Consider the following 44,808-nt stretch of genomic DNA (forward strand, 5'->3'; position numbering starts at 1 on the left):
AGCGTTTTTCACAATTTGGGAAAATACCAATGTGTAATGGCATTGCCAATCGTGCTCCCCATATTATGGGATTTTGTTTTCCATTATGTTATCGTTGCACTTTTATTGTTATTGTCTTTGTGATAGCATTATTGATTTTATATCGTTTCAAGATAAAGTTATCAATGAAAGGATTAGGAATATGTATGCTTCCAATGATTGTTGATGGAGGATTGCAGACATTTTTTGGAATAATGAGTAATAATTGGCGTAGAGCCATAACTGGTGGTATTTTTGGTTTTGGATTAGCGGGTATGATTGCTTTGTTGTATATGTATTTAGATGAAAGAACATGTTAATGTTCTTTTCTTCATATTGGAGCGCGAGATGTTTATTAAATAGTAAAAAATTATTATTTATTATCATGATAAAAATACTATGACTTTTTATTAATATAGTGTATAATGTCTATCGGAGGCGAAAAATCATGTATAAATTATTAGAACCATACGGGAAATTAGTGGAATTTTTAGGTGAGGCATTAGGAGAGAATGTTGAAATTGCTTTGCATGACTTAACTTCTAAAGAACAGGAAATTGTAGCTATCGCAAATAGCCATATTTCTGGTAGAGAAGTGGGAGCCAAACTTTCTAATTTGTCTATTCATTATTTAGAAACAAAACAATATAAGGATCATGACTTTGTTATGAACTATAAAACAACAGGACCTGATGGAAAATTATTGCGTTCTGCCACTTATTTTATTAAGGAAGATCAAAAAGAAATGCCAATTGGTATGTTGTGTATAAATGTGAATATTTCTGATTATGAATATTTAGAATCAACATTAAAAAGAATACTTGGAATTAAAGAAAGTAAAGATGTTGAGTTTAAATTAGATAATCCAATTGAAATTCTTTCATCACCATTAGATGAAATGATAGATCTTTATATTAAGGAATGTTTAGAACAAATGGGATTCCCTAGTTATTTCTTAGTAGAAAGATTAAATGTAGAAGAAAAAATTAAAGTTGTTAAATATTTACAAGAAAAAGGGACATTTAAAGTGAAGGGTGCGATTGTATTGGTGGCTGAAAAATTAGCAGTGAGTGAGCCAACAATATATCGTTATTTAAAGAAGATGTAAGGAGGATAAAGATGAAGGATATTGTTTTTGTAAGTGGTCATAAGAATCCTGATAGTGATTCAATATGTAGTGCCATAGCTTATGCTGATTTCTTGTTTAGAATTGGGCGTTATAATGCAGTACCAGTGAGATTAGGTGAAGTTAATAAGGAAACTGAGTATATTCTTAAAAAATTTGGAGTAGAGATTCCAGTTCTGTTAAAGACTGTTAAACAAAAAGTCGAAGATTTAGATTATGATAAAGTGACTGTTTTTTCTAAAGAATTAACATTAAAAACAGCATGGTCTTTAATGAAACAACAAAATTTAAAGAGTGCACCAGTATTAGATGATCATAGTCAGTTATTAGGTTTGTTATCAACATCTAATATTATTGAAGGTTACATGGATGATTGGGATAGTCAGATTTTACGTGAAGCCAATACACCTATTGAAAATGTTATTGATACATTGGATGCAAGTATTCTTTATTTAGATAAAGGATTAAAAACAATTAAAGGTGAAGTACATATTGCGGCAATGACAGGTGAAGAAGCAATGAAACGTGTTCATGAAAATGATGTTGTTATTGTGGGTGGTGATCGTGATGAAGCGATTGAACATTTGATAAAAGCAAAAGTTTCATTAATCATTTTAACAGGATCTTTAACAATTTCAGAAGATTTATTAACAGATTGTATTCATGAACATATTAGTATTATTTCAACACCATTTAATACATTCATGGCATCTCAACAAATTATTCAATCTATTCCTGTTGAATATGTTATGCAAAAAGGTGGATTAACAACTTTTTCAACTGATGATACAGTAGATTATGTAAAAGAAGTTATGAGTGAAACACGTTATAGAAGTTATCCGGTTTTAGATTTTATGGGAAGAGTTGTTGGATCTGTTTCACGTTTCCAAGTGTTAAATGGCATGAAGAAAAAAGTTATACAAGTTGATCATAATGAAAGAGCACAGTCTATTGATGGTATTGAAGAAGCTGAAATTCTGGAAATTGTTGATCATCATAGAGTTGCAGATATTCAAACAATAGGACCAGTATTATTTAGAGCAGAACCAGTTGGTTGTACAGCTACAATTGTTGCAAAATGTTATAAAGAACATCAAATTGATATTCCTGCTGATATGGCTGGATTAATGTTGGGAGCTATTATTAGTGATACTTTATTATTTAAATCTCCAACATGTACACCTACTGATACAAAGATAGCAAGAGAACTTGCTAAAATTGCTGGTGTTGATATTCAGGAATTTGGAATGGATATGTTTAAAGCTGGAACTTCTTTGGCTGGTAAAACAGTAGAAGAAATCTTTAATCAGGATTATAAGAAGTTTAGTTTTGGTGATTTATCTGTTGGAGTTGCACAAGTCAATACAATGGATATTGATGGATTTGCTGCTTATAAGGCTGAAATGCTTGATTATATGGAAGAAGTTGCCAAGAATAATCATATGGAATTTGTGATGTTATTATTGACAGATGTGATTAATGCAACAAGTGAAGTGTTTGTTGCGGGACCACGTCCAGGATATGTGGAAACAGCATTTAAAGTTGAACTTGTTGAACAGCAGGCAAGTTTACCAGGCGTGATTTCAAGAAAAAAACAAGTTGTTCCTGTGATTACAGAAGCATTAACACAATAAACGTAAAGAAAAAGACAATTTGAATTGTCTTTTTCTATTTAAATAATTTTATATTGAATAAGAGCATTCATGATACCATCTTCATCAATATCATCAGTCACATCATTAGCATATTGTTTAACTTCATCACTTGCATTCCCCATCGCTATAGCTAATTCAACAAATTGAAACATATCAATATCATTTTGCCCATCACCAAAAGCCATTGTTTCATCTTGATGAATATGATAATGTTGAAGCACTTTTGATATTCCATTTTGTTTTCCACCATTGTTAGGAATAATATCAATAGCTAAATCATGCCAACGTGTTTTTTTACAATGGGGCATACATTGCATAATATCATCTTCTTGATGAATTGTGATATCATAAGGAATGACTTGATAAATAGGATGAGTTAAGCCTCTTTCAAGATTATTAATATCAGGGAGTGGTGTTGAAATTGCATCTTGAACAATTTGAACAGCGGGATTATGATAATTAATATACATGAGTTTATCTTCTACAAAAATACAAGGAAAAGGTTTCTGATGAATTTTCTTTAAGATATTTTGAATATCATCTGAATGAATAGGAAGATCATAAATGACTTCCTGGTGATTGTAACAGTATTGACCATTAAGGGTAATAAAACCTTCAAAGTCTAAATCTTGAATAGGAAGATCTTTCATTTCAGAAATATGTCTACCAGTTGCTATAAAGGTATAGATACCTTTTTCTTTTAAAAGATGTAAGGCTTTTTGAGTAGACTTAGGAACTGTTTTTGTTTTATGTGAGAGTATTGTACCATCAATATCAAAAAAGATTGCTTTAATCATTTGTTAAACCTCCAATTTGTAGTATAATCATTATATCATAAAGCGAGGGTTGAATGATGAAAAAATTAGCACATAGGGGTTATAGTGCAAAATATCCAGAAAATACCATGGAAGCATTTATTAAAGCATATGAACAAGGTTTTGATGGGGTAGAGACTGATGTTCATTTAACAAAAGATGGAGAGATGGTTTTAATTCATGATGAAAAGATTAATCGCACAAGTACAGGAAAAGGTTATGTGAATGATTATATACTTCAGGAATTAAGACAATTTAATTTTAATTATAAAGCATATGGTCATTATGATATACCAACATTAAAAGAATTGTTGAGTTTTATTAAAGGAAAAGATTTTCTAGTCAATATTGAATTAAAAACAGATGTTATCCATTATGAGGGTATTGAAGAAAAAGTTTATCAATTGGTTCAGGGATTAGGAGTTCAAGATCAAATTTATTATTCTTCATTTTATTTACCTTCAGTGCAAAAAATAAAAGCATTAAATGTTCATAATTATGCTGGTTATTTAATGGAACATAGTTATAAAAAGAAATATCAGGAACTGTTAGATGCCCAGTTGACGGCTTTTCATCCAAGATATAATTTTTTAAATGAAAAGCGAATTCAAAATCTTAAAGCAAATGGTATACAGATTGCAACATGGACAGTTCCAAATTTTAAGGAATATCAACGTTTAATTGATTTAGGAGTGGACATAATAATATCAAACGAATATTTCAAGTGAGGTACTATTATGAAAACAACAGGTATGGTAAGAAGAATTGATGAATTGGGAAGAATCGTTATTCCTAAAGAAATGAGAAAACAATTAATGATGAAGGAAGGAGAAAGTATTTCTTTTTCATTAGAAGATGATAAAATCATTTTAACTAAATTTTCAATGTTAAATAAAATGGGACCAACAGTTCAAGTCCTTTTAGAAGGATTATATACAAAATATCATAATACATTTATGATATGTGATCGTCAAAATGTGATTGCGAGTTCATCTGATGGTTTAGCAAGATATCAAAGAAAAATGCTCCCAAAAGATTTAACTTTATTAATTGAACAACAAGAAAAACAAATAGAAATAACAATGGATTTCTTTGATGAATCTCAAAAAATAACAATTTATCCATTAATCAATGGTCAAGAATGTCAAGGTGCATTATTAATGATTACAAAACAAACACCTTATTATATGATGGATGAAACATTATTAGAGTTCGTTAATGAAGTCATTGAACAGGAGATAGAAGCATGCGTTTAGATAAATTTTTAAAAGTATCAAGAATTATTAAAAGAAGAACATTATCAAAAGAAATTAGTGAATCATCACGAGTTAAGGTCAATGGTAAGATTGCTAAACCTTCAACCCAATTAAAGATTGGTGATGAAATAGAAATAGAATTTGGTCGTAGTATTTTGAGTGTAAGAGTAAAAGAACTTAAAGACCATGTTTTAAAAGATGATAGTTCAATGTTATATGAAATTATAGATGAAAAGAAGAAAGAAGAGGTTTATACTGATTAAATCTCTTTTTTTGTCCGTTGAATATCCTATTTGTTAAAGCACTCCCAAAATTTAATTAAAATGTTTTATAATTGAGTTAGTACAATAATGTACACATTAGAAAATATAAAGAATTATGCACAAAAAAAGGAAATACCTAAATATTTTAGATAGATCCTTCTATTAATGCTAAATGAAAGTCCGTTAATTAATGTGTACCTTTACGCACAAAAGGAGGGAAACAAATGAAATATCATTTAAAAGGGAAGTATAGATTAAAAGTGAATGCATTTTTAGTTAAGCAGTTTAAGATATGGTGTAGTGTATTACTAGTCATTGCTGGTTCATCATATATGCTTAAGAATGCTTATGCAGAAGAAACTACAACTACACATTGGGACATATCAGATACATCGACTCCTAACACAGTTTCAGCTGATTATGCTGATGGAACACTTACTATTAGTGGTGAAGGAACAATGGGAAAACTGTATAAAGTTATTGACAATAATAGGGAAAAAGAATCTTTATGGAATGATTATCGCTTTGACATAACAAATGTCGTTATTAAAGAGAATGTAATTGCAACTGATTTAAGTTATATGTTTTATAAATTGGCAAAAGTAACAACAATCAGTGGTTTAGATAAAATAGATACAACTAATGTAACTGATATGTCAAATATGTTTTATTACTGTCTAAAGTTAAATAGTATTGATTTATCAAAATTTAAAACTGTAAATGTTACTAATATGGAGAATATGTTTTATGCATGCGAAGGTTTAATTGAACTGGATGTATCCAAGTTTAATACAAGTCGCGTCACTAATATGAGTGATATGTTTTATGATTGTCAGTCTTTAACTGAATTAGATGTCTCTCAGTTTGATACAAGCCAAGTGACTAATATGAATGATATGTTTTCTTGTTGCTATGGTTTAACTGAATTGGATGTATCCAAATTGAACACAAGCCAAGTGACTAATATGGAAGGAATGTTTTCTTATTGTAATAAATTAAAGCAATTAGATATATCTATGTTAAAAACAAGTCAAGTCACTAATATGCAAAGTATGTTTAGAAATTGCAATGATTTAGTTAATTTGAATTTTAGTGGTATTGATACAAGCAAAGTCTCTACAATGTTTGCGATGTTTAGTGGGTGTAAGAGTTTGACTGGATTGGATGTATCTAGTCTCAACACAGGGCAAGTCACTAATATGAGTAGAATGTTTGAAGATTGTCAGTCTTTAACCAGTTTAGATTTATCATGTTTCGATACAAGCAACGTAAAGACTATGGATTCTATGTTTGCTGATTGTCAGTCTTTAACCAGTTTAGATTTATCACGTTTCAATACAAGCAATGTCACTGTAATGTCATATATGTTTATGGATTGTCAAGCGTTAACTACATTGGACGTATCTTATTTCGATACAAGCAAAGTATACGGTTTCAATGATATGTTTAATGGTTGTCTATCTTTAGTTAAAATAAAAGGATTAGCTATTTCTATAGATGATTGTATGATTGATAACGTTTTTACTGCAACACCAAATTTATCTGAAATTCAAGTCAAAACAAAAGTGTCATTAGATATTCCTTATATTGATGATAATCATAGATGGTATGATGATCAAGGTAATCAATTAATCAGTGATGGAGATAATGCAGTTATTCCTGTATCTGAGACTTATGTGACTTATACATTAAAACCTGGTATTTCTTATGACATTATTTATAACTTATATGGTGGAGTTTTACCAGATGATGCTCAAGATCAATTTGAAATCTTAGGTGAGTATGAATTACCTATGCCTACAAAGAATGGTTATATCTTTGATGGCTGGTATGATAGTGAAGATTTTAATCATGCTATAACAAAGATTGAAAAGAACACTACAAAAGATATGACTGTTTATGCTAAGTGGATAGGAAAGACAGCTATAAAAGCAGATGACTTTAAAGTAGAATTATCAAGTGAGACTTATACGGGAAATGAAATCACTTATACAATAACATCTTCACTTGATGGTGTTGGTACATTTCAAGTAAAAAAACTTGAAAAAGATGGTATTGAAGTGAGCAAAGTTAAAGAAGCAGGTACATATAAAATGACATTTGATGTGGCTGAGGCTGATCAGTATAAGTCAGCGACAGTAACAAAGGAATTTAAAATATCACAGGCAACAAATAGCTGGAAAGATGAACTTCATATAGAAAACTGGACTTATGGTGAAAAGGCAAATGTACCAACTTCACAAGTTAGTTTTGGAGAAGTCAAATATACTTACAGTTCAAGCAAGAATGGTAAATTCACTGAAAATAAGCCAACAGATGCAGGAACATGGTATGTCAAGGCACAAGTCAATGAAACAAGTAACTATACAGGATTGGAAGAAGTGAAGGAATTCAATATCAATAAAGCAATTCCAACAGTTGAATTGCCAACCAATCTAAGAGGTATAGAAGATCAGTTGCTTTCAACAGTTACTCTATCAAAAGGTTGGACATGGGCTGATGGAGATATTGTGCTTAGTGTTCAAAATGGTGGCTATAAAGCAAGACTTATCATTGATGATACAAATTATGACTATACTGGTGTAGAAGGATACAATAAAGAGAATCATTATGTGGAAAGAACGTTGAATGTTTCTATTGCAAGTAAAGAAGCAGGAAGTATACAAAAGGAAGTTAAGAAAGGGAATAATGCACCAGATATAAAGATACCTATCACTGAAAGTCAACTTGCCAATATTGTTTTAACGGATGAAGAAAAGAAGGCAGTAGAAAAAGGCAATGATATAAAGATTGTTCTGACAGTTGATGATGCCTCAGGACAAATTAGTATCAAAGATAAGACAGTTGTAGAATCAGTGTTAGGAAAAATGAAGATAGGACAGTATCTGGATGTCAGTCTGTTAAAGATCATTGATCATGAAGAAAGCAGGATAAGTCAAACAAGAGGAACTATTAAAATCACAATAGAGATACCAGAAAGCTTAAGGAAGGCAAACAGAGAATTTGTGATGATACGCGTCCATGATGGAGTGGCAACAATTCTAAAGGATTTAGATACTGATGCGAATACAATAACGATTGAGACAGATCGATTCTCTACATATGCTATTGCATATCAGGATAAACAAAGCAATATAGCAGAAACTGAAGACAGAACAGTCATAGGAGGATATATAATTCTTGTAGGACTTACAGGAATGTTATTGTTCATCAACAGAAAGCAAAAAAGGATATAAATATCAATGAAGACAATGGTCAAATGACTGTTGTCTTTTCTTATGAGGTTCTAATCAATTATTGAGGTGCATATGTTGATGTAGGAGGTAAGATTATGGATAATAATTTACATTTTGAACAGACACCTTATCATCATATTTGTTTAAAAGATCGTAAGAGTCTTGAGTTGACTGGTGTTAAAAAGATAGAGAGTTTTGATTCATATGAATTTTTAATTGAAACATCATTAGGGTATTTAAATATTACAGGTAGTGATTTGACTTTGGTGAGGCTTGATCAAGATCAAAATGAAGTGAGTATTAAGGGGAATATTGATAGTATGAGTTATGTTTCTGAAAAGAAAAAAACACATCAGAAAGATAAAATGTTTAATAAATTATTGAAATAATGAATTTATTAGTACAGTTTCAATGTTTATTTTATTCTTTTGGGTATGGTTTTGTAATGAGTGGGGTCTATCATATTATCAATCGATTTTTATGGAAAGTGCCTTTATTCATTCGTTATCTATTTCAGATAGTTATTGGATGTTTATTTGGTGTTCTTTATTTTTATGGTTTGGTTATTTTAAATGATGGGATATTAAGGCTTTATTTCTTTATTATGGTTTTTTTAGGATATTTATTTTATCAGAAATATTATGCCTACTATCTTTTGTATCATTTAGAGATAATTGTTCGTATTTTGAAAAGAATAATCGCACCTTTTATCTTCTTTTTTCGTTATATTAATGGTATAATACAAAAAAGAGTAAAGAAGGTGAAGTTAAAATGGCAAAAACGAAAGAACCAAGATATAAAAAATTCTTAGGTCTTATATATATTGGCATTTCCGCTGTTTTAATTTATACATTAACAATGAATGCTTTTCGTGTTATGAATCAAAGAGAACAATTAACACGTTTACAAACACAAAAGGCAGAATTAGAAAAAGAGAAAAAGGCTCTATCTGAAAAGGTTGATTTACTCACAGATGATGATTATGCAGCAAGATATGCTAGAGATGAGTATATTTTTCCTAAAGATGGAGAAGAAGTTGTGAGATTGCCAGATACAAAGAAATAAGCTTGCGCTTATTTTTTTGTGCTATATAAGGAGGAAGGTTATGATTGTATCATTTCGTTTTGATATGGATGAATTGAAAAGAGATCGTAAAATAACTGTTTATTTGCCTGATGATTATTATCAGCAGAAGAAACGTTATCCTGTTTTGTATATTCAAGATGGACAAAATGCGTTTTTTGATCGTTTATCTTTTTGTGGAGTCAGTTGGGGATTTTTGGATTATGTAAAGATGATGGAATTAGATATTATTATGGTAGCTATTCCATGTAATTTTACTGGTTTTAAAAGAATGGATGAGTATGGACCATGGCGTATTAATCAGGAATTATCTTATCAGGAAACTCAGATTAAAGGAAAGATTATTGGTGGTGAAGGAATTAAATATGTTGAATGGATGGTTCATCAGTTGAAACCATATATTGATTGTCGTTTTCGTACTTTAAGTGATGATACAGCAATTGTAGGAAGTTCAATGGGTGGTGTTATTAGCGCTTATGCTGCGCTAGCTTATCCTGAAGTGTTTAAAAAATGTGCGGCTTTATCAACAGCTTTTTGGTTTTATATGGATGAATTTGCAGAAGTGATTGAAAGTCATGACTATTCTTTGGATAATCGATTTTATTTTGATTTAGGTGAATTTGAAGGTTGTGGTGATGATGTTATTGATGAGTGGTATATTGAAAGTAATAATATGATTTATAGCATGTTAAAAGACAAAATGGAAAATTTAGAGTATCATTATTTCGAGGGTGCTCAACATAATGAAAGTGAATGGCGTAAGAGAGTTCCGATGTTTATGGACTTTTTATACCAGTAAGAGGGTGGAAAAAATGTATAAAATGATATTATCTGATTTAGATGAAACGTTATTGGTGAATCATCACGTACCTGAATTAAATCAGCAGGCAGTGAAATCTTTACAAAATAAAGATGTGAAATTTGTTCCAGCAACTGGAAGAGCATTTAATATGATTGGAGAAATTTTACAGGAATTAGGGACTTATCAGCAAAAAGATGAATATTCTATTTGTTTTAATGGTGGATTGATTGTGGAAAATAAAGATGATCATATTCTTTATTTTAATGGATTAACATTTGAGGAAACAAAAGAATTATTTGAGGCTGGGGCAAAGTATGATGTTTGTGTTTTGATTTTTACTTTGGATTGTTGTTATATTTTTAATGCTGATCCTGATGAAGTTGAAAGAAAAACGGTTCAAAAAGCACCATTTAAGGTAATTGATGAATATAATATGGATTTTTTAAAGGGTGATAAAATAGCAAAAATTTTATTTGAAAGACGTGATATGCCTTATTTAAAGAGTATTGAACAAGAATTATTACCAATTATTGAAGGACGTTTTGCAGCAAGTTATTCTTCTTATCGTTATTTAGAATTTAATCCATTGGGAGTGAGTAAAGGAGCTGCATTAAAATGGTTAGCCAATTATTTACATATTGAAATTCCTGAGACGATTGCAATTGGTGATAATTATAATGATACATCTATGATTGAAGTGGCTGGTTTAGGAGTTTGTGTTGCAGGGGCAACTGATGATATTAAGGCAATGTCTGATTATGTGACGTCAGTGGATTATGATCAGGGAGCAGTTAAAGAAGTGATTGAGAAGTTTATTGGAGAGGGTGAAAGTCATGGTGTATAAGGTCATAGCAAGTGATATGGATGAGACTTTGTTGAATGATCAACATGCGATTTGTCAAAGAAATATTGATTTGATTCAAAAAGCAAAAGAAAAAGGTGTGAAATTTGTGCCAGCTACTGGACGTGGTTTTATGTCTATTCAACATGATTTGAAAACGTTAGGGCTTTATGATGAAGAAAATGAATATGTTCTTTCTTTTAATGGTGGAGCTTTAACTGAAAATAAAAATAATCGCTTGCTCTTTTTTGAAGGATTATCTTTTGAAAAAACAAAAGAGATTTTTGAGTTTGGATTACATTGTAATGTCTGTCAGCATGTTTATACTAAAGATAAGGTTTATGTTTTTAATCTTTCTGAATCTGAAGCTGAAAGAATTAAAAATCAAAAAGTTGAATGTGTCATTATGGATGAAAATTCAATTGATTTCTTAAAAGATGAACCAATTTCTAAGATCCTTTATCAAAATACAGATGTTCCTTATTTAATGAGTCTTGAACCTCAAATGAAAGAAATTTGGGAAGGTCATTGTGCTGTAAGTTATTCTTCTAATCGATATATGGAATTTAATAAGATTGGAATTGATAAAGGAGCAGGATTAAAGCATTTGGCTGATGTTTTGGGTGTTGATATAAGTGAATGTATTGCAGTTGGGGATAATTATAATGATTTGCCAATGCTGCGTGTTGCTGGTTTATCAGTGGCTGCTGCGAATGCTGTTGAGGATGTTAAAAAGGTTTGTGATGTGACAACGCAAGCAGATAATAATCAAGGTGTGATTGCTGAAATTATTGAAAGGTATATTTTGTAGTTATGGATTTTAAGACAATTATTAATCAGGAAAGGCAACAGCCTTACTATAAAGAACTAGAGAGTTTTGTGAATCAGGAATATCACAGCAAAACCATTTATCCCCCTAAAAATAGAATTTTCCATTGTTTTAATTTTAAAGATTATAATGATATTAAAGTTGTTATTATAGGTCAGGATCCGTATCATGAAGAACATCAGGCAAATGGACTGGCATTTAGTGTTGAACGTGGTGTACAAATTCCACCTAGTCTTGTGAATATTTATAAAGAAGCACATGATGATGTTGGAATTGATATTCCTTCTCATGGTGATTTATCATCATGGGCTCATCAAGGTGTCTTGTTATTAAATACTGTTTTGACAGTTCAGGCGCATCGTGCGAATTCGCATAAAGATAAAGGATGGGAAACTTTTACAAATCATATTATTGAAGTTATGAATCAAAGAGAAAAACCGCTGGTTTTTATTCTTTGGGGAAGACAGGCCATTGATAAAGCAAGAATGATTGATCAAAGGAAACATTGTGTGATTACAAGTCCACATCCATCACCTTTATCAGCATATCGTGGTTTTTTTGGTTCAAAACCATTTTCAAAAACGAATCAGTTTTTGATGAGTCAAGGTATTGAACCAATAGATTGGAGGATTCAGTGATGTTTGAACATATTGAGGAAGCAATTGCATACATAGAATCAAAAAGAAGTAAAAGAACAATAGATGAATTTAGAGATACTTTAAATAAATGTCATATTTCAATGAAACAAAAGAATATGATTCATATTGCTGGAACAAATGGAAAAGGTTCAACAGTTAATTATTTAAGAAGTATTTTAAATGCACATGGATATACTGTAGGAACTTTTACATCACCATATCTTATTTGTCATAATGATCGTATTCGTGTTGATGATAGACCTATTAGTGATGAAGAACTATTAGCTTATATCAATCAATATTATGATGTGATTGAAGAAGATAGTTTATCAATGTTTGAAATTGATGTATTGATTATGCTGGCTTATTTTCAGTCATTAGATTTGGATTATCGTATTATTGAAACAGGTATTGGTGGTTTGCATGATAAAACAAATGTTATTGATCCAATCATTAGTGCGATTACAAATATTGGTATGGATCATCAAAAACAGTTAGGTGATAGTATCTATGATATTATCAATGAAAAAATGGGTGTGATTAAGCCACATCAGATGTTTATCACAAGTGAAACAAAGGGAACAATTTTAGCCCGTTTACAAGAACAATGTGATGTAATGGAAGCCATTATGTATGTTGTACCAGAATATCAGGTATCACGTTATCCTTTCCATTTCCGTTATCGTGATATGGCATTTACGTTGAAGAATCAGGGTATATATCAAGTCACAAATGCTCGCTTGGCGTTGACGATTGCTTCAAAGCTGATTCAGCTTGATTCAACACTAACAACAAATGCGATTGAAAATGCTTCATGGAAAGGACGTTATGAGACTTTGCCTTATCAAAATGGAACAGTAGAAATTGATGGGGCACATAATTTACCAGGTATTAAGGCTTTGATTCAAACACTAAGAGTAAAAAAAGAACAAAATATTAGCATTATTTTTTCTTGTCTTAATGATAAAGACATTAATCCAATGTTGGATTTAATGCTTAAAGAAGGATATACTGTTTATTTGACAACATTTAATGATGAAAGAGCTATTGATTTATCAAGTGTTGATGCGAGACCTCATCTATTGATTGTTGATAGTTTTATTGAAGCCTTGCAGGCAGCATATATTAAGAAAAATCATATTGTGATTACAGGATCACTACATTTTATTTCAAAAGTTCGTAAATATCTTGTTGATATGAATAAATAAAGGGATTGATTTCAACCCCTTTTTTTGCTTATCGCGTATTATAGTGAATAGGTTCATCAAATTCTGCCCAATCGAAATAAACGAATTGAAAAATATAATATTTCTGATTTTTTGGGTCACGAACAATAAAGTGATCTCTTCCGACTTGTTCGATAATTCCTTTATATGCACGATCACGCCAATCTGTACTTCCAGTATAGGTAAAATAAAAAGTTCCTAATTTACCAATGTTGAGACGTAAAATGTTTTCTAAATATGTTTGTTCAGAAATAGGTGTTGGTAATGAGGAAGTTTGACTTCCTTGTAAAATAGATTGATTATTTGTATCCATAGACCCTCCTACAAGTCACAATTTAATTTTGCCCCAGGGGCATAAAAACAATGATTTTTGTATCGTCCTGTTAATTCTCCATAAAAAGTATCAGGACAAGCAGTTTTTGAACCAGGATTTTTAAACCATAATGCATTGGTTGCTGGTTCAACTCGATAACCATCAATATTCCGTAAAGCTAATTCTCTTTCTTTGGCATTGACGGGTTGATTAAATAAAGGCTGTCCAACGCCTGAAAAAGCATTCTTTTGATAAACAACCTCCGAAATGGTTCGTGTGTTTTTAAAAACATCACAATTTGCGACGACGCGATTGACAATGACATTACCAACCATCAGCATGCCTTCGTCACCTTCACCTAAAGCTTCCGCTTTCATAATACGGGCGAGTAATTCGACGTCAGAGTCGTTAAATGAAATTCTTGGGGACAACTTCATCACCTCCTTTTAATATATGTGATAAACTGGAAAAGTTGCTAAAATGTGAAAAAGATTGTTTTATTCAATGATATTTTGATTATTATGAAAATTGGTAAAATTTTCTTTTTGAAAATGACATGAAATTGTATTTTTTTAAAATGCTTTGTGTTAAAATAAAGATATAGGTAAGCACTTTCACATTCAAAGTTTAGGAGGAAAAATTATGAGTAAAGAAATTGTTGCGATGATCTTAGCAGGTGGTCGAGGGACACGTCTTGAAGCTTTAACAGCTAAAGTTGCGAAACCTGCTGTCTATTTTGGAGGAAAGTATAGAATTATTGATTTTCCTTTGAGTAATTGTGCAAACTCTGGTATTGATATTGTTGGAGTTTTGACACAATATGAATCAGTCTTATTAGGTACTTATGTTGGTGCTGGTTCTAAGTGGGGATTGGATGGAAACAAATCATTGGCGGCTATTTTACCTGCCCGTGAAAGAGGAGAAGTTGGAGCAACTTGGTATGCTGGTACAGCAGATGCGATTTACCAGAATATTGGGTTCTTAGATCAACATGCTCCTGAGTATGTATTGATTTTATCAGGTGACCATATTTATAAAATGGATTATGCTGATATGTTAGCAGCTCACAAGGCTAAAGGGGCTGATTTAACAGTTGCAGTTTTAAATGTTTCTTTAAAAGAAGCAAGTCGTTTTGGAATTATGAATACAAATAAAGATGGTACAATTTATGAGTTTGAAGAAAAACCTGAAAAGCCTAAATCTACTTTAGCTTCTATGGGAATTTATATCTTCACTTATAAAGAATTAAGAAAATATTTAATTGAAGATGCAAAAGATGAAAATAGTAAACATGATTTTGGTATGAATATTATTCCAATGATGTTAAATGATGGTAAGAAATTGTATGCTTATGAATTTGATGGATATTGGAAAGATGTTGGAACTGTTGAAAGTTTATGGCAGGCCAATATGGATTTGTTAGATGATAAAGAATTAGATCTTTATAATATTAAAAGAGACTGGAAGATTTACACAGAAGATACATTAAGTAAACCTCAGATTATCGGTGAAGAAGCAAGCGTTAAAAATTCCCTTGTTACACAAGGATGTATTGTTAATGGTGATGTTAAAGGTTCTGTATTGTTCAACAATGTTTATATTGGTGAAGGTGCAAAAGTTGTTGATTCAGTTCTGATGCCAGGTGTTTTGGTAGAAGAAGGCGCAGAAATCTATAAATCTATCGTTGATGAAGGTGTTGTTATTAAAGCTAAGAAAGTTGTCAACAAGGAAGCTAAAGAAGTCGAACTTGTTAGTGACAATACGAAATAGGGGGTTAATGAGATGGCAAAAGTAGTTGGTTTAGTAAATTTACATTCTGATGTTTCTTATAAGGGCTTAACTGAAAGACGTCCAGTAGCTTCTGTGAGTTTTTTAGGACGTTATGGAATTATTGATTTTGTTTTATCAAATATGTCAAATTCAAATGTAGATACTGTTGGTGTTTTAATTAAAGAAAAACCAAGATCTCTATTTAAACATTTAGGTAATGGAAATTCATGGAATTTTAACTCTAAATCTGGTGGGGTTTCATTACTTTATAATGAAAAATATGCAAATAATACAATGTATAATCATGATATTAATAATTTGGTAGAAAATATTGCTTTTATTGAAAAAGCAAAAGCTGAATATGTTGTGATTGCTCCAGCACATATTATTACAACAATGAATTATGCTGAAGTTGTTGATGCACATGCAAGATCTGGTGCTGAAATTACAATGGTTTACCAAAGAATTAATAATGCTCATGAGACTTTTGTGGGATCAGATTATTTACGATTAAAAGGTAAACAAGTGACAGAAATCAAACAAAATAAAGGAAATCGTAAAGAAAGAAATATTTCTTTGGAAACATATGTTATTAATACAAAGGTTTTATTACAATTAATTGGATATGCGAAAAAGATTAGTTCGTTCTTTGATTTAAAAGATACATTGGCTTATCTATGTGATGAAAGAAAGATTATGGCATATGAATATAAAGGTTTTGCAAGATGTATTGATTCATATGATGCTTATTATAAAGTAAGTATGGAATTCTTAGACATGGATGTTTCTACACAAGTCTTTAAGAGTACATGGCCAATCTTTACAAATACAAATGATACACCACCAACAAAATATTTAAAGAATGCACAAGTAAAGAAATCATTTGTTGCAAATGGAGCTATTATTGATGGTGAAGTTGAAGGAAGTATTTTATCTCGTAATGTAACGATTGGTAAGAATGCAATTGTTAAAAATTGTGTTATTTTAAATGGTTCTAAGGTAAGTCCTGGGGCACATTTGGAAAATGTAATTATTGATAAAGATGCTCGTATTGAAAAGAAAACAGAATTAATTGGAGATAGTGAACCGCTTTATGTTAAAGAAGGAGATGTTGTTTAATGAGAATTGTTTTTGCAACAAGTGAAGCAAATCCTTTTATCAAGTCTGGTGGTTTGGCAGATGTTCTTGGTTCTTTGCCAAAAGCTTTGGTACAAAAAGGACATGAATGTATTGTTGTTTTACCAAAATATCAGGATATGAAGCATGCTGATACATTAGAGTATGTAACAAGTTATGATATTTGGGTTGGTTGGAGAAAATGCTATTGTGGCGTTTTTAAGACTGAATTTGATGGTGTAACTTATTACTTCATTGATAATGAACAATATTTTAGAAGACCAGGTCTTTATGGATATGATGATGATAATGAAAGATTTGCATATTTTGATTTTGCTGTTTTGGAATTAATGTCACATGTTGATATTAAGCCAGATATTCTTCATTTGCATGACTGGCAAACAGCAATGATTGCCACACTTTATAAAGAAAGATATGCTTATTATGAATATTATCAGGGTATTAAAGTTGTCTTTACAATTCATAATATTGCTTATCAGGGAAAATGTGATCCAGCATTATTGAGTGATCATTTTGGTTTAGATAATTATCTATATTATAATGGAAATTGTCGTAATGATGGATGTTTCAATATGATGAAAGCAGCTATTTTCTATAGTGATGTGATTACAACAGTATCACCAACATATGCGCAGGAAATCTTAACAGATAGTTATGGTGAAGGTTTGCAGAGTATTTTACAGATGCGTAGACATGATCTATATGGTATCTTAAATGGTATTGATTATGAAACAATTAATCCAGCAACAGATCCTGAAATTGTTGAACATTTTGATGTTGATACAGTGGATGAGAAAAAAGTGCTGAATAAATTGGCATTACAAAAAGAATGTGGTTTACCAGTCAATCCAGATATTCCATTAATTGGTATTGTCACAAGATTGACATGGCAAAAAGGTTTGGATTTAATTATTAATCGTATGGATGAATTAATGAAACGTGATGTTCAGATTGTTATTCTTGGTGCTGGTGATCAAAAATATGAAGAACCACTAAAAGCAATTGCTGCTTACCATAATCAGAAATTATCACTTAATTTAAAATATGATTTAGGTTTATCTAGCCGTATTTATGCAAGCTGTGATATGTTCTTAATGCCATCATTGTTTGAACCTTGTGGGTTATCACAAATGATGTCATTACGTTATGGAACAATTCCAATCGTACGTGAAACGGGTGGATTAAAGGATAGTGTTGAACCATTTAATGAATTTGAAAACACAGGAACTGGATTTAGTTTTACAAACTATAATGCACATGAAATGATGAGTATTATTGATTATGCATTAGAAGTTTATAAAGATAAAGAGAAATGGCAAGGTTTAGTGCATCGTGCAATGAATGCTAAGCTTGATTGGGACAAAAGTGCTGATGCCTATTTGAAAGTTTTTAATTCATTGCTTGATTAGCGAAAAGAGATAGGGGGACCTATCTCTTTTGCATGAAATTGATTTTTATTTGCTTTCTTTTCTTGAGTCTAGTACAATAGATGAGTGAGGAGGAGATATAATGCGAACAAAATTAAAAATTTTCACAGTTATTTTGCTTGTTTTCAGTTTTTTTGCATGTGGAAAAAAAGATAAGATTGTTTCTTTGGAAAAAGAAGGAACTGAATATAAGATTGCAGATATTGCCTCATTCTATTATCCTAATGATTTTGAATTGGATACAAAATCAAACAATCAGCAGATTGTCCGTTTTGTAAAGAAGGAAGAAGTTGTTTTCTATACAACCATGCAAGATGACACAGATAATCAGCTTGATGATTTACCAGAATTATATGCTGGACAATTAGAAGAAGATGGGGCACAAGATGTTGCTTTTAAAAATATTAAAATTGAAAGTGGATTAAATTGTCAAGAGTTTACTGGGAAGTACCCTGCTACTGGTATTAAATTTGAACATATGGTATATTTTACAGATGATGCAGCTTATGTTTTTGCCTATCAGGCACCAGAAGAAACTTATGATGAAAACATTAAGATTATTACGCAGTACTTACAATCGTTGACTGTGCATCATTAATCTTGATTAATAAATATGAATTTGGTATAGTATAATAAATTATAGGTAAGAATGAAGAAAGAATGAAATTGATAGAGAGAGCTTGTTGGTGGAAATAGCTTAATGGATGATTTTGGATGCCCTTATCTGAGTCTTTTGAAAAGAAAGAACGTTAACTTGCGTTAAAAGTAAAGTGTAAGCATATGATAAAGTGGATAGCACAAGGTGTTCTTTATCATTTGCTTTTTTATTTGAAGGAGGAGCTATGAAAGTATTTAATACATTAACAAACAAAAAGGAAGAATTTGTTCCTATTAAACCTAATGAAGTGAGTATTTATGTCTGTGGACCAACTGTTTATAATTATGTTCATATTGGGAATACACGTCCAATGATTGTTTTTGATGTTTTAAGGAGAACATTTGAGTATTTAGGTTATAAAGTGACTTTTGTTTCTAATTTCACTGATGTTGATGATAAGATTATTAAGGCAGCAAAAGAGGAAGGTGTAAGTGAAAAAGAACTGACTGATAAGTATATTAAGGCATATGAGGATGTCCGTAGGGGCTTGAATTTATTGTTTCCAACATATGCCCCACGGGTAACAGAAACAATGCAGCCAATCATTGATTTTATTAAAGAGTTAGTTGATCAAGGTTATGCTTATGAAATTGATGGGGATGTTTATTTTAGGGTTACAAAAATTAAAGAATATGGAATGTTATCAGGAATTAAGGTTGAAGATTTGATTGCTGGAGCAAGTGAACGTGTTGATGAGAATGACAAAAAAGAAAGTTCAACTGATTTTGCATTGTGGAAAAAAACAGATGAAGGCATTCAGTTTGAGAGTCCATGGTCTAAAGGGAGACCAGGATGGCATACAGAATGTGTTGTTATGATTAATGATATTTTTGATAATGGACGTATTGATATTCATGGGGGTGGACAGGATTTGAAGTTCCCACATCATGAAAATGAAATTGCTCAATCGATGGCTTGTCATCATCATCCAATTGCAAATGTTTGGATGCATAATCAAATGATTAATATTAATAATCAAAAGATGTCAAAATCTTTAGGAAATGTTTTATGGGCTAAAGATTTATTGAATGAATTAGGATGTAATGTCTATAAATGGCTAATGTTATCAACACATTATCGTAATCCATTGAATTTTACAGATGAAGTTTTAGCAAGTGTAAAAAAAGAAGTGGAAAAAGTGGAAAATGTATTAAAACAAACATCTTTGTACTTACAGGTGAATCATTGTTTGAAGGAAGATTATTGCCAAGATAGTGTGGATACTATGGTGGAAGCATTGGCTGATGATTTGAATACATCTTTGGCTTTAACACAGATTTTAGGACAAGTGAAAGTTTTAAATCAGGCAATGCGTGTCAAAGAGAAAGATGATTCTATGATTTCAATGGGATATCAGACTTTAGTACGTATGCTGGATGTGATGGGCTTTGTTCATGATGTGAAAGTGTTAAGTGAAGAAGATATTTCTTTATATCAAGCATGGTTGAATGAAAAAGCTGTGAAGAATTTTGAAAAAGCAGATCAATTAAGAGCACAGCTTCAGGAAAAAGGAATTATCTAACATGAGACCTGAATTAATCAATCCTTTAGCTTTGGCTTATTTAGGTGATGCTATATTTGAAGTTTATGTAAGGGAATATCTGATTGTTGAAAAAGAAATCACAAAACCTGATTTGTTACAAAAGGAAGCTATTGCTTTTGTAAGTGCAGTTGCACAGGCTGGTTTTATGAAAGAGGCCATTGAGAATGAATGGGTAAGTGAAGAGGAAATCAGAATTTATAAAAGAGGACGTAATGCGAAAAGTCGTCGTGTAATGAAAAATACGAGTGTGATTACACATAATCAATCTTCTGGTTTTGAAGCTTTGATTGGTCATTTGCATTTATTAAAAGATGAAAAGCGTATTTTAGAGTTATTTGAATTATATAAAGATTATGTTATGAGAAATTCATGAGACAAAAATGAGACAAATTTGAGACGCACAAAGGGGTAAAGTATGAGACAATATATTTATGGAAAAAATACTGTTTTACAATCTTTAAAGGGAGATAAACCAGTTTATGAGATTTATCTGATGAAGAATGTAAAAGATGATAAGTTAATATCGCTTGCAAAGGCAAAAAATGTAAAGGTGAATATAGTAGCTCATAAAGGTGTTCTCAATCAATTGGTTGGAAATGTTGTTCATCAAGGTATTGTGGCTGAGGTGGAAGGTTATGATTATTATGAAATTGATGAAATTTTAGAAAGTATTCCTGCTGGTAAACAGCCATTATTATTGATGCTTGATGGATTGGAAGATCCTCATAACTTAGGTGCTATTTTGAGAACCTGTGATGCTATTGAAGTGGATGGTGTCATTATTGGAAAAAATCGTAGTGTTGGATTGACACCAACAGTTGCAAAAGTTTCTACTGGAGCTATTGATTTTGTTAAGGTTGCGCAGGTGACCAATTTATCAAGAACTTTAGAACAACTAAAATCAAAAGGTTTTTGGGTTGTCGGTTGTGATTTGAATGAATCTCAAGATTATCGTGCAATTGACTATAATATGCCTGTTGTGATTGTGATTGGATCTGAAGGTTTTGGTATCTCAAGACTTGTCAAAGCACATTGTGATATGAATGTTGTTTTACCAATGAATGGCCATGTCACATCTTTGAATGCTTCAGTTGCAACAGCGCTTATTCTCTATCAGGTTTACAATTCTCGTCATCCTTTAAAGTAGAAGGGAGGTAACGTGGAGCGTTACATAAATGATGATGAATTGATCTATATGGCTCGCTGTGGAAGTCAGGCGGCAGAAGAAATTTTATATCAGCGTTATTATCGTTTGGTGAAGAGATGGATTAAACCGTTTTGTTATCACCGTATTGAAAGTTGGGATGATGAAGATTATCTACAATTTGCTATGATGATGTTTTCAACAATTATGGATAGTTATCGTATTGATCAAAAAACGAGCTTAAAAACTTTTATGAAACAATCTTTAATAAGACGCATTTTAAGTTTGATTAGAGTCGGTAAAGATGAAGCTCTAGCAACCTCACAATTGCCAGTTTCTTTGGATTGTTTTATTGGAGATGATGAAAGAATGCGTTTTGAAGAGATTGTGGGCGATCCACTCAAACGTGATTACCCAGATTTGGTTTTAAGAATAAAAGAAACAGAGACTTGTTATGATAGTGAGGTTTATAAAAGAACTTCACTTCGAGAACGTGAAGTGATGGCCTATAAAAAAGCGGGCTATGATGAAAAAGAAATTGCAAATAGACTGGATATTTCAATTAAAAGTGTGTATAATGCAGTTTATCGTTATCATCAAAAGATGCTTGCCATTGACGAGTTAAAATAAATGTGTTAAATTATAAGAACGGAAAAGGAGTGATAGGCATGAAACAAAAAGTCATTTTAGTATGTACAGAATGTTTATCACGTAATTATTCAGTCACAAAAAATAAACGTGTAAATGTTGAAAGATTAGAGCTTAGAAAGTATTGTAAAAAGTGTGGAAAACACACTCTACATAAAGAAACAAAATAGGAGGTAGGTCATGAAGATCAAAGAATGGTGTACACTTCAGGGTGTACGTGCTGAAATCAAGAATATTCATTGGTTGACAAAAAAAGAATTAGCATATAATTCAATGATTGTTTTGGTTTTCTGTTTTTTATTTGGAGTTTACTTTTACGGTAGCGATGCCATCATCGCAATTATATTAAAAGCATTGGGGATGAATTAGTATGCCAGGAATGAATGAAGAAGGTAGACGTTGGTATGTTGTCAATACATACTCAGGTCATGAAAACAAAGTTAAAGAAAATTTAGAGAAACGTGTTGAATCAATGGGGTTACAAGATTGCTTATTTAATATTGTGATTCCTGAACATGTTGAAACAGAAATAAAAGATGGTAAGAAAATCAATAAAACAAAGAATATGTTTCCTGGTTATGTTCTTGTAGAGATGATTATGACTGATGAAGCGTGGTATGTTGTTCGTAATACCTCAGGAGTTACAGGATTTATTGGTTCTTCAGGTGGAGGTGCAAAACCTTTCCCATTACAGAATCATGAAATTGATCCTATTTTGAAAAAGATGGGTATCCAAACTTCTAAAATTGAAGTGAATTTTGAAGTAGGAGATGAAGTGAAAGTTTTATCTGGACCATTTGCAGGTAAACAGGGAAAAGTTGAATCAATTGACCAAGAAAAAGAAGTTGCAACTGTTTTGGTTGATTTCTTGGGAAATTCAACACCAATGGAAGTTGAATTAATTCAATTAGAAAAAGCAGATTTATAATAAAAGGTCAAATCGACCTTTTTCTTTTTTGCAAAAAAGTTTGATAAATTCAATAAAAAGCCTTGCAATATTGAAAAGAGTGTGTATAATAATTAATCGACGCAATATGTGTTACTATGCGTGGGAGGATTGACATCCAACTGACCACAGCACGGACAAATTTTAATAGGAGGTGTGTCGCGTGAGCAAGAAAGTCGTAAGAGTTATGAAAATTCAATTCCCAGCTGGTGGGGCAAAACCAGGTCCAGCATTAGCAGGTGCTGGTATTCAAATGCCAAAGTTCTGTACAGCTTTCAATGATCAAACAAAAGATCGTATGGGAGAAACTGTACCAGTTGTTTTGACAATTTATGAAGATAAGAGTTTTGATTTTGTATTAAAGACTGCTCCAACTGCTGAAATGATTAAAAAAGCATGTGGAATTAAAAAAGCTGCTTCTGATGCTAAACAAACAGTTGCAACTTTATCAGCTGATAAATTAAAAGAAATCGCTGAATACAAATTAAAAGATCTTAATGCAAATGATTTAGAAGGTGCAATGAAAATTGTTGCTGGTACTGCTCGTAATATGGGTGTAAAAGTTGAAGGCTTAGATGCCTAATTTAATGAAGAGGAGAAAAGAAAATGGCTAAAAAAGGTAAAAGATATCAAGAAGCCGCTGCTCTTATTGAAAAAGGTAAAGCTTACCCAATTGAAGAAGCAGTTGCTTTAGTAAAGAAAACAAGTAATTTAAAATTTGATGCAAGTGTTGATGTTGTCTTTAAATTAGGATTAGACACAAGACATGCTGATCAACAATTACGTGGTGCTGTTGTATTACCACACGGTACTGGTAAAACAAAAAAAGTATTAGTTATCACTCAAGGAGCTAAAGTTGAAGAAGCAAAAGCTGCTGGAGCTGATATTGTTGGTGGAAAAGAAATCTTAGAAGATATCCAAAAAGGATGGTTGGATTTCGAAGTTATGATTGCTACACCAGATATGATGGCTGAATTAGGAAAATTAGGACGTATTTTAGGACCTAAAGGTTTAATGCCTAACCCTAAAACAGGAACTGTAACTATGGATGTTGCAAAAGCTGTTCAAGAAACAAAAGCTGGTAAAGTGACTTATCGTACTGACAAAGATGGTAATGTTCATATGCCAATTGGTAAAGTATCATTTGATGATGAAAAATTAGCTGAAAACTTCAGAACAGTATTTGATTTATTAGTAAAATCAAAACCAGCTTCTGCTAAAGGAACTTATATGAAAAACGTTGTGATCTCAACGACTATGGGACCAAGCGTAAAAGTTCAAGGATAAGAAGCAAACAAAAAAGGCGCAATCAATATACCGTAGACAGCAACGGGGAAACCTTAATTATGTTGCCGAGGTGATATTGTCAACTCACATTGACAAACTCCCTCGTTTTTACGTGGGAGTTTTTAACGGATATATTGTTGCATATATAAAATTTTATAGGAGGTGTAACAATGTCAAAAGAAATTTTAGAGGCAAAACAACAAGTTGTAGCTGAAATTGCTGAAAACTTAAAAAATTCACAATCAACTGTTATTGTTGAATATCGTGGATTAACTGTTGCTGATGTTACTGAATTACGTAGAACTTTAAGAGCAGAAAATGTTGGATTTAAAGTTTACAAAAACAAATTAGTACAAAGAGCTACAGAAGAAGCAGGAATGAGCGAACTTAATGAATATCTTGTTGGTCCTAACGCAATTGCTTTTGGGCATGAAGATGCAGTGGCTCCTGCTAGAATTTTAGCAGAGTTCGCAAAAAAACACGAAGCTTTACAAATTAAAGCTGGTTATGTTGAAGGTAAATTCTTACCTCAAGAAGAAGTTATGGCAGTAGCAAAATTACCTAATCGTGAAGGTATGTACTCAATGTTACTTGCATGTATGAAAGAACCAGTTGCAAAAGTGGCAAGAGTTATTCAAGCTGTTGCTGATGCACAAGGTGGAGACGCAGCTGAAGCTGCACAATAGTTAATTTATAAAATATAAATGGAGGAAAATAAAATGGCAAAATTAACACATGAAGATATCTTAGCTTACTTAGAAGAAGCTACAATTTTAGAATTAAATGATTTAGTAAAAGCAATTGAAGAAAAATTTGATGTAACTGCTGCTGCACCTGTAGCTGTAGTTGCTAGTGATGCTGGAGCAGAAGCTGCTGCACCTGCTAATGTAACTGTTACATTAACTGATGTTGGAGCTACTAAAGTTGCAGTTATCAAAGCTGTAAGAGAAATCACAGGTTTAGGATTAGTTGAAGCTAAAGGTTTAGTTGACAAAACACCTGCTGAAATCAAAAAAGATGTTCCTGCTGAAGAAGGAGCTAAGATTAAAGAACAATTAGAAGCTGCTGGAGCAACTGTAGAAGTTAAATAATTGTTGAATGAATAGAGCCCTTATCAAGGGCTCTTTTTTAAGGAGAAAAAATGGCACACTATTATACAAATAATGTCGATTTAAAATCTCAAGAAACACATATTCCTTTTCTTTATCGAAAACATCAATTGACTTTCATAAGTGATTTTGGTGTTTTCTCTAAGGAACGGGTAGATTATGGATCACGTGTTCTTCTAGAAAGCATAAATATATCTCAGCAACAATTAACATTATTAGATGTTGGATGTGGATATGGAACATTGGGAATTGCTTTAAAAAAAGAATATCCTTGGCTAAATGTTCAGATGGTTGATGTGAATGAGAGAGCTATTCATCTTGCTAAAGAATCCGCAAAATATAATGGAGTAGATGATGTAAGTATTTATTTAAGCCATTGTTATGAAAATGTTCATGATTCATTTGATGTGATTGTTTCTAATCCGCCTATTAGAGCGGGGAAGAAAGTTGTTTTTGAAATTTTAGAAAAGGCATATGATCATTTGAATCCTGATGGTGAATTAATTGTTGTGATTCAAAAAAAGCAAGGAGCACCTTCAGCGAAAAAGAAGATGGAAGATGTTTTTGGAAATTGTGAGATTTTAAAGAGAGATAAAGGCTATTTTGTTTTAAAAGCCGTGAAATAACACTACTTTTTATATGTTCAAAAGAAATTTTGAAATTTTTGATTTGGTATTGACTTCAACTAGTCTCTATGCTAGTATAATACAATGCCTACTCATGTATAAAAAGCAGTGTTTTTCATTATGCTTTGAAGTGGAGATAGAGATAATTAATAAGGAGTGAAGCGGACTTGGAAAAGAATGTAACTCAAGTAAAAAGTCGTATTAATCGTCGCAATTATTCGAGAATTAGTGGTTCTTTAGAATTACCTAATTTGGTAGAAATTCAGACAAATTCTTATGATTGGTTTAAGAATGAGGGAATTAAAGAAGTTTTTAATGATGTTTATCCAATTAGCAATTTCAATGAAACATTAACTTTGGAATTTGTTGATTGCCGTTTTGATGAGCCAAAATATTCAGTGGATGAAGCAAAGGATAGAGATGCTAACTACTCAGCACCAATTCGTGCGACTCTTCGTTTGGTTAATAACGGAACAGGAGAAATTAAAGAAAATGAAGTATTTATGGGTGATTTCCCATTAATGACAGATTCAGGAACTTTTATTATCAATGGTGCAGAACGTGTTATTGTTTCACAATTAGTACGTTCACCAGGAGCCTATTTTGCTGATGCAATGGATAAAAGTGGGAAAACTGTGTTTACAGGAAGTGTTATTCCTTCAAGAGGAACATGGTTAGAATTTGAAAATGATGCAAAAGATGTTTTAAATGTACGTATTGACCGTACACGTAAGATTCCTGGAACAATTCTTTTGCGTGCTTTAGGATTAAGCAGTGATGAAGAAATTATTGAAGTTTTAGGTGATCATGAGTTTATCAGAAATACCTTAGCAAAAGATACAACTCATAACACTGATGAAGCATTAATTGAAATTTATAACAAATTAAGACCTGGTGAACCAGCAACATTAGAGGGTGCAAATACGCTATTATTTGCAAAGTTTTTTGATGCTAAAAGATATGATCTTGCGCGTGCTGGACGTTTTAAGCTAGGTAAAAAATTAAGTTTATTAGATCGTATTACAAATCGTGTTTTGGCTGAGGATGTTAAGGATGTAGATGGTCACGTTGTGATGAGTGAAGGAACTTTATTAACAAAAGATAAAGTTGACATTTTAGCACCAGTTTTTGCAGCGGGAGCACATTGTGTTGATGTTAAAACAAATGATTTCTTAGAGTCTCATGGAAGAATTCAAGTGATTGAAGTCTATGTAGATGAGTCTAAATCAAAGAAAATGAAAGTTGTGGGAACGGATTTATCATTGGATTGTAAATTTATTACAATTTCAGATATGTTAGCAGCTTATTCATATATGCTTAATCTTGTTGATATTTATGATTCATTGGATTTAGCGAGTGACGATAGAGTCAATTTAATGAGCCGTATTGGTTTATTAGATGATATTGATCATTTAGGAAATAGACGTGTTCGTTCTGTTGGTGAGTTAATTCAAAATCAATTTAGAATTGGTTTATCAAGAATGGAAAGAGTTGTTAAAGAAAGAATGTCATTATCAGAAGTTGATAGTGTAACACCACAATCATTAACAAACATTCGTCCTTTAACAGCGGCTATGAAAGAGTTCTTTTCATCTTCACAATTATCTCAGTTTATGGATCAAATCAATCCATTAGCTGAGTTAACAAATAAACGTCGTTTATCTGCATTAGGTCCTGGTGGTTTATCAAGAGATCGTGCTGGATATGAAGTCCGTGATGTCCATGCATCTCACTATGGACGTATTTGTCCAATTGAAACACCTGAAGGTCCTAACATCGGGCTGATTTCAACATTGGCTTCTTATGCAAAAATAAATAAATATGGATTTATTGAAACACCTTATCGTAAAGTTAACGATAGTATTATTGACGAAAGTGATGTACGTTATTTAACAGCTGATGAGGAAAAGAATTATATTATTGCCCAAGCAAAGGTGAAAATTGGGGAAAATGGAGAAATCTTAGATGAACAGGTTATTGCTCGTCATTTAGGTGAAAACATTATGGCTAAGCCTAGTGAAGTTGATTTTATTGACATTTCTCCAAAACAGATCGTTTCAGTTGCAACTTCATGTATTCCATTCTTGGAAAACGATGATGCGACACGTGCCTTAATGGGTGCCAACATGCAACGTCAGGCAGTTCCATTATTAAAACCACATACACCATTTGTTGGAACAGGTATGGAATATCAGGCTGCAAGAGATTCAGGAGCAGCAGTTGTTGCTAAAAAAGATGGTATTGTCACATATGTTGATGCAAAGAAAATTATCGTTGAAGAAGATACTGGACCACATCGTTATCGTTTGACTAAATTTGCGATTTCAAATGCTGGAACATGTATTAATCATCGACCAATTGTTAAAACTGGTGATAAGGTATTGAAAGGTCAGATTCTTGCTGATGGTCCATCTATGGAACAGGGAGAATTAGCATTAGGTCAAAACGTTTTAGTTGGTTTCATGACATGGAATGGATATAATTATGAAGATGCTGTTATCATGTCTGAAAGATTAGTTAAAGAAGATGTTTATACATCTGTTCATATTGAAGAATATAGTATTGAATGTCGTGATACAAAGTTAGGCCCAGAAGAAATCACAAGAGATATTCCTAACGTTGGTGAAGAAGCTCGTAAAAATCTTAATAGTGAAGGTATTATTATGATTGGGGCTGAGGTAAAAGAAGGAGATATCTTAGTTGGTAAGGTGACTCCAAAAGGACAAGCGGAATTATCTGCAGAAGAAAAATTGTTATTGGCAATCTTTGGTGAAAAGTCAAGAGAAGTCAAAGATAATTCATTAAGAGTTCCACATGGTGGTGCTGGTATTGTTCATGATATTAAAGTGTTTGAAAGAAAAAAAGGTGATGAATTACAGCCAGGTGTTAATAAGGTTGTAAAAGTCTACATCGTTCAAAAACGTAAAATCTCTGAAGGGGATAAAATGGCTGGTCGTCATGGTAATAAAGGGGTTATCTCTAAAATATTACCAATCGAAGATATGCCTCATTTAGAAGATGGAACTGTTTTGGATATTATGTTAAATCCATTAGGGGTACCATCTCGTATGAACATTGGACAAGTTCTTGAGTTGCATTTAGGTTATGCAGCAAGAGAATTAGGAATGTATTTTGCAACACCTGCCTTTGATGGTATTAATGCCAAAGATTTGGAAAACATCATGAAAGAAGCAGGAATGCCAGTGGATGGAAAACAACCTGTTATTTCTGGTCGTACTGGTGAATATTTTGATTCTAAGGTTTCTGTTGGTGTTATGTATATGATTAAATTGGCTCACATGGTTGATGATAAATTACATGCAAGATCAGTTGGACCATACTCATTAGTTACACAACAGCCACTTGGTGGTAAAGCTCAAAATGGTGGGCAAAGATTTGGAGAAATGGAAGTTTGGGCTCTTGAAGCATATGGTGCTGCTTACACATTACGCGAAATCTTGACTGTGAAGTCAGATGATGTTGTTGGACGTGTGAAAACATATGAAGCCATTGTCAAGGGACAAAAATTACCAGAACCAGGATTACCAGAATCATTTAGAGTTTTAAAGAAAGAATTACAAGCCTTAGCATTAGACATTCAAATGTTAGATGAAGAAGGTCATGAATTAGATGAAAGAAAGATTGAAGATGAAGAACGTCGTTTCCCTACTTCAATTGATACAACTCCAGAACCTGAAGAAGCAACTCAAGAAGTTGTGGAAGAAGAGGTTGAAGGAGATTTCACTGAAGAAGATGAATCATTTGATGATTTAGATTCAGTCATCGATGATCTCTTTACTGATGATGAAGAAGAAAGTAACGAAGAATAGGAGGAAACAATGAATGGCAGATGTCAATAACTTTTCAGCAATCCAAATTGGATTAGCTTCTCCAGAAAAAATTCGTGAATGGTCTTATGGTGAAGTTAAAAAACCTGAAACTATTAATTATCGTTCTCAAAAACCAGAAAAAGATGGTCTATTCTGTGAAAGAATCTTTGGACCATCTAAGGATTGGGAATGTAGTTGTGGAAAATATAAGAAAGTCAGATATAAAGGTGTAGTCTGTGATCGTTGCGGTGTTGAAGTTACAAAATCTTCAGTGCGTCGTGAACGAATGGGACATATTGAATTAGCAACACCAGTTGCTCATATCTGGTATTTAAAGGGGATTCCTTCAAGAATGGGACTTATTCTTGATATGTCTCCAAAACAATTAGAGGAAATTATTTATTTCGTATCTTATGTTGTGACTGATAAAGGAAGTACTCCATTAGAGTATAAACAAGTTTTATCAGAAAGAGATTATCGTAACTGTTATGAAAAATTCGGACATCAGTTTGAAGCAAAGACTGGTGCAGAAGCGATTAAGATTTTACTTCAAAAAGTTGATCTTGATGAAGAATTTGAAACTGTTACAAAAGAACTAAAAGAAGCACAAGGGCAAAGACGTGCAAAATTATTAAAGAGATTAGAGGCTATTGAAGCTTTTAGAACTTCTCAAAATCAACCTGAATGGATGATTCTTGATGTTCTTCCAGTTATACCACCTGATTTACGTCCAATGTTACAGTTGGATGGTGGACGTTTTGCAACAAGTGATTTAAATGATTTATATAGACGTGTTATTACACGTAATAATCGTTTAAAGAAATTATTAGAACTTGGAACACCATCAATTATCGTACAAAATGAAAAACGTATGTTACAAGAAGCTGTTGATGCTTTGATTGATAATGGTCGTCGTTCTAAACCAATCACTGGTGCTGGTGGTAGACCTTTAAAATCTTTAAGTCATACATTAAAAGGAAAACAAGGTCGTTTCCGTCAAAACTTACTTGGAAAACGTGTTGACTATTCAGGACGTTCAGTTATCGCAGTTGGTCCAGATTTAAAAATGTATCAATGTGGTATTCCACGTGAAATGGCATTGAATTTATTTAAACCATTTGTTATTAGTGGATTAGTAAGAGAACAGATTGCTACAAATATTAAGGCTGCTGAGCGTTTAATTGATAAAATGGATGATGCGATTTGGCCAATCGTTGAAGAAGTTATTAAAGAACATCCAGTCTTATTGAACCGTGCGCCAACACTTCATAGATTAGGTATCCAAGCATTCGAACCTAAATTAGTAGAAGGACGTGCAATTCGTTTGCACCCATTGGTTACACCAGCATTCAATGCCGATTTCGATGGTGACCAAATGGCTGTCCATGTACCTTTAGGTGAGGAAGCAATTCAAGAAGCAAGACAATTAATGTTAGGATCAGGAAATATCTTAGGTCCTAAAGATGGAAAACCAATCGTTACACCTTCTCAGGATATGGTGTTAGGAAATTATTACTTAACATTAGAAGAAGCTGGTAAGATTGGTGAAGGAACTGTTTTTGCAGATGTGAATGAAGCTTTAATGGCATATGATGCAAAAGCTGTTCATTTACACACAAGAGTTGCTATTAGAGGAAAATCTTTAAATAATAAAACATTTAATGATGTTCAAAATAATAGTTACTTAATTACAACTGTTGGAAAGATTATCTTTAATCAGATCTTTGATGGGAATTTCCCATTTATCAACGATCCAAGTAAAGAAAACTTAGAAGCAACACCAGATAAATATTTTGTTCCAATGGGAACTGATATTAAGCAACATATTGCTCAGCAACCTATTATTAAACCATTAGGTAAAAAAGCATTAGGAAATATTATTGATGAAGCTTTCAAATTAAATAAAACAACTGAAATTACTGCGATGCTTGATAAATTAAAAGATCAGGGATTCTATTATTCTACTATTGCCGGAATTACTGTTTCTGTTTATGATATTCAAGTTCCACAAAGTAAGTATGTTTTATTTGAAAAAGCTGATGATAAACTAGAAGTGATTAAAAAATTATATCGTAAAGGTAAATTAACAGAAGAAGAAAGAAAGAATACAGTCGTTAAACTTTGGGAAAGTGTTAAAGATGAAGTTCAAGGTGTCGTTAAAGAAGAATTCGAAGCTGATACTAAGAATCCAATCTTCATCATGTCTGACTCAGGAGCCCGTGGTAATATCTCTAACTTTACACAGTTGGTAGGTATGCGTGGATTGATGTCAAACCCTAAAGGGGAAACAATTGAGTTGCCTATTAAATCTTCATTTAGAGAAGGTTTAACAGCATCAGAATTCTTTATTTCTACCCATGGTGCCCGTAAAGGTTCTACTGATACTGCCTTAAAGACTGCCGATTCAGGATATTTAACAAGACGTTTAGTAGACGTTGCACAAGAAGTTATTATTACAGAAGATGACTGTGGAACAGACCGTGGATTTATGGTTACTGAATTATATAACACATCAGATAATTCAATTATCGTACCTTTATATGATAGATTGGTTGGACGTTATTCTCAAAAAGATATTGTTCATCCAGTTACTGGTGAAATTATCATTAAAGCTGGCGAAATTATGACGGAAACAACTGCTAAAGATGTCACTGATGCAGGAATCAAAGAAGTGGAAATAAGATCTGTTCTTGGATGTAAAGCTAAAGGTGGAATCTGTAGAAAATGTTATGGTCGTAACTTAGCAACTGGTGAAAAAGTAGAATTAGGTGAAGCTATTGGTATTATGGCTGCCCAATCTATTGGTGAACCAGGTACACAGTTAACAATGCGTACATTCCACATGGGTGGAGTTGCTGGTGGTGCTGATATTACTCAAGGTTTACCACGTATTCAAGAGTTGTTTGAAGCAAGAAATCCAAAAGCAAAATCTATTATTTCTGAAATTGAAGGTGAAGTTTCTAATATCATTGATAACAATGGACGTGCTGAAGTTGTTGTCTCTAACTTACTTGAAACAAAGAGTTACTTGGCTCCATATGGTGCTAAATTAAGAGTTTCTGTAGGAGATAGTGTTGGTATTGGTTCTAAGATTACTGAAGGATCTATTGATCCTAAAGAGTTATTAGCAGTTGCTGATGTCGAAGCTGTTGAAAATTATATCTTAAAAGAAGTTCAAAAGGTTTATCGTTTACAAGGTATTGAAATTTCTGATAAACATATCGAAGTTATCATTCGTCAAATGTTGAAGAAAATTCGTATTGTTGAAGGCGGAGATACTGGGGCTTTACCAGGAACTCATGTCAATGTTCAAAAATTTACAGAATTAAATAAAGATGTTTTAAAGAATGGAAAACATCCAGCTGTAGGTAGACCTATCTTATTAGGTATTACAAAAGCATCATTGGAAACAGAATCATTCTTATCTGCCGCATCATTCCAGGAAACAACAAAAATCTTAACTGATGCAGCAATCAAAGGTAAAGTTGATACATTAACTGGTCTTAAAGAAAATGTTATTATTGGTAAATTATTACCAGCAGGTACAGGTTTAAGAGGACCATTAAAATCTCCTGAAACAATTGCTAGAGAAGAAGAGGAAGCACGTAAGGAAAAAGAATTGGAAGAAGCTGAAAAATTAGAAGCGGAAACACTTTCTGAAGACTTATTGAGTACTGATTCAGAAGAGCAATTTGCAGGTATGGAATAACACATAAAGAGTAAGGTGACTTACTCTTTTGTTATTTTTGTTGATGAATTCAATATTTTTTAAAAAACTGTTGACATTTGGTATTGATTCAACTATAATCATCTTCGGTGCTCGACAAAGAGTACATTTATTCTGATAAAAAATGAAACACCCGGAATTGTGTGTTAAGAAGAAAGGAAAGGAGAAAAAAATGCCTACAATTAATCAATTAGTCAGAAAAGGACGTAGTGAAAAAACTTCAAAATCAAAATCACCTGCGTTAAATAGAGGATATAACTCATTATTAAAGAAACCAACAAATATTAGTGCTCCTCAAAAACGTGGTGTATGTACACGTGTTGCCACTATGACACCTAAGAAACCTAACTCGGCTTTACGTAAATATGCCCGTGTTCGTTTATCTAATGGTATGGAAGTTACTGCATATATCCCAGGAATTGGACATAACTTACAAGAACATAGTGTTGTTTTAATTCGTGGAGGACGTGTTAAAGACTTACCAGGGGTACGTTACCATATTATTCGTGGTACTATGGACTGTGCTGGTGTTAAAGATCGTATGCAAGGACGCTCTCGTTATGGAGCTAAAAAACCTAAAAAATAAGAGATAGGAGGAAAAACTGATGTCAAGAAGAGGACGCGTAGCAAAAAGAGATGTACTACCAGATCCAATTTATAATTCTAAGGTAGTTACAAAATTAATTAACAATATCATGCTTGATGGAAAAAAAGGTGTTGCTCAAAACATCTTATATGAAGCATTTACAAAAGTTGAAGCAAAAACTGGAAATCCAGCAATGGAAGTATTTGATCAAGCTATCAATAACATCATGCCTGTACTTGAATTAAAGGTAAGACGTATTGGTGGAGCTAACTATCAAGTACCAGTTGAAGTATCTCCAGAAAGAAGAATGACATTAGGATTAAGATGGTTAGTTAACTATTCTCGTTTAAGAAACGAAAAGAATATGGTTGATCGTCTTGCTAATGAAATCATTGATGCTTCTAATGGAACAGGAGCTTCTGTAAAGAAGAAAGAAGATACTCATAAAATGGCTGAAGCTAACAAAGCATTCGCACATTTCCGTTGGTAATATAAAGAGACTATTTGAAAGGAGAAAATTATGGCTCGTGAATTTTCGTTAGAAAACACTCGTAATATTGGAATCATGGCTCATATTGATGCTGGTAAAACAACAACAACTGAACGTGTTCTTTATTACACAGGAAAAATTCATAAGATTGGTGAAACACATGATGGTGCTTCACAAATGGACTGGATGGAGCAAGAACAAGAACGTGGTATCACAATCACTTCTGCAGCAACAACTGCACAGTGGAATGGACACCGTGTTAATATTATTGATACTCCGGGCCATGTAGACTTCACTGTAGAAGTAGAACGTTCATTACGTGTACTTGATGGTGCGGTTACTGTATTAGACTCTAAGGCTGGAGTTGAACCTCAAACTGAAACAGTTTGGCGTCAAGCAACAACTTATGGAGTACCTAGAATTGTATTCTGTAATAAAATGGATGCAACTGGTGCAGACTTTATTATGTCAGTAGAATCAATTGGTAAGAGATTGGATGCAAATGCTGTTGCTATTCAATTACCAATCGGTGCTGAAGATACATTCGAAGGATTAATTGACTTAATCAAAATGCAAGCTGTTCATTTTGAAGGAACAAAAGGGGAAAACGTTGTTTATTCTGAAATTCCTGAAAATATGAAAGCACAAGCAGAAGAATATCGTCAAAAGATGATTGAAGCAGCTGCTTCATTCGATGATGATTTGATGATGAAGGTTTTAGAAGAAGATGACAGTATTACTGAAGAAGAAATCAAAGCTGCTATCCGTAAAGGTGTATTAGCTGTTGAATTATTCCCAGTATTATGTGGATCTGCATACAAAGATAAAGGTGTTCAATGTATGTTAGATGCTGTTATTGATTTCTTACCTGCACCAACTGATGTTCCATCAATTAAAGGTGAAGATGAAGATGGTAATGAAGTGGAAAGACATCCTAGTGATGATGAACCATTCTCAGCATTAGCATTCAAAATCATGGCTGATCCATTTGTTGGAAAATTAACTTTCTTCCGTGTTTATTCAGGAACTGTTGCATCAGGATCTTATATTTTAAACTCAACAAAAGATAAGAAAGAACGTTTAGGACGTATCTTACAGATGCATGCCAATACACGTAAAGAAATTGATGAAGTTTATGCTGGAGATATCGCTGCAGCAGTAGGTTTTAAAAATACAACAACTGGTGATACTATCTGTGATGAAAAGAATTTCATCATCTTAGAAAAAATGGAATTCCCAGAACCAGTTATTGAATTGGCTATTGAACCAAAAACAAAACAAGATCAAGATAAATTAAGTAATGGTTTATCTAGATTAGCTGAAGAAGATCCAACATTCAGAGTTACAACTAACCCTGAAACTGGTGATACAATTATCGCCGGAGTAGGTGAATTACACTTAGACGTTATCGTAGATCGTTTAAAAAGAGAATTCAAGGTTGAAGCAAATGTTGGTGCTCCTCAAGTTGCTTACAGAGAAACAATCAGACAAACTGCTGAATGTGAAGGTAAGTTCGTAAGACAATCAGGTGGTCGTGGGCAATATGGACACGTATGGATTAAATTTGAACCTAATGAAGGTAAAGGATTTGAATTCGTTGATGCCGTTGTTGGTGGAACAGTACCAAGAGAATATATTAGTTCTGTAAGAGTTGGACTTGAAGATGCATTACAAAATGGTATGATTGCTGGATATCCAGTTTTAGATATTAAAGCAACATTATTTGATGGTTCTTACCATGATGTCGATTCATCAGAAATGGCATATAAAGTGGCTGCAAGCTTAGCTTTAAAAGCTGCTGGTAAAAAATGTGATCCAGTTATCTTAGAACCAATCATGGCTGTAGAAATTACTGCACCATCTGAATATTTAGGAAGCGTTATGGGTGATATCTCATCTAGACGTGGAATGATTGAAGGACAAGAAGAAAGAGGAAACGCTGTAACTGTACAAGCAAGTGTACCTTTATCTGAAATGTTCGGTTATGTTACTGATTTAAGATCATTTACACAAGGTCGTGGAAACTACACTATGCAATTTGATCGTTATGAACCAGTACCAAAATCAATTAAAGAAGAAATTATCAAGAAAAACGGTGGAAACAATTAAATTCTAATGAAAGAAGTTATTGCAATTTCTTGATAAATCATTTAGAATGTATATGTAAAAAAATTAAACAAATTTATATAGGAGGAAGCTTATAATGGCTAAAGAAAAATTTGACCGCTCTAAAGCGCATGTAAATATCGGAACTATTGGTCACGTTGACCATGGAAAAACTACTTTAACAGCTGCTATCACTACTTGTTTAGCAAAAAAAGGTGGAGCTGATGCAATGGATTACGCTGCAATTGACAACGCTCCAGAAGAAAAAGAACGTGGAATTACAATCAATACATCTCACGTTGAATACGAAACTGAAACTCGTCACTATGCACACGTTGACTGTCCAGGCCATGCTGACTACATCAAAAACATGATCACTGGTGCAGCACAAATGGATGGTGCTATCTTAGTAGTTGCTGCTACTGATGGACCTATGCCTCAAACAAGAGAACATATCTTATTATCTCGTCAAGTAGGTGTACCATACATCATCGTATTCTTAAATAAATGTGATATGGTTGATGATGATGAATTAATCGAATTAGTTGAAATGGAAGTTCGTGAATTATTAAATGAATATGAATTCCCAGGAGATGATACTCCAATCATCCGTGGATCAGCTTTAAAAGCATTAGAAGGAGATCCAAAATGGACTCCAGCTATCGATGAATTAATGGAAGCTGTAGATACTTATATTCCAACACCAACTCGTGACACTGACAAACCATTCTTAATGCCAGTTGAAGATGTATTCACTATCACTGGACGTGGAACAGTTGCTACTGGACGTGTTGAAAGAGGACAATTAAAATTAAATGACGAATTAGAAATCGTTGGTATCCATGATACTCAAAAAACAGTTGCTACTGGTATCGAAATGTTCCGTAAATTATTAGATTACGCTGAATCAGGAGATAACGTAGGTGTATTATTAAGAGGTATCAATAGAGAAGAAATTCAACGTGGACAAGTATTAGCTAAACCAGGTTCAGTACATCCACACAAAAAATTTAAATCTCAAGTTTATATCTTATCTAAAGATGAAGGTGGACGTCATACTCCTTTCTTCGCTAACTATAGACCACAATTCTACTTCAGAACTACTGATGTAACTGGTGTTATCGAATTAGCAGAAGGTGTAGAAATGGTTATGCCTGGAGATAACGTTGAATTAACTGTTGAATTAATTGCTCCAATCGCAATCGAAAAAGGAACTAAGTTCTCAATTCGTGAAGGTGGTAGAACAGTTGGTTCAGGAAATATTTCTGAAATCATTGAATAATTATGAAAAAGTGTCGAAAGACACTTTTTTTGTTTTCTATTTAAAATGGTTTTTTTAAGGTGACTATGTTAAAATGGAAAATATGGAGGTATGAAAATGAAAAAAATGTTTTTTTTCGATATAGATGGAACGCTTATTGAATGTAATAAAGATATTTATTCTATTCAAGATAGTACCAAAATGGCTTTGGATCAGTTACAGCAGCAGGGTGATGATGTTTTTTTAGCAACAGGACGTTGTCGATGCTTTATTGTTGATGGTGTTATGAATTATCCTTTTAGTGGCTATGTGACATGTAATGGGGCATATGTTGAATATAAAGGGAAATGTGTTTATAAAAAGGTTATTCCAAGTGAAGCCATTGAAAAGACGCATGAACTTTGTTTAAAAAGAAATATGGCATATTATTTTGAAGCCAATGATTATATTTATGTGCTTAATAAAACAAATCCTAAACATATTGAATTTAAAGATAATTGGGGTATGAAAGACGAAGTTATCATTGATTGCTTTGATTTTAAAAATATTGAAACGTATATTGGTATGATTGTTGTGAATTCAAAGGAAGATATTGGTCCAATGGTAGAAGCGTTGTCACCTTATTTTGATATTCAAAGACATCAGAGTGAATTTTCATTTGATTTGACGCTAAAAGGTGAATCAAAAGCAAAAGGAATACAGATGTTAGTAGAAAAAATTGGGCGTAGTATGGAAGATACGATTGCTTTTGGGGATGGTCGCAATGATATTGAAATGTTGTCAAGTGTTGGACTTGGTATTGCGATGGGAAATGCAGCGATTGAGGCAAAAACAGTGGCAGATTATGTAACGGATGATGTTGATAAGGATGGAATTGTGAAAGCCCTTCACCATTTTTCGCTTTTATAATCAAGATAAATTGATTATTTATTGATATTGGTTGAAATTGACACGTTTTTTTGTTAAAATAGATTTACAGAGAAATTCTGAAATTTGCTTATCAAAGGAGAAATAAAAATGGATGAACAAGAACAAGTTGTAATTAACCTTATCGTAAACAGCGGTAGCGCTCGTAGTTCTGCAATTGAAGCTATTCAATATGCAAAAGCTGGAGACTTAGATAAGGCTGAAGAATCTTTACAAAATGCTAAGGAAACTGTAAACGAAGCACATCATGCACAAACTGAATTAATTCAAGCAGAAATTAGAGGAGAAAAAGCTCCATTAAATTTATTAATGGTTCATGCTCAAGACCATTTAATGACTGCATTAGTTGTTATTGATTTGGCTCAAGAATTTGTAGATTTATACAAAAAAGTTGGTTAATATCAATTGATTTTAATGAAGGGATTGTCCATGATGGATATCCCTTTTTATTTTTTTGAAAAAATATTAAAAAGTTATTGACATTTTATTTTGATTTGTGTAAACTATAGAAGTCGGCTCGAGAGAGAGGGCAAGGGACATTGAAAACTAAACAGAAACACGTCAAAAAGAGAAAGAAGAAACAAAGAGAGTCAAGAGAACAAGAAATTGTTTAGGAGATAGACAATGGAGAGTTTGATCCTGGCTCAGGATGAACGCTGGCGGCGTGCCTAATACATGCAAGTCGAACGCACTGATTAATCAGTGAGTGGCGAACGGGTGAGTAATACATAAGTAACCTGGCCTTGTGAGGGGGATAACTGCTGGAAACGGCAGCTAAGACCGCATAGGCAGAGGGGTCGCATGACCTCACTGTTAAATATCCCACGGGATAGCAGAAGGATGGACTTATGGCGCATTAGCTAGTTGGTGAGGTAGAGGCTCACCAAGGCGACGATGCGTAGCCGACCTGAGAGGGTGGACGGCCACACTGGGACTGAGACACGGCCCAGACTCCTACGGGAGGCAGCAGTAGGGAATTTTCGGCAATGGGCGAAAGCCTGACCGAGCAACGCCGCGTGAGGGAGGAAGTACTTCGGTATGTAAACCTCTGTTATAAAGGAAGAACGGCATATGTAGGGAATGACATATGAGTGACGGTACTTTATGAGGAAGCCACGGCTAACTACGTGCCAGCAGCCGCGGTAATACGTAGGTGGCGAGCGTTATCCGGAATCATTGGGCGTAAAGAGGGAGCAGGCGGCAATAGAGGTCTGCGGTGAAAGCCCGAAGCTAAACTTCGGTAAGCCGTGGAAACCAAATAGCTAGAGAGCAGCAGAGGATCGTGGAATTCCATGTGTAGCGGTGAAATGCGTAGATATATGGAGGAACACCAGTGGCGAAGGCGACGATCTGGGCTGCAACTGACGCTCAGTCCCGAAAGCGTGGGGAGCAAATAGGATTAGATACCCTAGTAGTCCACGCCGTAAACGATGAGTACTAAGTGTTGGGGGTCAGACCTCAGTGCTGCAGTTAACGCAATAAGTACTCCGCCTGAGTAGTACGTTCGCAAGAATGAAACTCAAAGGAATTGACGGGGGCCCGCACAAGCGGTGGAGCATGTGGTTTAATTCGAAGCAACGCGAAGAACCTTACCAGGTCTTGACATACCGATAAAAGCCTCAGAGATGAGGAAATAGCTATATCGGATACAGGTGGTGCATGGTTGTCGTCAGCTCGTGTCGTGAGATGTTGGGTTAAGTCCCGCAACGAGCGCAACCCCTGTTGCCAGTTACCATCATTAAGTTGGGGACTCTGGCGAGACTGCCTCTGCAAGGAGGAGGAAGGCGGGGATGACGTCAAATCATCATGCCCCTTATGACCTGGGCTACACACGTGCTACAATGGACGGATCAGAGGGAAGCGAGACCGCGAGGTGGAGCGAAACCCATAAACCCGTTCTCAGTTCGGACTGCAGTCTGCAACTCGACTGCACGAAGCTGGAATCGCTAGTAATCGCGAATCAGAATGTCGCGGTGAATACGTTCTCGGGCCTTGTACACACCGCCCGTCACACCATGAGAGTTGGTAACACCCGAAGCCGGTGGCCTAACCGCAAGGAAGGAGCTGTCTAAGGTGGGACTGATGATTGGGGTGAAGTCGTAACAAGGTATCCCTACGGGAACGTGGGGATGGATCACCTCCTTTCTAGGGAGAAGAGAAGACGTGGAGATCTGTTTAGTTTTGAATGTGCGTTGCGTGCATTCAAGGCAGGAACATTGAAAACTGAATAGCAAACTAGCAAAAACTTTTTACAACAGAAAAGAAGATAGATGAAGAAGAAACGAGATCAGGAAAGAGATTGAAGGTCGATTCATCTAGTTGCAAAAAACTAAGATAAACAAAAGAGAAAACAAGAAAAAGAACTTGAACACTTTAGGTTAAGCAAGAAAGAGCGTATGGCGGATGCCTAGGCACTAGGAGGCGAAGAAGGACGCAGCAAACGGCGAAACGCGGCGGCGAGCAGTAAGCAGGCTAAGACCCGCTGATGTCCGAATGGGGGAACCCGGCACATCGAGAGGTGTGTCATCATGCATTGAATATATAGATGCATGAGGCAAGACGCAGGGAACTGAAACATCTCAGTACCTGCAGGAGAAGAAAGTAAGAACGATTCCGTAAGTAGCGGCGAGCGAAAGCGGAGGAGCCCAAACCATCATAGCGATGGGGTTATAGGGGTGTCAGCAAAGTTGAGCGAGCATGATAGGAGAAGCGCAGGGGAAGGCGCAGCGAAGAGGGTGAAACTCCCGTATCCGAAATTGTGGGAGTGAGACGAGACAGACCCTGAGTACGTCGGGGCACGTGGAATCCTGACGGAATTATCGAGGACCATCTCGAAAGGCTAAATACTCCCTAGTGACCGATAGTGAACCAGTACCGTGAGGGAAAGGTGAAAAGAACCCCGGGAGGGGAGTGAAAGAGAACCTGAAACCATATGCTTACAAGAAGTCAGAGCCCGTTAAAGGGTGATGGCGTGCCTTTTGTAGAATGAGCCGGCGAGTTATGATATGGAGCGAGGTTAAGCAGGAGATGCGGAGCCGAAGCGAAAGCGAGTCTGAAAAGGGCGGAAGTTGCATGTCATAGACCCGAAACCGAGTGATCTAGCCATGATCAGGTTGAAGTTGGGGTAAAACCCGATGGAGGACCGAACCGACCCCCGTTGAAACGTTGGCGGATGAATTGTGGCTAGGGGTGAAATTCCAAACGAACTCGGAGATAGCTGGTTCTCCCCGAAATAGCTTTAGGGCTAGCGTCGCAGGAAGTGTCATGAAGGTAGAGCACTGAATATGTGATGGCCTCATCCCGAGGTACTGAGCATAATCAAACTCCGAATGTCATGAAGACATATGCGGCAGTCAGACTGCGGGTGATAAGGTCCGTAGTCAAGAGGGAAACAGCCCAGACCATCAGCTAAGGTCCCAAAATATATGCTAAGTGGAAAAGGATGTGGAGATGTCCAGACAACTAGGAGGTTGGCTCAGAAGCAGCCATCCTTTAAAGAGTGCGTAACAGCTCACTAGTCGAATGACTCTGCGCCGAAAATTTACCGGGGCTAAGCATAATACCGAAGCTATGGATTTATACGAAGTATAAGTGGTAGGGGAGCGTTCCTGACAGCGAGGAAGCATGATCGCAAGGACATGTGGAGCGTCAGGAAGAGAGAATGCCGGTGTGAGTAGCGGAACGTGGGTGAGAATCCCACGCACCGAAAACCCAAGGTTTCCAGAGGAAGGTTCGTCCGCTCTGGGTAAGTCGGGGCCTAAGGCGAGGCCGAGAGGCGTAGTCGATGGATAACGGGTGGAGATTCCCGTACCTGGCGAAGAGGCAATGGAGTGACGGAGAAGGCTAGGCGATCCAGCTGCTGGAATAGCTGGTGCAAGCGAGGTAGGGGACATCCAGGCAAATCCGGATGTTGAAACCCGAAGGCGTGAAGCGTATGGAACATTACGATAAGTACAGAAGTCGCCAAAGCAAGCTTCCAAGAAAAGCTTCTAGCAATAAACTCTTTGTCAGCCCGTACCGAAAATGGACACACATGGGTGAGGAGAGAATCCTAAGGTGAGCGAGAGAACTATAGCTAAGGAACTCTGCAAAATGACTCCGTAACTTCGGGATAAGGAGTGCTCAGTGAAAGCTGAGCCGCAGTAAAACGGCCCAAGCGACTGTTTACCAAAAACACAGCTCTCTGCCAAGACGCAAGTCGAAGTATAGGGGGTGACGCCTGCCCGGTGCTGGAAGGTTAAGAGGAGTTGTCATCCGCAAGGAGAAGCAATGAATTGAAGCCCCAGTAAACGGCGGCCGTAACTATAACGGTCCTAAGGTAGCGAAATTCCTTGTCAGGTAAGTTCTGACCCGCACGAAAGGCGTAACGATTTGGGCGCTGTCTCAGCTGTAGACTCGGTGAAGTCTTAGTACCTGTGAAGATGCAGGTTACCCGCGACTAGACGGAAAGACCCCATGGAGCTTTACTGTAGCTTGATATTGGATCTTGATGCATGATGTACAGGATAGGTAGGAGACTGAGAGACGGATACGCCAGTATTCGAGGAGTCGCCGTTGGGATACTACCCTTGATGCATTGAGGTTCTAACCGGACATCGTGAAGCCGATGACGGGACAGTGTCAGGTGGGCAGTTTGACTGGGGCGGTCGCCTCCCAAAGAGTAACGGAGGCGCCCAAAGATACCCTCAGCATGGATGGAAACCATGCGCAGAGTGCAAAGGCAAAAGGGTGTTTGACTGCGAGACCAACAAGTCGAGCAGGGACGAAAGTCGGGCTTAGTGATCCGGCGGTGCCGAATGGAAGGGCCGTCGCTCAACGGATAAAAGCTACCCTGGGGATAACAGGCTGATCTCCCCCAAGAGTTCACATCGACGGGGAGGTTTGGCACCTCGATGTCGGCTCATCGCATCCTGGAGCTGAAGTCGGTTCCAAGGGTTGGGCTGTTCGCCCATTAAAGCGGTACGCGAGCTGGGTTCAGAACGTCGTGAGACAGTTCGGTCCCTATCTGTCGTGGGCGTAGGAAGTTTGAGGAGAGCTGCCCTCAGTACGAGAGGACCGGGGTGGACAGACCAATGGTGCACCAGTTGTCACGCCAGTGGCACAGCTGGGTAGCTAAGTCTGGAAGGGATAAACGCTGAAGGCATCTAAGTGTGAAGCCCCCTCCAAGATGAGACTTCCCATTCAAAGCGAAGTAAGACCCCTCTAAGACGAAGAGGTAGATAGGTCATAGGTGCAAGCATAGCGATATGCTGAGCTGAATGATACTAATCGGTCGAGGGCTTAGCCTAGAAGAAGGGTTCAAGGAGAAAGAAGCTAGAGAGCTGTTCAGTTTTGAGTGCTCGTGCATTCAGGAGAAGGAAAGAGATCCGGTGGCGATAGGGTGATGGAGACACCTGTACCCATACCGAACACAGAAGTTAAGCATCACAGCGGCGAAGATAGTGCGCAAGTGCGACAATAGCAGGCTGCCGGTTCAATCCGGGAG

Annotated in this window: 42 protein-coding genes, 3 rRNA genes and 1 other annotated feature (1 of these 46 running past the window's edge); of the genes, 42 read left to right on the forward strand and 3 right to left on the reverse strand. The window is 34.7% G+C overall.

What is annotated here, in order from left to right; translation table 11 throughout:
- From BN1865_RS12200 to BN1865_RS12210, 3 genes are all read left to right on the forward strand, one after another.
- Positions 1-338, forward strand: partial view of a DUF2085 domain-containing protein gene (locus BN1865_RS12200; RefSeq protein WP_050637517.1) — the 3' portion only. It extends 28 nt beyond the left edge of the window; only the last 338 of its 366 coding nucleotides appear in the window; its start codon lies beyond the left edge, outside the window; it ends in the stop codon at positions 336-338.
- Between the two features lie 128 nt (positions 339-466).
- Positions 467-1,126, forward strand: a complete 660-nt coding sequence (locus tag BN1865_RS12205) for a helix-turn-helix transcriptional regulator (protein ID WP_050637518.1) — start codon at positions 467-469, stop codon at positions 1,124-1,126.
- Positions 1,127-1,137: 11 nt separating this feature from the next.
- Complete coding sequence (locus tag BN1865_RS12210; RefSeq protein ID WP_050637519.1) at positions 1,138-2,778, forward strand: putative manganese-dependent inorganic diphosphatase; 1,641 nt, start codon at positions 1,138-1,140, stop codon at positions 2,776-2,778.
- 38 nt (positions 2,779-2,816) lie between these two features.
- On the opposite strand, the gene BN1865_RS12215 is transcribed toward BN1865_RS12210, so the two are convergent.
- Entirely contained in the window at positions 2,817-3,596 is a 780-nt protein-coding gene (locus tag BN1865_RS12215) for a Cof-type HAD-IIB family hydrolase (RefSeq protein WP_050637520.1), read from the reverse strand.
- Between the two features lie 56 nt (positions 3,597-3,652).
- On the opposite strand from BN1865_RS12215, the gene BN1865_RS12220 reads away from it, so the two are divergent.
- From BN1865_RS12220 to BN1865_RS12275, 12 genes are all read left to right on the forward strand, one after another.
- A complete protein-coding gene (locus tag BN1865_RS12220; RefSeq protein ID WP_050637588.1) occupies positions 3,653-4,342 on the forward strand; it encodes a glycerophosphodiester phosphodiesterase in 690 nt (229 codons plus the stop codon).
- A gap of 9 nt (positions 4,343-4,351) precedes the next feature.
- Positions 4,352-4,870 (forward strand): AbrB/MazE/SpoVT family DNA-binding domain-containing protein, encoded by a 519-nt coding sequence (locus BN1865_RS12225; RefSeq protein ID WP_050637521.1) that lies wholly within the window; start codon positions 4,352-4,354, stop codon positions 4,868-4,870.
- Positions 4,861-5,133: an RNA-binding S4 domain-containing protein gene (locus BN1865_RS12230; protein ID WP_050637522.1), complete on the forward strand. Its 273-nt coding sequence runs from the start codon at positions 4,861-4,863 to the stop codon at positions 5,131-5,133. Before BN1865_RS12225 ends, BN1865_RS12230 begins: the two co-directional genes overlap by 10 nt.
- Positions 5,134-5,357: 224 nt before the next feature.
- Positions 5,358-8,369, forward strand: coding sequence for a BspA family leucine-rich repeat surface protein (locus tag BN1865_RS12235; protein ID WP_050637523.1), 3,012 nt, complete (start codon positions 5,358-5,360; stop codon positions 8,367-8,369).
- A 95-nt stretch (positions 8,370-8,464) separates the two neighbouring features.
- Positions 8,465-8,758, forward strand: a complete 294-nt coding sequence (gene yabP, locus BN1865_RS12240) for a sporulation protein YabP (protein WP_050637524.1) — start codon at positions 8,465-8,467, stop codon at positions 8,756-8,758.
- Entirely contained in the window at positions 8,758-9,180 is a 423-nt protein-coding gene (gene yabQ, locus BN1865_RS12245; RefSeq protein ID WP_050637525.1) for a spore cortex biosynthesis protein YabQ, read from the forward strand. Before yabP ends, yabQ begins: the two co-directional genes overlap by 1 nt.
- A complete protein-coding gene (locus tag BN1865_RS12250) occupies positions 9,141-9,434 on the forward strand; it encodes an FtsB family cell division protein (RefSeq protein ID WP_050637526.1) in 294 nt (97 codons plus the stop codon). The genes yabQ and BN1865_RS12250 overlap by 40 nt, the downstream gene beginning before the upstream one ends.
- A 40-nt stretch (positions 9,435-9,474) precedes the next feature.
- A complete protein-coding gene (locus BN1865_RS12255) occupies positions 9,475-10,251 on the forward strand; it encodes an alpha/beta hydrolase (RefSeq protein WP_050637527.1) in 777 nt (258 codons plus the stop codon).
- 13 nt (positions 10,252-10,264) lie between these two features.
- Complete coding sequence (locus BN1865_RS12260) at positions 10,265-11,098, forward strand: Cof-type HAD-IIB family hydrolase (RefSeq protein ID WP_050637528.1); 834 nt, start codon at positions 10,265-10,267, stop codon at positions 11,096-11,098.
- Complete coding sequence (locus BN1865_RS12265) at positions 11,088-11,906, forward strand: Cof-type HAD-IIB family hydrolase (RefSeq protein WP_050637529.1); 819 nt, start codon at positions 11,088-11,090, stop codon at positions 11,904-11,906. The genes BN1865_RS12260 and BN1865_RS12265 overlap by 11 nt, the downstream gene beginning before the upstream one ends.
- 2 nt (positions 11,907-11,908) lie before the next feature.
- Positions 11,909-12,562, forward strand: coding sequence for a uracil-DNA glycosylase (locus BN1865_RS12270; protein WP_050637530.1), 654 nt, complete (start codon positions 11,909-11,911; stop codon positions 12,560-12,562).
- Positions 12,562-13,770, forward strand: coding sequence for a bifunctional folylpolyglutamate synthase/dihydrofolate synthase (locus tag BN1865_RS12275; protein WP_050637531.1), 1,209 nt, complete (start codon positions 12,562-12,564; stop codon positions 13,768-13,770). The genes BN1865_RS12270 and BN1865_RS12275 overlap by 1 nt, the downstream gene beginning before the upstream one ends.
- 28 nt (positions 13,771-13,798) lie before the next feature.
- Here the strand turns inward: BN1865_RS12275 and gerQ are convergent, their stop codons facing one another.
- A complete protein-coding gene (gene gerQ / locus BN1865_RS12280; protein WP_050637532.1) occupies positions 13,799-14,101 on the reverse strand; it encodes a spore coat protein GerQ in 303 nt (100 codons plus the stop codon).
- 8 nt (positions 14,102-14,109) lie between these two features.
- A complete protein-coding gene (locus BN1865_RS12285; protein WP_050637533.1) occupies positions 14,110-14,538 on the reverse strand; it encodes a cell wall hydrolase in 429 nt (142 codons plus the stop codon).
- A 205-nt stretch (positions 14,539-14,743) separates the two neighbouring features.
- Here BN1865_RS12285 and BN1865_RS12290 point away from each other — a divergent pair, with 205 nt between their 5' ends.
- The 27 genes from BN1865_RS12290 (at position 14,744) to rrf (ending at position 44,797) form a co-directional block, all read left to right on the forward strand.
- Positions 14,744-15,871 (forward strand): glucose-1-phosphate adenylyltransferase, encoded by a 1,128-nt coding sequence (locus tag BN1865_RS12290; protein WP_050637534.1) that lies wholly within the window; start codon positions 14,744-14,746, stop codon positions 15,869-15,871.
- Positions 15,872-15,883: 12 nt separating this feature from the next.
- On the forward strand, positions 15,884-16,990 hold the full coding sequence (gene glgD / locus BN1865_RS12295; RefSeq protein ID WP_050637535.1) for a glucose-1-phosphate adenylyltransferase subunit GlgD: 1,107 nt from the start codon (positions 15,884-15,886) through the stop codon (positions 16,988-16,990).
- Positions 16,990-18,417 carry a glycogen synthase GlgA gene (gene glgA / locus BN1865_RS12300; RefSeq protein ID WP_050637536.1) on the forward strand — a complete coding sequence of 476 codons (1,428 nt, stop codon included), beginning with the start codon at positions 16,990-16,992 and terminating at the stop codon, positions 18,415-18,417. The genes glgD and glgA overlap by 1 nt, the downstream gene beginning before the upstream one ends.
- Positions 18,418-18,517: 100 nt before the next feature.
- Positions 18,518-19,033, forward strand: coding sequence for a hypothetical protein (locus tag BN1865_RS12305; RefSeq protein WP_050637537.1), 516 nt, complete (start codon positions 18,518-18,520; stop codon positions 19,031-19,033).
- A 244-nt stretch (positions 19,034-19,277) separates the two neighbouring features.
- Positions 19,278-20,615 carry a cysteine--tRNA ligase gene (gene cysS, locus BN1865_RS12310; protein ID WP_050637538.1) on the forward strand — a complete coding sequence of 446 codons (1,338 nt, stop codon included), beginning with the start codon at positions 19,278-19,280 and terminating at the stop codon, positions 20,613-20,615.
- A gap of 1 nt (position 20,616) precedes the next feature.
- Positions 20,617-21,009, forward strand: a complete 393-nt coding sequence (locus tag BN1865_RS12315; protein WP_050637539.1) for a Mini-ribonuclease 3 — start codon at positions 20,617-20,619, stop codon at positions 21,007-21,009.
- A gap of 42 nt (positions 21,010-21,051) precedes the next feature.
- Entirely contained in the window at positions 21,052-21,783 is a 732-nt protein-coding gene (gene rlmB, locus BN1865_RS12320) for a 23S rRNA (guanosine(2251)-2'-O)-methyltransferase RlmB (RefSeq protein ID WP_050637540.1), read from the forward strand.
- 12 nt (positions 21,784-21,795) lie between these two features.
- Complete coding sequence (locus BN1865_RS12325) at positions 21,796-22,410, forward strand: LuxR C-terminal-related transcriptional regulator (protein ID WP_232780389.1); 615 nt, start codon at positions 21,796-21,798, stop codon at positions 22,408-22,410.
- 38 nt (positions 22,411-22,448) lie between these two features.
- Positions 22,449-22,598 carry a 50S ribosomal protein L33 gene (gene rpmG / locus BN1865_RS12330; RefSeq protein WP_028042783.1) on the forward strand — a complete coding sequence of 50 codons (150 nt, stop codon included), beginning with the start codon at positions 22,449-22,451 and terminating at the stop codon, positions 22,596-22,598.
- A gap of 10 nt (positions 22,599-22,608) precedes the next feature.
- On the forward strand, positions 22,609-22,797 hold the full coding sequence (secE, locus tag BN1865_RS12335; protein ID WP_050637541.1) for a preprotein translocase subunit SecE: 189 nt from the start codon (positions 22,609-22,611) through the stop codon (positions 22,795-22,797).
- A gap of 1 nt (position 22,798) precedes the next feature.
- A complete protein-coding gene (gene nusG, locus BN1865_RS12340; RefSeq protein WP_050637542.1) occupies positions 22,799-23,356 on the forward strand; it encodes a transcription termination/antitermination protein NusG in 558 nt (185 codons plus the stop codon).
- 181 nt (positions 23,357-23,537) lie between these two features.
- Positions 23,538-23,957, forward strand: a complete 420-nt coding sequence (gene rplK / locus BN1865_RS12345) for a 50S ribosomal protein L11 (protein WP_050637543.1) — start codon at positions 23,538-23,540, stop codon at positions 23,955-23,957.
- Positions 23,958-23,980: 23 nt separating this feature from the next.
- Complete coding sequence (gene rplA / locus BN1865_RS12350) at positions 23,981-24,661, forward strand: 50S ribosomal protein L1 (protein ID WP_050637544.1); 681 nt, start codon at positions 23,981-23,983, stop codon at positions 24,659-24,661.
- A gap of 12 nt (positions 24,662-24,673) precedes the next feature.
- Positions 24,674-24,795: a sequence feature (ribosomal protein L10 leader region), on the forward strand.
- A gap of 36 nt (positions 24,796-24,831) precedes the next feature.
- A complete protein-coding gene (rplJ, locus tag BN1865_RS12355) occupies positions 24,832-25,347 on the forward strand; it encodes a 50S ribosomal protein L10 (protein WP_050637545.1) in 516 nt (171 codons plus the stop codon).
- Between the two features lie 33 nt (positions 25,348-25,380).
- The gene (rplL, locus tag BN1865_RS12360) at positions 25,381-25,752 is read left to right on the forward strand and encodes a 50S ribosomal protein L7/L12 (RefSeq protein ID WP_050637546.1); all 372 of its coding nucleotides are present in this window, start codon (positions 25,381-25,383) and stop codon (positions 25,750-25,752) included.
- Positions 25,753-25,802: 50 nt separating this feature from the next.
- On the forward strand, positions 25,803-26,396 hold the full coding sequence (locus BN1865_RS12365) for a class I SAM-dependent methyltransferase (RefSeq protein WP_050637547.1): 594 nt from the start codon (positions 25,803-25,805) through the stop codon (positions 26,394-26,396).
- A 167-nt stretch (positions 26,397-26,563) separates the two neighbouring features.
- Positions 26,564-30,226 carry a DNA-directed RNA polymerase subunit beta gene (gene rpoB / locus BN1865_RS12370; protein ID WP_050637548.1) on the forward strand — a complete coding sequence of 1,221 codons (3,663 nt, stop codon included), beginning with the start codon at positions 26,564-26,566 and terminating at the stop codon, positions 30,224-30,226.
- 13 nt (positions 30,227-30,239) lie between these two features.
- Positions 30,240-33,935, forward strand: a complete 3,696-nt coding sequence (gene rpoC, locus BN1865_RS12375) for a DNA-directed RNA polymerase subunit beta' (RefSeq protein WP_050637549.1) — start codon at positions 30,240-30,242, stop codon at positions 33,933-33,935.
- A 190-nt stretch (positions 33,936-34,125) separates the two neighbouring features.
- Positions 34,126-34,539 carry a 30S ribosomal protein S12 gene (gene rpsL, locus BN1865_RS12380; protein ID WP_050637550.1) on the forward strand — a complete coding sequence of 138 codons (414 nt, stop codon included), beginning with the start codon at positions 34,126-34,128 and terminating at the stop codon, positions 34,537-34,539.
- 19 nt (positions 34,540-34,558) lie between these two features.
- Positions 34,559-35,029, forward strand: a complete 471-nt coding sequence (gene rpsG / locus BN1865_RS12385) for a 30S ribosomal protein S7 (protein ID WP_028042772.1) — start codon at positions 34,559-34,561, stop codon at positions 35,027-35,029.
- Positions 35,030-35,059: 30 nt separating this feature from the next.
- A complete protein-coding gene (gene fusA / locus BN1865_RS12390; protein ID WP_050637551.1) occupies positions 35,060-37,138 on the forward strand; it encodes an elongation factor G in 2,079 nt (692 codons plus the stop codon).
- Between the two features lie 94 nt (positions 37,139-37,232).
- Positions 37,233-38,417, forward strand: coding sequence for an elongation factor Tu (gene tuf / locus BN1865_RS12395; protein WP_050637552.1), 1,185 nt, complete (start codon positions 37,233-37,235; stop codon positions 38,415-38,417).
- A gap of 96 nt (positions 38,418-38,513) precedes the next feature.
- On the forward strand, positions 38,514-39,305 hold the full coding sequence (locus tag BN1865_RS12400) for a Cof-type HAD-IIB family hydrolase (RefSeq protein ID WP_050637553.1): 792 nt from the start codon (positions 38,514-38,516) through the stop codon (positions 39,303-39,305).
- A gap of 108 nt (positions 39,306-39,413) precedes the next feature.
- Positions 39,414-39,722, forward strand: a complete 309-nt coding sequence (locus tag BN1865_RS12405) for a PTS lactose/cellobiose transporter subunit IIA (protein WP_028042768.1) — start codon at positions 39,414-39,416, stop codon at positions 39,720-39,722.
- Between the two features lie 222 nt (positions 39,723-39,944).
- Positions 39,945-41,468, forward strand: a 16S ribosomal RNA gene (locus BN1865_RS12410).
- Positions 41,469-41,699: 231 nt separating this feature from the next.
- A 23S ribosomal RNA gene (locus BN1865_RS12415) occupies positions 41,700-44,611 on the forward strand.
- 77 nt (positions 44,612-44,688) lie between these two features.
- Positions 44,689-44,797: ribosomal RNA gene (rrf, locus tag BN1865_RS12420) — 5S ribosomal RNA — on the forward strand.
- Together the 16S, 23S and 5S rRNA genes form the textbook arrangement of a ribosomal RNA operon.
- Positions 44,798-44,808: the final 11 nt, after the last annotated feature.

The sequence above is a fragment of the Candidatus Stoquefichus sp. SB1 genome, from assembly GCF_001244545.1.
In the GTDB taxonomy this organism is placed as follows: domain Bacteria; phylum Bacillota_I; class Bacilli_A; order Erysipelotrichales; family Coprobacillaceae; genus Stoquefichus.

Coding starts and splice junctions, on each gene's coding strand:
- BN1865_RS12285 (WP_050637533.1), bottom strand. CDS start 14,538: ATGAAGTTGTCCCCAAGAATTTCATTTAACGACTCTGACGTCGAATTA.
- rpsG (WP_028042772.1), top strand. CDS start 34,559: ATGTCAAGAAGAGGACGCGTAGCAAAAAGAGATGTACTACCAGATCCA.
- BN1865_RS12275 (WP_050637531.1), top strand. CDS start 12,562: ATGTTTGAACATATTGAGGAAGCAATTGCATACATAGAATCAAAAAGA.
- yabP (WP_050637524.1), top strand. CDS start 8,465: ATGGATAATAATTTACATTTTGAACAGACACCTTATCATCATATTTGT.
- nusG (WP_050637542.1), top strand. CDS start 22,799: ATGCCAGGAATGAATGAAGAAGGTAGACGTTGGTATGTTGTCAATACA.
- BN1865_RS12270 (WP_050637530.1), top strand. CDS start 11,909: ATGGATTTTAAGACAATTATTAATCAGGAAAGGCAACAGCCTTACTAT.
- glgA (WP_050637536.1), top strand. CDS start 16,990: ATGAGAATTGTTTTTGCAACAAGTGAAGCAAATCCTTTTATCAAGTCT.
- BN1865_RS12265 (WP_050637529.1), top strand. CDS start 11,088: ATGGTGTATAAGGTCATAGCAAGTGATATGGATGAGACTTTGTTGAAT.
- rplJ (WP_050637545.1), top strand. CDS start 24,832: ATGTCAAAAGAAATTTTAGAGGCAAAACAACAAGTTGTAGCTGAAATT.
- BN1865_RS12230 (WP_050637522.1), top strand. CDS start 4,861: ATGCGTTTAGATAAATTTTTAAAAGTATCAAGAATTATTAAAAGAAGA.
- BN1865_RS12210 (WP_050637519.1), top strand. CDS start 1,138: ATGAAGGATATTGTTTTTGTAAGTGGTCATAAGAATCCTGATAGTGAT.
- rplL (WP_050637546.1), top strand. CDS start 25,381: ATGGCAAAATTAACACATGAAGATATCTTAGCTTACTTAGAAGAAGCT.
- glgD (WP_050637535.1), top strand. CDS start 15,884: ATGGCAAAAGTAGTTGGTTTAGTAAATTTACATTCTGATGTTTCTTAT.
- rpsL (WP_050637550.1), top strand. CDS start 34,126: ATGCCTACAATTAATCAATTAGTCAGAAAAGGACGTAGTGAAAAAACT.
- BN1865_RS12365 (WP_050637547.1), top strand. CDS start 25,803: ATGGCACACTATTATACAAATAATGTCGATTTAAAATCTCAAGAAACA.
- BN1865_RS12405 (WP_028042768.1), top strand. CDS start 39,414: ATGGATGAACAAGAACAAGTTGTAATTAACCTTATCGTAAACAGCGGT.
- rpmG (WP_028042783.1), top strand. CDS start 22,449: ATGAAACAAAAAGTCATTTTAGTATGTACAGAATGTTTATCACGTAAT.
- yabQ (WP_050637525.1), top strand. CDS start 8,758: ATGAATTTATTAGTACAGTTTCAATGTTTATTTTATTCTTTTGGGTAT.
- BN1865_RS12255 (WP_050637527.1), top strand. CDS start 9,475: ATGATTGTATCATTTCGTTTTGATATGGATGAATTGAAAAGAGATCGT.
- BN1865_RS12205 (WP_050637518.1), top strand. CDS start 467: ATGTATAAATTATTAGAACCATACGGGAAATTAGTGGAATTTTTAGGT.
- BN1865_RS12305 (WP_050637537.1), top strand. CDS start 18,518: ATGCGAACAAAATTAAAAATTTTCACAGTTATTTTGCTTGTTTTCAGT.
- rpoC (WP_050637549.1), top strand. CDS start 30,240: ATGGCAGATGTCAATAACTTTTCAGCAATCCAAATTGGATTAGCTTCT.
- rplA (WP_050637544.1), top strand. CDS start 23,981: ATGGCTAAAAAAGGTAAAAGATATCAAGAAGCCGCTGCTCTTATTGAA.
- BN1865_RS12235 (WP_050637523.1), top strand. CDS start 5,358: ATGAAATATCATTTAAAAGGGAAGTATAGATTAAAAGTGAATGCATTT.
- BN1865_RS12250 (WP_050637526.1), top strand. CDS start 9,141: ATGGCAAAAACGAAAGAACCAAGATATAAAAAATTCTTAGGTCTTATA.
- BN1865_RS12220 (WP_050637588.1), top strand. CDS start 3,653: ATGAAAAAATTAGCACATAGGGGTTATAGTGCAAAATATCCAGAAAAT.
- BN1865_RS12290 (WP_050637534.1), top strand. CDS start 14,744: ATGAGTAAAGAAATTGTTGCGATGATCTTAGCAGGTGGTCGAGGGACA.
- BN1865_RS12400 (WP_050637553.1), top strand. CDS start 38,514: ATGAAAAAAATGTTTTTTTTCGATATAGATGGAACGCTTATTGAATGT.
- tuf (WP_050637552.1), top strand. CDS start 37,233: ATGGCTAAAGAAAAATTTGACCGCTCTAAAGCGCATGTAAATATCGGA.
- cysS (WP_050637538.1), top strand. CDS start 19,278: ATGAAAGTATTTAATACATTAACAAACAAAAAGGAAGAATTTGTTCCT.
- BN1865_RS12225 (WP_050637521.1), top strand. CDS start 4,352: ATGAAAACAACAGGTATGGTAAGAAGAATTGATGAATTGGGAAGAATC.
- gerQ (WP_050637532.1), bottom strand. CDS start 14,101: ATGGATACAAATAATCAATCTATTTTACAAGGAAGTCAAACTTCCTCA.
- BN1865_RS12215 (WP_050637520.1), bottom strand. CDS start 3,596: ATGATTAAAGCAATCTTTTTTGATATTGATGGTACAATACTCTCACAT.
- rlmB (WP_050637540.1), top strand. CDS start 21,052: ATGAGACAATATATTTATGGAAAAAATACTGTTTTACAATCTTTAAAG.
- secE (WP_050637541.1), top strand. CDS start 22,609: ATGAAGATCAAAGAATGGTGTACACTTCAGGGTGTACGTGCTGAAATC.
- fusA (WP_050637551.1), top strand. CDS start 35,060: ATGGCTCGTGAATTTTCGTTAGAAAACACTCGTAATATTGGAATCATG.
- BN1865_RS12315 (WP_050637539.1), top strand. CDS start 20,617: ATGAGACCTGAATTAATCAATCCTTTAGCTTTGGCTTATTTAGGTGAT.
- BN1865_RS12260 (WP_050637528.1), top strand. CDS start 10,265: ATGTATAAAATGATATTATCTGATTTAGATGAAACGTTATTGGTGAAT.